Here is a 56,482-nt window from a genome sequence, read left to right on the forward strand (position 1 = left end):
AGAACTGCTCGCAGCGGCGCAACGGCGTCATGGCGTAGTACGGCCGCAGTTCCGTGCGCCGCGGCGTGAACCGGATGCCGTACTCGTGGCGCTGGCCGAGCCGCAGCGGGCTCGGCAGCCGCATGATGAACTGCGCGTGGCTGGCCGACATCTGGCGCGCTTCGACGATTTCGCCGCCGAACAGCGCGTCCGCGGTGATGTCCGGCACCGGGTCGCTGCCCGGCTCGGCCGGCACGCTGAACGGCAGGACCAGCTCGTCGAGCTCGTCGACCTCCGCGACGATCCGGCGTTCCTCCGCCAGTTCCGGCGGGTCGCGGTCGAGCCGGAGCATCGCCTTCATCGACTCGACGTACCAGCCGGCCAGCGGGTGCAGGTCGCTGCGGGGCGCGGGCGCGCCGAGCAGTTCGTCGAGCCTGCGGAACGCCAGGTCGATCCGGCGGCGGGCGGTGCGCGGGTCGCGGTCGAGGACGCTGGCCAGCCACGAGATCCGCCGGTCGAGGAACTCCCCCGCGGCCTCCTCGTGCAGGCCGAGTGCCGCCAGCGCGGCCAGTTTCAGGTCGGCCGGCAGCCGCCCGCACAGCTCGGTCAGCCGCAGCACCAGCTTCTGGCGCGCGGCGGCGGGCTGGTCGGTTTCGGTGATCGCGCACGCCGCCCGCAGGCAGGGGCCGATCCGCTGGTGCAGGTCCGCCGCGTCGAGACCGCGGCCGCGGCGCAGTTCGTTCAGTTCGCGCACGAACGGGGAAGTGTGCTCTTCCGTCGTCCCACCCCCTCGTCCGCCCGCGGAAGATTTGCCCACGTTACCATTCCCGTTCCACGAAAGCAGGACGAATTCCGGACATCGGCATTCCGGGAAAGCCCGGCCGGCCGGCCCCCCACGAGCCGGCCGGCCGGGTGTCACCGCGGGTCAGTTCGCCCCGAAGATCAAGGCCCAGATCGAGTGACTCTCCATCAGACACACCTCCTCATCGCTGTACCCAGGCCGAGGCGGAAAGCGGCGCGGAGCCGTGGAACGTCGGCGCGGCCGGCTCCGTCGCGTTTCCGGCGGCCACCGCGAAACCCGCGACGGCGCCGACCACGAACGCGGCGAAGACCGATTTCACCAGGGTCAAAATCCTGCAGTAGACGTTCACGACACGGGCTCCCCGACCTCGTTCGAAATGGAAATCCGGCCGGTTGGCATCGCATTCTTTCCGGCCGGATTCCAGCATCGCGCGACGGCGGCGTCCCTCAGATGTCCGCTGTCACGGGAGTTGTGTGCCGTTTGGCTCAGAGTGGGCGAAGGCACGCAGGACGCGGAGCTGGCGGATGAGGAACCGGCGACGGCCGGTCTCGACGATCCCGCGCTCCCGCAGCACGCGCAGCGCCCGCGCGACAGTACGCCGGGCCGCGCCGATCTGCGCGGCGATGTCCTCCTGCGACAGCGCGTCGACGACGACGCCTTCCGGCGCGGTCCGGCCGCGCTCCTCGGCCAGCCGGACCAGGACCACCGCCACGCGCCGGCTGACGTCGAAGGCGGCGGCGTCGATCCGCGCGGACTCGGCGTGCCGCAGCCGGGCCGCGACCGTCTTGATCGTCGCGATGGCGATCGCGGGCCGGGCGAGCAGGACGTCGAGGAACTCGGCGCCGGTGAGCTGGAAGACGGTGCAGGGTTCGATCGCACGCACCGACGCCGACCGCGGCCGCCCGGTGACCGCGGCGAGGTCGCCCAGCACCTCGCCGGGGCCGCGCAGCCCGAAGAGCACCTCGCGGCCGTCCTCGACGATCGTGGAGACGCGCACCCAGCCGGAAACCAGCACGTGGACGTGGTCGGACGGGTCGCCCTCCATGAGCACGACGTCGTTCGCGCGGAACCGGCGGCGGGTGCCGCGGGCGAGCAGGTATTCGCGATCGGTGTCGGCGAGGTAGGCCAGGAGTGCCCCGTCCGCCGTGTCGTCTTGCCCGCTCATGGCTCCCCTCCGGCTGCCCACCGTAACCCGGCGTGGCGGCCTTCGGCGACCACCGCGACCGGTAGGGTCGCCGCGTGGACGTGGAGATCTACACCGACGGCGCGTGCAGCGGGAACCCCGGACCGGGCGGCTGGGGCGCGGTGCTGCGCTACGGCAGGCACGAGCGCGAGCTGTACGGCGGCGAAGCCACGCCGACGACGAACAACCGCATGGAGCTGACGGCACCGATCCGGGCGCTGGAGAGCTTGACCCGGCCGTCGCAGGTGCGCGTGTACACGGACAGCACGTACGTGCGCAACGGCATCACGCAGTGGCTCCCCCGCTGGAAGAGCAACGGCTGGCAGACGGCGGCGCGCGCCCCGGTGAAGAACGCGGACCTCTGGCAACGCCTCGACGCGGCGATCGGCGGGCACACGGTCGAGTGGCTGTGGGTCAAGGGCCACGCGGGACACCCGGAGAACGAGCGAGCGGACCGGCTCGCGGTGCGCGGTGTCCAGGAGGCCCGGGAGAGCGGGAAGCCGGTCAACGCGGATTAGTCCGGAGTGGACGGTCGTGGGAGAATTCCCCGGTGCCTCCCGCTCCGTGCCCGTGCGGCCTCGCCGAGTCCTACGCCGACTGCTGCGGCCGCTTCCACGGCGGCGGCCTCACCGCTCCCACCGCCGAACTGCTGATGCGCTCGCGGTTCAGCGCCTTCGCCGTCGGCGACACCGCGTACCTGCTGCGCACCTGGCACCCGGGCACGCGGCCGCGGCAGCTGCGCCTCGACCCCGGCCAGGAGTGGACGCGGCTCGAGATCCTCGGCCGCACCGGCGGGGGCCTGCTACACGCCGAGGGCACCGTCGAGTTCCGGGCGCACTACCGCCACCGAGGCCGGGACGGGTTCCTCGAAGAGAACAGCCGCTTCCGCCGCGAGGACGGCCACTGGGTCTACCTCGACGCGGAAGCGTGAACGCCGTGCGGTGCAGGCCGCCAGCGTGCTGAGCAGGGCAGCGACGGGAAACTGACCCGCCGCGCCGGCCGGGTGTCCCGCTCAGCGAAACACCCCGCACCGGCTTTGAGAGGACGATTCCCGGCCACTCCTGCTGGCCCTGCACCCCGCCACGGCGGGGCAGGCCGCCCGTGTCTGACGAACGGCCTCTGTTCTCGGCGTGACCGGGCCGCTACCATCGTGCCCAATTGTTAGGAAAGTTCCCTAACGATGGTCCGCTGTCCCCCGCCGCCGTGGGTGCCTAGGAGGCGCGCTAGTGAGCTATCGGCAGAGAAGAACCCGGACTCTCCTCGCGGCGGCGGTGCTGGCCGTCGCGGTGACCGGGGCGACCGTCCCGGCCGCGACCGGACAGGAACCGGTGCGAGCGGTGGTCGCGGCCGCGGCCCCGGCGACCGCGGTCCCCGGCTTCCTGATCCAGACGTCCGCGCAGGTCAGCGACGACTCCGCGGTCTCCAAGCCCGGCTACAACACCGCCGGCTGGTACCCGGTCGGCCCGCGTTCGACCGTCTACGCGGGCCTGCTGGCCAACGGCAAGTACGCCGACCCGTTCTACTCGACCAACATGAAGAACGTGCCGACCGCGGACTTCCAGGTCCCGTGGTGGTACCGCACCGACCTGACGGTCGCCGACACCTCCCAGCGCACGTACCTCGACTTCAGCGGCGTCCTGTCGAAGGCCGACGTCTGGGTCAACGGGACGCGTGTCGCCGACAAGACGCAGGTCAACGGCGCCTACACCCGCCACGACCTCGACATCACCGCGCTGGTGAAGGCGGGCACGAACAGCGTCGCGTTCAAGATCTACCCGAACGACCCGAACAAGGACCTCTCGATGGGCTGGATCGACTGGGCGCAGACCCCGCCGGACCAGAACATGGGCATCGTGCGGGACGTCCTCGTCCGGCGCAGCGGTCCGGTGGCGCTGCGCGGCGGCCACGTCGTCACGAAGCTGACCGGGCTGAGCCACGCCGACCTGACCGTGAAGGCCGACGTCCGCAACGACTCGGCCGCCGCGGTCAGCACGACGGTCTCCGGCACGGTCGCCGGGCGCGCGATCAGCCAGACCGTCTCGCTGGCGGCCAAGGAGAAGAAGACCGTGACGTTCCCGGTGGCCGGGATCGACAACCCGCAGGTCTGGTGGCCGGCCGGGATGGGCGGGCAGCCGCTCTACGACCTCGACCTGACCGCGGCCGTCGGCGGGACGGCGTCGGACTCCTCGCACTCGAGCTTCGGCGTCCGCCAGGTGACGGCGAACAAGAACGCCGGCGGCGGCCGGGCGTACACGATCAACGGGCGCCCGCTGCTGATCAAGGGCGGCGGCTACTCGCCGGACCTGTTCCTGCGCTGGAACGAGCAGTACGCGGCGGACAAGCTCGCCTACGTCAAGGACCTCGGGCTCAACACCGTGCGCCTGGAAGGGCACATCGAGCCGGACGAGTTCTTCGACCTCGCCGACCGGATGGGCGTGCTGACGCTGCCCGGCTGGGAGTGCTGCGACAAGTGGGAGGGCCAGGTCAACGGCGACGAGAAGGGTGACCCGTGGACGGCCGCGGACTACCCGGTCGCGAAGGCGTCGATGACCGCGGAGGCCGAGCGGCTGCGCGACCACCCGAGCGTCATCTCGTTCCTGATCGGCAGCGACTTCGCGCCCGACGCGACGATCGAGAAGAACTACCTCGACGCGCTCAGCGCCGCGGACTGGCCCACCCCGGTGGTCCCGGCCGCGTCGGCGAAGTCGTCGCCGCAGCTCGGGTCTTCGGGCATGAAGATGAACGGCCCGTACGACTACGTCCCGCCGAACTACTGGTACGACAAGGCGCACAGCGACCTCGGCGGTGCATGGGGCTTCAACTCCGAGACCAGTGCCGGGCCGGACATCCCGACCATGGACACGCTCAAGCGGATGCTGTCGTCCGGTGAGCTGGACACGCTGTGGAAGAACCCGTCGGCCGCGCAGTACCACCGGTCTTCGTCGTCGACGTTCGCCAACCTCAAGCTGTTCGGCAACGCGCTCACCGGCCGCTACGGCAAGCCGGCGAGCCTCGACGACTTCGTCCGCAAGGCGCAGCTGGCGCAGTACGAGAACGTCCGCGCCGAGTTCGAGTCGCACTCGCGCAACTTCAGCGACAGCTCGAACCCGGCGACCGGGATCATCTACTGGATGCTCAACAGCGGCTGGACGTCGCTGCACTGGCAGCTGTTCGACGCCTACCTCGACCAGAACGGCTCGTACTTCGGGGCCAAGAAGGCGAACGAGCCGCTGCACATCCAGTACTCGTACGACACCAAGTCGGTCGTGGTGGTCAACCACAACCACGACGCGGCGTCGGGCCTCACCGCGTCCGTGAAGCTGTACAACCTCGACGGGACGGAGAAGTTCACCCAGTCCAAGGCGGTTTCCGTGGGCGGTGACGGGGCGAAGACGACCGCGCTGACCATCGGCTCGGTGAGCGGGCTGTCGACGACGTACCTGGCGAAGCTGGTCCTGACCGATTCGGCGGGCAAGGAGGTCAGCCGGAACGTGTACTGGCTGTCCACCAAGGCCGACACCCTCGACTGGGGCAACAGCGACTGGTACTGCACGCCGACGACGTCGTACGCGGACCTTTCGGGGCTGAACTCGCTGGGTTCGGCCACGGTCGACGCGAACGCTTCCTCGACGGCCGGCGCCGACGGCACCACGACGACCAAGGTGACGCTGAAGAACACCACGACCGGCAAGATCCCGGCGTTCTTCGTCGACGCGCACGTGGTCGGCGCGGCGGGCGCACCGGTGCTGCCGGTGCGGTGGACCGACAACCAGGTCAGCCTCTGGCCCGGCGAGTCGACCACGCTGACGGCGACGTACCGGACCGCGGACCTCAAGGGCACCAAGCCGTCCGTGCGGGTCGCGGGCTGGAACACCGGCACGAAGACGATCCCGGCGGACGGCACGGCCGGCCCCGGGCCCGGTGACCCGGTGGACTACCAGGCCGAGGACGCGACGATCACCAGCGGCGTCACGGAGTCCAACCACACGGGCTTCACGGGCACCGGGTTCGTCAACTACGACAACGCGGTCGGCAGCGCGGTGGAGTTCTCCGTGCCGGCGGCCACGGCGGGTGCGGCGAACGTCGTCCTGCGGTTCGCCAACGGCACCACGACGAACCGCCCGATGGACATCACGGTGAACGGCACGAGGGTGGCGTCCGCGGTGGCCTTCGGCGGCACGGGGAACTGGGACGCCTGGCAGACGGTCACGATCCCGGTGACCCTGACCGCCGGGACGAACAAGATCAAGGCGACCGCGACGACCGCCAACGGCGGCCCGAACGTCGACAAGATCACCGTCTAGGTCCGGGAAGGCCTCCTTACCGGCGCTGGTAGCCGGTAAGGAGGCCTTTTTGCTTTTCGAACGCCTGTGGTCAGCCGGCTTCCGGTCGAGGGTCCCGGCTCTTCAGCTTGGCCAGCTGCCCTGCCTCGGGTCCCTCCGGCACGGCGGCCGCATCGCTGAGCGCGCACAAGACCGAACGAGGATTGTCGAGCAGAGACGGGTCGCGATCGAGCATGGCGATCTCCGACTGCGTGAGGTTGCGAACCAGCGGAACACCGTCGATCTTGACGATCAGGACCGACCCGATCTGCACCAAGGCCGTCGGTGAAGCCTCCAGGGCGACGAGCAATTTCGCCACGGCGTCTCCCTGGGCTCGGTCGACCTGCGCTTGGTTCTTGGCGAGGAGCTGGAGCTCGATCCCGCGTTCGATCTTCTCGAACCGCCGACGCATTTCTTCCGAAGAACCGGCCCGGCGCAGCCGGAAGACGAACGAGCGACGCCAGGACCCCTGCTGCGCAGGGTAGGCGCGAACGACCGCGAACCCCTGCGCAGCCAGCAGGCTCTTGACGGCTTCCTGAACATCGGCGCTGCCGGACTCGTCTTCGAGCCAGATCCGGACGGGTATCGGGAGCTGTACCACAGCACCGGTGTGCGAAAGGGCCGCGGCGATGCCTGCGGCTTCCGGATCGCCCTTCAGATGGTCTTGGACCCGTCTCAGCAAGGCCCGTTGGATGTCGATCGGACCACGCCGCCGATCAGCTTTCGGCTGATCCGGTCCGTCGCCTCCGCCGGGCGGAGTGTGCCGTCGCCTGCGACGATGCTCGAGCCGTCGCTCCTCCGTCAGTCGCGACGAGTCGCTCGGTCCTCTGTCTCGCCCTGAGCTCATCCAGCCGCCTCCGGTTCCGTAGGCATCGGTGACGGGGAGTAAGTCGCCGCCAGTCGTCCTTCTGCTACACCCGGAGCGCGCCCGCCCCGGCTCAATTCCAGAGCAGGCGCTGCTCGCGGTCCGGGTCGGACACCGTCGTCGAGACGTCGTCGAAGAGGCGCGTCACCCGGTCCGCCGTCGTGTAGCGCGGCCAGCCCGGGTCGCCGGTGGCCACGAAGCGGACCCAAGCCTCGAACATCTCCGTCGCCACCGCCTGCATCCGCTCCGCCGGGAACGGGCGGCCCGCGAACAGGAAGCGCCAGTTGCGGTTGCGGATGTCGTCGAACATCAGGGGCAGGTCGAGCCCGTGCACCGCGCCCAAGCCGCGGCCGCGCGGGGCGATGCGCCAGTCGAGCCGGTACATCCAGGCGTCCGGCTGCGCTTCGGCGAACCGGATCGCCGGGATCCACCAGTCCCCCGCCGTCAGCACGCGGTTGCGGAGCTGGTCCTCCGGCCCGTCGAATAGGTCGTTATACAGTGCGACGGCCTTCTCGATCGCGGGCGCGTCCAGCATCGTCGAGCCGACGCCCAGCAGCTTCGCGCCCCCGGACTGCAGCCAGCTGAACAGGTCCTCCTCGTCGGCTGTCGTGCCGATCAGCAGCGGGACCTCGCGCACACCTTCGAGCGGTGATTGGGGAAGCAGCTCGTCGCCGACGACCACGCGGTAGGTCACCTTGGTGCCCGACACCGCCGAAACCCGTTGCTGTGCCTCGAGGATCCGCGTCACCGGCAACGTCGACAAGTCGTCCGGCGACGCGTCCAGGTCCGCGAGGACCGCCGAAGCGACCGCCGCGCCTTCGTCCGGTGTGTGCACGACCGAGCCGACGCCGGTGCCGCTCTGCACGATCGCCTGGTGGACCAGGCCGCGGGTGGCGGGCACGGCCAGCAGCGTCCCGACCGTGCGGCCGCCGTTGGACTGCCCGGCCAGCGTCACCCGGCCCGGATCGCCCCCGAACGCGGCGATGTTGTCCCGCACCCATTCGAGCGCGGCGACCTGGTCACGCAGCGAAAGATTCGAGTCGGCGACACCGGGCAGGTGCAGCATCCCGAGCACGCCGAGCCGGTAGGCGACGGTGACGACGACGACACCTCGCCGCGCGTACGCGGAGGCGTCGAACTGGTGCGGCGCGCCCAGCACGCCGCCTCCGCCGTGGATCCACACCAGCACCGGGTACGAGCCGGGCGAGGCGGGCGCGTAGACGTTCAGGTACAGACAGTCCTCGTCACCGGTGAAACCGCGCCCGGTCAGTGCGGGCTGCGGCGCGCGCGGCGCCCACCGGGTGGCGTCCCGGACACCCGGCCACGGCGGCGCCGGGCGCGGCGCGCGGAACCGCAGCTCCCCCACCGGCGGCTCGGCGTAGGGCACCCCGAGGAACGTCCGCACGTCGTCCCGTCCGGACCCGCGCAGGGCGCCGGCCGCGATCTCCACCGTCGTCACGCGTCCAGCCTAGGGACTTGCCCTGGAGGGCGCTCCAGCGTGTTGACTGGGGCGCACACACCGGGAGGGAACCATGAGCGCGGCCGAAAACAAGCAGCTCCTGAAGACGGCGTTCGACGCCTGGGCGACCGGCGACATCCGGCCGCTCATCGCCGCGATGGCCGACGACGTCACCTGGACGGTCAGCGGGCACAACAGCTGGTCCGGCCGCTTCAGCGGCAAGGACTCGGTCCGCCGCGACCTGCTCGGCCCACTGGGCGCGCAGTTCGACGGCACCTACACCAGCACGGCGAGCCGGTTCGTCGCCGAAGACGACGTCGTCGTGGTCGAGACGCAGGGCAGCGTCGCGACCAAGGCCGGCGGGCGCTACGACAACAAGTACTGCTTCGTCTTCCGCGTCGAGGACGGCCGGATCCGCGAGATCACCGAGTACATGGACACCCAGCTCATCGCGGAGGTGCTCGGCGGAGCTGGCCCGGTGACGCCCGCCACGGCGCCGGGGTGATGATTACCCCGTGCACATAGCGGCAGAGATAGTGGCGCTGGTCGTGACCGTCCTCGTCGTCAGCGCGGTGGCGCGGCGGCTGGACTGGTCCGCCCCGCTGTGCCTGATCGTCGTCGGCGTCGCCGGCTCGTACCTCCCCGGCGTGCCCGAGGTCCACCTCGACCCCGAGGTCGTGCTGGTCGGCCTGCTGCCCCCGCTGCTGTACTCGGCGGCCATCCAGACGTCGCTGGTCGACTTCCGGAAGAACCGCGGGGCGATCGGGCTGATGTCGGTCGGGCTCGTCGTGTTCACCGCGCTCGGCGTCGGCCTGGTCGCCTGGGCGGTGATCCCCGGGCTCCCGCTGGCCGGCGGCATCGCGCTCGGCGCGGTCATCGCGCCGCCGGACGCGGTCGCCGCCAGTGTCGTCGCCCGCCGGGTCGGGATGCCCCGCAAGCTGATCCGGCTCCTGGAGGGCGAGAGCCTCTTCAACGACGCCGCCGCGCTGGTCACCCTCCGCACCGCCATCGCCGCGCTGGCCGGCTCGGTCAGTCTCTGGCAGGTCGGCGCGGACTTCTTCCGCGCGGCCATCGGCGGGGCCGTGGTCGGCCTGGTCGTCGGCTTCGTGGCCGCGTTCATCCGCGCCCGGATGGACGAGCCGGTGCTCGACACCGCGCTGTCGTTCGCCGTGCCGTTCATCGCCTACATCCCGGCCGAGGCGATCCACGGCTCCGGCGTGCTCGCGGTGGTGATCGCCGGGCTCATCCTCGGGCACAAGGCGCCGCAGATCCTGTCGGGTTCGACGCGGCTGGCGTCCCGGCTGAACTGGCAGACCATCCAGTTCCTGCTGGAGAACCTGGTCTTCCTGCTGATCGGCCTGCAGCTGCGGCGGATCCTCGCCGAGGTCGGCGACAGCGGGCTGTCGCTGATGACGCTCACCTGGATCTGCGTCGCCGTGCTCGGCGCGACCATCCTCACCCGGGTGCTGTGGATGGCCGGGATCGGCCTGGTGAAGCGCGTCAAACGGCGGCTGCTCCCGAAGAAAGCGCAGCCGAAGATCTGGCCGTGGCGCTACTCCGCCGTCATCGCGTGGGCGGGCATGCGCGGGGTGGTGACGCTCGCGGCGGCGTTCGTGCTGCCCGCGGACACCCCGCAGCGGGCCGTGCTGGTGCTCGCGGCGTTCGTCGTCGTGGCCGGCACCCTGGCCGTGCAGGGCATGACGTTGCCGCCGCTGATCCGGCGGCTGCGGCTGCCGCGGCCGGACCCCGCGGAGGACGCGCTGCAGGAGGCGGCCGTCCTGCACGACATGACCCGGGCCGCGCTGGAGAAGCTGGAGGAGATCCGGCGGCCCGACGACCCGCCGGAGATCATCCAGCGCCTGCGCGACCGCCTGCAGCACCGCGCCGACTCGGCGTGGGAGCAGCTCGGCCGGCAGAGCGCGCTGGCCGAGACCCCGAGCGACGCCTACCGGCGGCTGCGGCTAACGCTGCTGGAGGTGGAGCGCGACCAGTTCCTCAAGGCCCGCGACAGCGGCAGCGCCGACGACGAGGTCCTGCGCCGGGTCCTGGAGCGGCTGGACATCGAGGAGTCCATGCTCGACCGGGACGAGGCCGAGCCCGACATCGAGGGCCGCGAACTGCGCACCCCGGCCGCGACGGCGGGGTCGTGCAAGCACCTGGCCCACGACTGGGCCGACAAGGAGCCCAGCTCGGCCGACAGCTGTGCGGCCTGCCTCGCCGAGGGCACGACGTGGGTGCACCTGCGCATGTGCCTGAAGTGCGGCAACGTCGCTTGCTGCGACTCCTCGCCGCGCCGCCACGCGACCCGGCACTTCCACGAATCCCGCCATCCGGTCATGCGCAGCTTCGAACCGGGCGAGACGTGGCGATGGTGTTTCGTGGACAAGCAACTCGGCTAGCTCCGCCTTCCTCCCCACCGCCGCCGTCAACGGAGGCGCTTCGCGCCGCGGTACCGTCTCCGGCATGAGCACGCCCGAGCAGGAGATCGAGTACCGCCAGCACCGCTTCAGCCCGCCCCCGGGCGCGACGGAGATCTTCCTGGTCCGGCACGGCGAATCGGCCCCCGCCCGCGGCGACGACCCGTTCGAGCTGGTCGACGGCCAAGCCGACCCGGACCTCGCCCCGGAGGGCCGGGACCACGCCCAGCGCGTCGGCGAGCGGCTGGCCGGAGAACGGATCGACGCGATCTACGTGACGACGCTGCGCCGCACGGTGCAGACCGCCGCACCGCTGGCGGAAAAGCTGGGCCTGACCCCGGTCGTCGAGCCGGATCTGCGCGAGATCCACCTGGGCGACTGGGAGAACGGCCTGTTCCGGAAGTACACGGCCGACGGCCACCCGATCGTCGACCGGCTGTGGGCCGAGCAGCGCTGGGACGTGATCCCGGGCGCGGAGTCCGACGAGGCGTTCGGCGCCCGTCTGCGCGGCGCGCTCACCCGCATCGCGGCCGCCCACCCGGACCAGCGCGTCGCGGTGTTCACCCACGGCGGCGTGATCGGCGAGGTGTTCGCCCAGGCCGGCCGCTCGGTCGAGCGGTTCGCGTTCCTCGGTGCCGACAACGGGTCGATTTCGCACCTGGTGCTGCACGGCGACCACTGGATCGTGCGGCGCTTCAACGACACCGCCCACCTGGCTACGCCGCTCGGCTGAGCTTCCCCGCCGCGACGAGCTGGACGGTCACCAGGATCGAGACGGCTTCCGCGGCCAGCAGCCCGATCAGCACGAGCACCTGCGTCAGCCCGGCCTGGATCGGGCCCGCGCCGCCGAGCAGGACGCCGACGTAGGCGCCGGGGAGCGTCACCAGGCCGACCGTGCGGGTCTGGTCGAGCGCCGGGATGAGCGCGTGCCCGGCCGACGGGCGGCAGATCTCCAGCGCGGCCGGGCGCGGCAGGAACCCCAGCGCCAGCGCGGCTTCGTATTCGCCGTGCCGGGCCTTGAGCTCGTCGAGGGCGCGGCGGGCGGCCTGCGACGTCGCGGTCATGGCGCCACCGATCACGATGCCGGCGATCGGCACGACGGCGATCGGCTTCGGCGGGACGACGCCGGCGCCGAGGACCAGCGCGAGCACGGGCACGACGCCGGCGGCGATGGCCAGGGCCGCCCACGGGAGGTTCTTCCAGGTGCCGGCGCGGCGCGCCGACGTCACCGCTGCGATCCCGAACATCAGCAGCACGAAGAGGCCGGTGAGCGGCACCGAGCGCAGGACGGCGGTGATCACGAGCGACACGGCGGCGAGCTGGACGACCGCGCGGGCGGCGGCGATCAGCACCGCGCGCCCGTCGCCGAGGCCGCCGGCCCGGACGACGGCCGCACCGGCGAGGGCGAGCAGGACGAGCACCGCCACCAGGGCGGGGCCGAAGGTGATCGCGGCGTTCACGCCGCCGATCCTGCCGGTCAGACGGCGCAGCTGAAGAGGCGGTCCGGTTCGGTCTCGGTTTTTTCGGCGACGACGACGCCGTCGACGACGATCCGGCACCGCAGCGCGCCGGGCCCGGGATTGCGGGCGGCGAGGCTGTAGAACTCGGTGCGGCCGGCCGGGCCGACCCGGGTGAACCGCGTGGACCACGGCGTCGCGACCTCGGCGTGCTGGGTCAGCACCGACCCCGCGGCGGCGTAGGTGACGTTGCGGGCGCCGTGCGCGCCGAGCAGTTCGTAGACGACGCTGTGGTCGACGGTCCGGACCGCGGCCGGGTCGACGACGGGTGCGCCGGCGGGCTCTTGCTGGCCGGGTCCGCGCGCGGACCGGGGCACGACGTAGGCGGTCACCGCGAAGGCCGCGGCGAGCACCCCCAGGACGACGACGAAGCTGCCGGCCGACCGAGCCCGCCCGGCGCAGTCGCGCCGGGGCCGGGTCGCGGTGGGAACGCCCATGGAGAGGTCTTCTCTCGTCGCGCGCACTTCCGTCGAGTGCGTCGACCTATATCTCGCCGTGACCTGACGGCGTGTTAGCAGCTCTTCGCGGGAAGTTCGATGTTCACCCGGACGGGGGTCTCCCGAGGCGCCGGATTTTGTCGGACCCGAGGGGGATGATCGGGGTGTGTACGAAGAGGCGGCAGCACCGGCGGTGCTGCGTGACGTGGCGAAGTGCGTGTGGCGATCGGCTTCGGAGGGCCCGAAGCGGATCGTCCCGGACGGCTGCGTGGACCTGGTCATCGGCGACGGCGCAGCGTTCGTGGCCGGCCCGGACACGACGGCGTGGTCCTCGGTGACCCGGCCGGACGCGGTGCTGAGCGGAGTCCGCTTCCGCCCGGGCCGCGCGGCCGCGGCCCTGGGCGTGGCGGCGGACGAGCTGGTTGATCGGCGGGTGCCGGTGGGTGAGTTGTGGGGACGGTCGTGGGCGGAGCGGCTGGTGGAGGCGGAGGTGTCGCCGGTCGAGGCGGTGGCCGGCCGGCTCGGGGAGTTGCCGCCGGAGGACTTGGCGGTGGCGGAGCTGATCGCGCGGCTGGAGGCGGGGGTGTCCCGGGTCGGTGAAGCGGCGATGGGGTTGATCGGATCCCGCGAGGCAGCGGCGGCAGGGATGGCCGCACGAGCATCGCCGGAGCACAACTCAAGCCCGCCGGCGAGGACACCCCGCGAGCCGGGGCCGGGGCCGACCACGCCACCCCACTCGCCGTCGCCGGCAGAGAAACGTCACCCACCGTCTTTGCCCCCACGGTCGGCCGGGTCGAGCACCGAAACCGGCCTGAGCCGGGCGGCGGCCGTCGTCGCGTGGGCCGAAGATCCCGTCTTGTCCGCCGCGGTGAGCGAGCGGCGGCTGCGGCGGCGGTTCGTCCAAGCCGTCGGGTACGGGCCGGCCACCTACCTCCGGGTCAGCCGGTTCCAGCGGGCCGTCGCGCTGGCTCCGCACGTCCGGGGACTGGCCGCGCTGGCGGCCGCCGCGGGGTATGCCGATCAAGCGCACCTCAGCCGGGACTGCCGGGCCCTGACCGGGCTCACGCCGCGCCGCTACTTCGGTGGATCCTCCACTGTGGACGTTGCGGTGCGTGATCGACTCCGTTCGGCGTAACTCCCGCGGTCAACCGGAAGTGGCCGTTCACCCAAAAAGGTAAGCGGACGGTAAACGACTACCAAGAGCGCTATCCTCCCCTCGACGAGTGATCAGGGAGGGCGTGTGGCCACCATCAGCGACGTCGCGGCAAGGGCCGGCGTCTCCACGGCGACCGTGTCGCGCGCGCTCAACGGAAAGTCCACTGTGGACCCCACCCTCGCCGCCCGCGTCCAGGAAGCGGCCGCTGAGCTCGGATATCACCCGAACGGGTTGGCCCGGAACCTCCGCCGTCAGGAGACCGCGGTGCTCGCGCTGATCATCTCCGACGTCGAAAACCCGTTCTTCACCGCCATCGCCCGGGGCGTCGAGGACCTCGCGCAGCGGTCCGGGTATTCGGTGGTGCTGTGTAATTCCGATGAAAACGAGGACAAGGAGCGGCGCTACATCGAGGTCGCGCTGCAGGAGCGGGTCGCCGGCGTGGTGCTGTCACCCACCGGCCGGTCGACGAACGTCGAGGGGCTCCGCCGCCAGGGCACGCCGCTGGTGGCGGTGGACCGGCCGTTGCAGGCCGCGGAGGGCGACCAAGTGCTGGTCGACACCCGCCACGCGGCCGCCGAAGCCACCCGGCACCTGCTCGCCGGCGGCTACCGGCGCGTCGGCTGCCTGACCGGCCCGCCGGGGGTCCGCACGGCCGAAGACCGCCTGGCGGGGTACGCCGAGGTCGTGGGCGAAGAGAACGTCCTGTTCCGCCGCGGCGAATACCGCGCGGAGGGCGCCCGGCTGGCGACGCAGGACCTCCTCGACGAGCCATCGCCGCCGGACGCGCTGCTCGTCGCGAACAGCACGATGGCGATCGGCGTGCTGGAGGCCCTCTCGGCTCGCGGCCTGCGCCCGGGCAGCGACGTGGGCATCGTGTCCTTCGACGACGCACCATGGACAACTTTGGTCGACCCACCCCTGACGGTGGTCGCCCAGCCGGCGTACGAAGTCGGCCGCGTGGCGGCACAGCTCCTCCTGGCCCGCATCACGGACAGCAGCCGCGACGCGACGACGACCACCCTCGAAGCCCGGCTGATCGTCCGGAAAAGCTCCCGCCGCTGACGCCGACGGACGCGGCCGCCGCGCCGATTCGCGCGGCCGCCGCGCCGAGTCGCGCACCTGGAGGGTCGGCCCACGTACCGGAAGGGTCGGCTGGCGCACCCGGAAGGTCGGCCGCGCACCCAGGAGGTCGGCTCGCGCACCGGAAGGGTCGGCTGGCGCGCCTGGAGGGTCGGCTCGCGTACCCAGAGGGTCGGGCGGAGCAGCCCCGAAGCTCGGGGGCGAGCGACGTGCCTGGGGGGCCGGCTCGTGCCGGGCCCCCCAGGCACGCCCCACCCCCTGTGTCCCCCATCACCGGCGCCGGAACGCCGGGTCCTGTGAGCACGGAGCGGAAATCGTTTACTCATCCCGGAACGTAGGTCCGCCGGCACCCGGTGTCAAGCCGGGGCGGGGCTGGACAACCGCCGCCGTTCCGGGGAAACTGACCGGAAGTTGCCTACTCAACGTGTTGGACAATGTGCCCTGAGTGTCGATCTCTGGTGAATTCACCCACAGACAGGGCAAGAAACCGCACGAACCCGCACACCCGCGCTGTTTCGGGTTAACCTGAGCCACATGTCTGTAGCGCTGGAGAACATCCTCGCCAAGGCGGGCCTGAAGGTCGACGCGAACGAGTTCCTCACTCTCGTCGAAGACGCGGCGCGCAGACTGTCCCCACCGAATCCGGATCCGTCGCACTACTTCTCGGCCGATCAACGCGCCGCGCTCACCGACGTCGGGCTGGACCTCTCACCGAGGCGGGAGGACGAACCCGACTTCAGGGCGCGCACCGTCGCCGCCCACGCCGTGCTCGCCGAAGGCGCCCTCAGCGTCAACGAGGCGGCCAAGGCCCTCGGTGTCGACGACAGCCGGATCCGGCACCGCCTCAAGGAAGGGCGGCTGACCGGCTGGAAGGACGGCGGGTGGCGGCTCCCCGCGTGGCAGTTCGCCGGCTCGGGCGTGCTGCCCGGCCTCGAAGTCGTCCTCAAAGCCCTGCCCGACGACCAGCCCGCGCTCGTCGTCGCCGCCTTCATGAGCACTCCGCAGGCCGATCTGGTGATCAACGACCAGCCCGCGACCCCGCGCCAATGGCTCCTCTCCGGTGGTGACCCGGACCACGTCGCCCGCCTCATCGCCACGCTCGGCACGCCGCTCTAGGCTGGACCCTCCCGAGCAAGATCACCGACAAGGACGGACCACCCCCGACCCATGGCCCGGCTCCCGCTGCCGCCCGCCCGATCCGTCCTGGTCCGGCAGCTGAACCGCGCCGACGACGTCGTGTCGGTCCAGCCCGCGACCAGGCTCGTACGGATCTTCACCGCGCACGGCAACCACCCCCAGCAGTGGAACTCGTTCCGCTACACCGGCCCGCTCCCGCACGGCCGCTTCGACCAGCAGCCGCCCGGCCGTGGCGGCGCACCGGTCACCGACAACGCCAACGGCGTCCTCTACTTCGGCCTCACCGTGCGCACGTCGGTCGCCGAGGTCTTCCAGACCAGCTCGACGGTCGACCGCCGCACCCGCGGTCCCCGGCTGGTCGTCGTCCGCCCGACACGCACCCTGCGCCTGCTCGACCTCACCGGCCTCTGGCCGACGCGGGTCGGCGCGTCGCAGGAGATTTCCAGCGGGCCGAAGAAGCTGACGCAGGCGTGGGCCCGCGCGATCCGCGGCGCGTTCAGCGATCTCGACGGTCTCTGGTACCGCTCGTCGATGGACTCCGGCGACCCCGCGATCTGCCTGTGGGACCCGCCGGCGGGCGCCGCGCTCCCGATCGCGCCGGACGTGCTGCTGCCGCTGGACCACCCGGGCCTGGACGTCCCGCTGGGCCGGGTCTGCGAAGAGCTGAACTACACGCTGCTCAACTGAGCCCTGCCGATGTTCGCAGGCCCGGGCAGGGGTCACAGGTGCCGCGACCACCACTCGAGGACCGCCTCGAAACGCTGGACACGGTGCCGCGGCCGGCCGGAGCGGCTCAGCTCGTGGCCTTCGCCGGGGAACACCAGCATCTCCGCCGGCGCGCCCGCCCGGCGCAGCGCCACGAACATCCGCTCCGCCTGCTCCAGCGGGCAGCGCCAGTCCTGCTCCGAATGCACCACCGCGAACGGGATTTCGACCTGCGCCGCGTACGAAAGCGGGGACCGGTCACGCTGCACTTCCGGCGAGGAACCGATGTAGGCGTCGACGAACATGTAGCCGATGTCGGAGCTGCCGACCATCGAGTCCCACGCGTTGACCGCGCGCTCGCTCCACGCCGCCTTGAAGCGGTCGCCGTGGTGGGCGGCCAGCCAGCTCGTCATGAACCCGCCGTACGAGCCGCCCATGATGCCGACGCGGGTGGCGTCCAGGTCCGGGCGTTCGAGGGCCTTGTCGAGCAGCGCCAGGACGTCGTCGACGTCGACCGTGCCGAAGCCGTGCGTGATCGCGTGGCCGTGCGCCTGCCCGTAACCCGCCGATCCGCGCGGGTTGCCGACCACGACCGCGTAGCCCGCCGACGCGTACACCTGTGCCTCGTCGAACACCGCCCACTCCTGCTGGGTGAACGGGCCGCCGTGCACCACGCGCAGCACCGGGTGCGGGCCGTCGCCGTCGGGCAGCACCAGCCAGCCGTGCACCGGGTAGCCGTCCGGGGCGGTGGTCTCCAGCTCGATCATCGGCCGGATGCCCTTGTCCCGCAACGGCTTCGAGTAGTCCGTCAGCACCCGTGGGTCGCCGTCGCCGAGCAGGACGACCTCACCGGCGGTCGACGGCGTGGCGATCACCGCCGCCAGCACCGAGCCGTCCAGCGTGAACGACCGGACCGCGGCCTGGTCCGCGTAGACCACCGCGAGGTCGGCCAGCGGGGCCTCGGCCGCGTCGACGCCGACCGCGCGCAGTTCCACCGCGCCGCGGTGACGGACGGCCACCAGCACGTCGTCCCCGCGCGGGACCGGCGGGCCCGCCGTGGTTTCGCAGTCGACCGTCTCGGCGTCGGTGAGCCGCCGGGCCTTCACCGGGCCCGCGCCGAATTCGGGCGTCGCCGCGTAGAGCCCGGTGGGCGCGGCTTCGTGGTGCTCTTCGAACGACTGTCCGAAGTAGAACAACGTGCCGTCGGCGCCGAACGCCGGCCGCTCCGAGTAGCCCGCGCAGCGCACGACGACCTCGGGCTCGCCACCCTCGGCGGAGATCGCGCAGATGTCGCGCGAGTCGCTCTCGGCCGCACCCCAGTCCGGCGGCGCCGTGAAGACGACGCGCGTGCCGTCCGGCGTCCAGACCGGGTGCGCCGCGTCGAACTCGTTGCCGGTCAGCGGCTCGAGATCGCCGGGTTCGCGGTCCGCCACGGCGTCGACGACGAACAGCCGCTGCATGCGGTCGCGCAAGAACCCGACGTCGTCGATCCGGTAGTCCATCCGCGTGATCCGGCGCGGGGCCTCGGCGGCCGGCTCGGGCGTCTCGCCGTCGGCGTCGGGCGTGCCGTAGCGGCCGGCCTCGGGGACGCGGGCGGTGAACGCGATCCGCCGCGAATCCGGCGCCCACACCGGCTCCCCGGCCCCGAGGGGCAGCGACGTCAGCCGGCGGGCTTCCCCGCCGTCCGACGGCATCACGTGCAGCTGCGGAGCGCCGTCGGCACCCTGGCCCTCCCCCGCGCGGAGGAACGCCACCCAGCGCCCGTCCGGGGAGATGGCCGGGGCGGAGTCGCGCGGACCGTGGGTCCACGCGGCCTCGCCGCCGTCGAGCGACACGCGCCGTACCGCACTGTGCGTGGCGTTCGCCTGGAGATCCGGTCTCTTCACCGCCGTGAGCAGCAGGTTTCCGCGCAGGGCGGGACGGCCGGGGACGACGAGGGCTTCGATGTCGGCAGGGCGCACTTCCCGACCGTACCCGAATTCCTTAGCGGTGCGAACGAGTTCCGTCAGTTGTCACGCGGCGACCTGCTTCCGCTCGTCGCGCCGGGCCTTGGCCAGGCTGGCCACCGTGGTCACCGACAGCACGACGATGATCACGCCGAGGGAGACCCAGTTGTTGATGTCCAGCCAGTCCGGGACGACGTGGTATTCGTGCAGCGCGTGCAGGAACAGCTTCGCCCCGATGAAGGCGAGGATGACCGCCAGGCCGTACGTGAGGTACACGAGCTTCGTCACCAGGCCACCGAGCAGGAAGTACAGCTGGCGCAGGCCCATCAGCGCGAACGCGTTGGCCGTGAAGACGAGGAACGCCTCCTGCGTGATGCCGAAGATGGCCGGGATCGAGTCGACCGCGAACAGCAGGTCGGCCGAGCCGATGGCCACGATCACCAGCAGCATCGGGGTGATCATCCGCTTGCCGTCGATCTTCACCGTGTACTTGTGGCCGTGGTAGTCGTCGGTCACCGGGGCGAACCGGCGGACCTGCCGGGTGACGGCGTTCTCGTGGTACTCCTCGTCCTCGCCCTTGCCGCGCAGCATGCTGATCGCCGTCCAGATCAGGATCGCGCCGAAGAGGAAGAACACCCAGACGAACTGGGCGATCAGCGCGGCCCCGATGGCGATGAACACGCTCCGCATGGCGAGCGCGAGCAGGATGCCGACCAGCAGCACGCGGTGCTGGTGGATGGCGGGCACCTTGAACGAGCCCATGATGATCATGAAGATGAACAGGTTGTCGACGCTCAGCGAGTACTCGGTGATGTACCCGGTGAAGAACTCGACGCCCGGGTCGTGCCCGGCGAAGACCCACACGCCGATGCCGAAGACGATCGCGCACGAGACGTAGAAGATGACCCAGCGAGCCGCTTCCCCCGTGGTCACTTCGTGCGGCTTGCGATCGACGATGACCAGGTCCAGCGCGATCAGCGCGAGCAGGCCACCAATCGTGGCGATCCACAGCCACAGGGGGACAGTCATGGAACTCGAACCTCCGGATAGTGCGCATGAGCAGCTAACCGGAGGTCTCTCCCGCCGGTGGAACCACCGGCCGACGGTGCCGGGGGCGCATGGCCACCGTGCTGACGACACCGCCGCGAAGGAATACTCCCCTCACAGCGCGTCCAGTTTGCCGGTCCCCCCCGGTCGAGCGCCAGCCGAGATCGCGCACGTCACCGGGTTGGTCGTGTAATTCCGGTCACTTCGGTCCACCAGGTGGTCCGCGACCGTGTGATCAACGTGAGTCGGTGAGGGCACTCTCAGGAAACTTCACATACGGTCACGTCGTGCCCCGACTCCCGCTCCCGCGCACCCGCCGAGCCCGTCTCACGGCGATCGGCGCCGTCGTGGTGGTGCTCGCCGCCGCGACCGTCCTCTGGGCGACGCGCGACACGGCGCCACCCGCCGTGCCCACCCAGGACGCGCTGCTCGACCTGCCCGCCGCGCCCGGCTCGGCCGAGCAGGTCAAGATCGACACGACCACCTACCTCCCCGCGACCGTGCCCGCCCCGGCGGTGCTGCTCGCGCACGGCTTCGGCGGCGACAAGAACAGCGTCGCCGACGACGCCCGTGAGCTCGCGCGGAAGGGCTTCGTCGTGATGACGTGGTCCGCGCGCGGGTTCGGCAAGAGCACCGGCAAGATCGGGCTCAACGCCCCGGACGGCGAGGTCGCCGACGCGAGCCGCCTGATCGACCGGCTCGTCGCGCAGCACCAGGTGACGCTCGACGCCCAGGGCGACCCGAAGATCGCCGTCACCGGGGCCTCCTACGGCGGCGCGCTGTCGCTGCTGCTGGCCGGCACGGACAAGCGCGTCGACGCGATCGCCCCGGTGATCACCTACAACGACCTCGCCCAGGGCCTGGTCCCGAACGCGGCGACTCCCGCGGCCACGGCCCCGGGCACCCCGTCCGCCGGCGCCTTCGCCACCGACGGCGTCTTCAAGAAGAGCTGGGCCGGCATCTTCTTCTCGGCCGGCTCGGGCGCCGCGGCGAGCGGCTCGCCGTCCGCCGAAGCGCCGGAAGCCGGGCAGGAGACCGACGCCGGGTCGACCGGCGCCGCCGGGACCGCCGCCGCGGGGGCCGCGCTGCCCGCCGGGCCGCCGGGCGCGGGCGGGCCGCGGAGTGCGCCGGCCGACCCGTGTGGCCGGTTCACCGCGGCGGTCTGCCGCGCCTACACCGAACTCGGCACCACCGGGCAGGCGAGCCAGGCGAGCGTGGACCTGCTGCGCCGCGTCTCCCCCGCGTCCGTGACGAGCAAGATCACCGTGCCGACGCTGCTGGTGCAGGGCGAGAGCGACACGCTGTTCGGGCTCGACCAGTCCGACGCGACCGCCCGGCAGATCACCGCGGCGGGCGGCCAGGTCAAGACCATCTGGTACACCGGCGGCCACGACGGCGGCAAGCCCGGCCCGCAGCTGCGCGCCAAGATCGGCGACTTCCTGAAGACGGCGCTGGACGGCGGCGACCCGGGCACCGGGTTCAGCTACGACGTCCAGGGCACGTTGCGCGCCAACGGGACGCCGTCGGTCCGCACGGTCAACGCGGCCGCCTACCCCGGGCTGACCGGACCGGCCACCGAGCGGCGGCTGCTGGCGCTGGCCGGGCCCGCGCAGCCGGTGGTGCGCCCGGCCGGGGCGAACCCGTCGGCGGTCAGCGGGATCCCCGGGCTCAACGGCATCGCGAGCAGCACGTCCCGGCTCGGCGCGCTGTTCAGCAACGACCCGCCCGGCCAGGCGGCGCAGTTCGCCACCGCCGCGTTCGACGGCCAGGTCGTCATCAGCGGGTCGTCCACCGTGCGGCTGCAGGTCGCCGCGGATCCGGCGCACCCGCAGCCGGACGCGGTGCTGTTCGCGAAGCTCTACGACGTCGGACCGGACGGCTCGCGTGTGCTGCCGGCCAACGCGATCGCCCCGTTCCGGGTGAGCGGGCTGCCCGCCGACGGCACCCCGGTCGACGTCACGGTGACGCTGCCCGGCATCGTCCGGCCGATCGAGGGCGGGCACTCGCTGCGGCTGGTCGTCGGCACCACCGACCAGGCGTTCGCCGCGCCGGCCGCGCCTGCCGTGTTCCGTGTCGGGCTCGCCGGCGGTACCGCGCTGGCGGTGCCGATCGTGCCCGGGACGTCGGTCGGCTCACCGGCCCCGGTCGGGCAGCTGGTCGGCATCGGCGTGACGCTGGCGCTCGGCCTCGCCGTGGCGCTCTTCGCGGCCCTGCGCCGCCGCCGGGCGACCGACGCCGACCCCGGGCTGGCCGCCACCCCGCTGGTCATCGAGGGGCTGCGCAAGGAGTACCCGGGCGGGTTCGTCGCCGTGAAGGACCTCTCCTTCCGCGTCGAGCCGGGCCAGGTGCTGGGCCTGCTCGGCCCGAACGGCGCCGGCAAGACGACCACGCTGCGGATGCTGATGGGCCTGATCACGCCGACCGCGGGCAGCATCCGCGTGTTCGGCCACAAGATCACCCCGGGCGCGCCGGTGCTCTCGCGCATCGGCTCGTTCGTCGAAGGGTCCGGCTTCCTGCCGCACCTGTCCGGGCGGGCGAACCTCGAGCTGTACTGGGCTTCGACCGGACGCCCCGCGGAAAAGGCGCACTTCGCGGAAGCGCTGGAGATCGCCGGCCTCGGCTCGGCCGTCGAACGGCGGGTGCGGACCTACAGCCAGGGCATGCGGCAGCGGCTGGCGATCGCGCAGGCGATGCTCGGCCTGCCGGAGCTGATGGTGCTCGACGAGCCGACCAACGGGCTCGACCCGCCCCAGATCCACCAGATGCGCGAGGTGCTGCAGCGGTACGCCGCGACCGGCCGCACCGTGGTGGTGTCCAGCCACCTGCTGGCCGAGGTCGAGCAGACCTGCACGCACGTCGTGGTCATGCACCGCGGCTCGCTCGTCGCTTCGGGCGAGGTCGGCGAGCTGGCCGCGGCCGGCGGCGAGGCGACGTTCCGGGTCGACGACCCGGCCGCGGCCGCGGCGGCGCTCAAGGCGCTCAGCGGGGTCACCGACGTCGACGTCGAGGGCGAGCTCGTGCACGCGAACCTCGGCGAACTGCCGCGGGCCGAAGGCGTGGCCGCGCTGGTGCGCGCTGGCATCGCGGTGGAGCAGGCCGGGCCCCGGCGCCGGCTGGAAGACGCGTTCCTGCAACTGGTCGGAGATGAGTCGTGAGCGAGGGTGTGCACACCGATCCGCACGCGCTGGACGAGCTGAGCGACCTCGCGTCGCAGGAGCACGCGGGCGTCGGGCCGGACGGCGCGGTCGAGGGCTACTCGGCGCGGCGGACGCTGCGGCTCGGCGTCGAGCTGCGGCGCCAGCTCAAGCGGCGGCGCACGCAGTTCCTGCTCGGGTTCGTCGCGCTCCTGCCGTTCATCCTGGTGATCGCGTTCCAGCTCGGGCAGTCGAGCCCGAACCGGCGCAGCGGCGGCTTCGTCGACCTGGCCACGGCGTCCGCGCCGAACTTCGTCGTGCTGGCGCTGTTCGTGTCGGGGACGTTCCTGCTGCCGATGATCGTCGCGCTGTTCTTCGGCGACACCATCGCGAGCGAGGCGTCGTGGTCGAGCCTGAAGTACCTGCTGGCGGTGCCGGTGCCACGGCAGCGGGTGCTGCGGCAGAAGGCGATCGTGTCCGGGCTGCTGTCGGCGTTCGCGCTCGTGCTGCTGCCGTTGGTGTCGCTCGGCGTCGGGGTGCTCTGGTACGGCGCGGGCGACGCGATCAGCCCGACGGGTGACGCGGTGTCCTTCGGCGACAGCCTGCTCGCCATCGGGCTGTCCACTGTGTACATCATCCTGCAGCTGGCCTGGGTGGCCGGGCTCGCGCTGGCGCTGAGCGTGTCGACCGACGCCCCGCTCGGCGCGGTCGGCGGCGCGGTGCTGGTGGCGATCCTGTCGCAGATCCTCGACCAGATCACCGCGCTGGAGGGCCTCCGCAACTACCTGCCGACGCACTACGCGTTCTCCTGGATGGACCTGATCTCGACCGACGTCGACTGGACCAACCTGGCGAGCGGCATGCTGTCGGCGGCGATCTACGGCACGGTGTTCTTCCTGTTCGCCGGGCGGCGGTTCGCTCGAAAAGACATCACCAGCTGACACCCGCGGGCGGCGTACGGCGCGGTGCTGCCCAGCCCGCTCGGCCGCGGCGTCGGCGAGTTCATGCTGCTCGCCTTCGCCGGCCGCCGGACCGGGCGGCACTACCGCGTGCCGGTCACCGCGCACCGCGACGCCGAAGGCCTGTGTGCGCTGACGCCCGCGGGCTGGCGGCTCAACTTCCGCGGCGGCGCGGACGCCGACGTGACGTTCGCCGGCCGGACGACGCCGATGCGCGGCGTGCTCGTCGAGGACGAAGCCGAGGTGGCGCGGACCTACCTGGACCGCATGACCGAGCTGGGCATGCGCCGCGCCGCCCGCATGATCGGGCTGAAGTTCCCCCTCGGCCGGCTGCCGGCCCTCGACGAGGTCGCCGAGCTGGTGCGCCGGGAGCACTTCGGCGTCGTCCGGTTGAGCGTCAGGACCTGACCGGCCCGCCGGGCCGCGGTACGGTCGGGCCGTGCCGATCAGCCTGGACAGCCACCGCGACGTCGCCGTGCTCCGGATCGACCACGGCGGCGGCAACACCCTCGACACGGACTCGTGCCGGGCGCTGGTGCGGCGGCTCGAGGAGGCCGAAGAGGCCCGTGCCGTGGTGCTCACCGGGACCGGCCGCGTCTTCTGCGCGGGCGTCGACCTCAAGCGGCTCGACGAAGGCGGCGCGCCGTACGTGGCGGAGTTCCTGCCGCTGCTGTCCGACGCGCTGCTCGCGGTGTTCGGCAGCCCGCGCCCGGTGGTCGCCGCGCTGAACGGGCACGCCATCGCCGGGGGCGCGGTGCTCGCCGCGGCCTGCGACCACCGGGTGCTGGGCGCCGGCAAGATCGGCGTGACCGAGCTGCTCGTCGGGCTGCCGTTCCCGTTGGCCGCGCTGGAGATCCTGCGCTGCACCTACGGGACCACCCGGCTGCCGGCGCTCACCTACACGGGTGAAACCTGGGACGGCGAGGAGGCCCTGGCCCGCGGGCTGGCCGACGAGCCGGCGCCACCGGACGAGGTGCTCGAGCGGGCGGTCGCCGTCGCGGCCCGGCTCGGCGACCTGCCCGCCGAATCGTTCGCGCACACCAAAGCCCAGATCCGGCAGCCGTTCCACGAGCGGATCGCCGAATACCGCCACTCGGACGACCCGCGGGTGCAGCGGCTGTGGCAGTCCGCCGAGGCGCTCGCCGCCGTCAAGTCCTATGTGGACCGCGTGCTCCGCTAGCCGGCGTGCACACCGGTCTCGGCGAGCGCCTTGATGCCCTCGACGGTCTTCTGCATGTTGTCCCGCAGCTCGCCGAGCCGCATCGCGACGATCTCGTCTTCGTGCTCGGGCATCGAGCCGATGATCCTCGTGAGGTTGGACGGGCCGGGGCCGATCTGCGCCCACTGGCGCAGGACGGTGCCGTCGCCGTCCGGGACGAGCTCGAAGCGCCACGACGCGGCCGGGTTCGTCACGTCCATCACGGCCCACGCGAACAGCCGCGCGGGCTCGTAGCCGGTGACGGTCGAGACGGTCTCCCACTCGCCGGCGACCGGGTGGGAGTTGCGGCCGCGGAACCGCGCGCCGAGGCCGGGCTCGGTGCCCTCGACCCAGCCCCCGCCCTGGAACTCGGTGGAGAACCGGGCCGGCAGGTCGACGTCCAGCAACCAGGACCAGACCTCGGCCGGCGGCGCGGCGACGCGGACCTCGACCTCGGTCGTCGGGCAGTCGGAAACCTTCATGGCGGACCCCTCGCTCGATGACGGTGCCTACGGATCCGGACCGTAACGCGGCCCGGATCGCGCGGACAACTCGCAGGATGCCCACGGCGGCGCACGCCTACGGACGCGGCGCCACCCCTCGAAAGTCGGATCCTGACCGATTATGCGCCCGGACAGCCGATTGCCGACCGGCGCCGGTTCTGTGAGGGTCCCACCGAGGGTTCCGGCCGGGGTTCGGCCGGGGTTCGGTGAGCCGGGAGGGTGCTCGATGCGCAGACTTTTCACCGCGGGTGCGGTTTTGCTCGCGCTGGCCGGCTTGGCGCCGGCGGCCGCGGCGGCGCCCGACATCAAGGCGGAGTTGCAGCGGATCCCGGGGCTGACGATCGTCTCCGAGGACGCGGCGCCGGCCGGGTTCCGGTTCTTCAAGCTGACCTACACCCAGCCCGCCGACCACCGGCACCCCGGCGCGGGCACGTTCGAGCAGCGGTTCACCCTGCTGCACCGCGACTTCGCCGCCCCGACGGTCGCCTTCACGAGCGGCTACAACGTCAGCGGCTCGCCGAACCGCTCGGAACCGACGCAGATCGTCGACGGCAACCAGCTGTCGATGGAGTACCGCTACTTCACGCCGTCGCGGCCGGAGCCGGAGAACTGGGCGAAGCAGCTGACGATCTGGCAGGCGGCGGCGGACGAGCACCGCGCGGTGCAGGCGTTCAAGGCGGTCTACCCGGGCAAGTGGCTGGCCACCGGCGGCAGCAAGGGCGGCATGACCGCGACGTACTTCCGGCGCTTCTTCCCCGACGACGTCGACGCGACGATCCCGTACGTCGCGCCCAACGACGTCATCGACCCGATCGACGTCTACAACCGGTTCCTTTCCCGCGTGGGCGACGATCCGGCGTGCCGTGACGCCCTGAAAGCGATCCAGCGCGACGCGCTGAAGCGGCGTGACGAGCTGGGGGCGATCGCCGCGGCGGACGCGGCGCAGCGCGGGCTGACGTTCTCGATCGTCGGATCGGCCGACAAGTCCCTCGAGATCTCGGTGATCGACTCGTACTTCGCGTTCTGGCAGTACCAGAAGCAGGCGGACTGCGCGACGGTGCCACGGCCGGGCGCGCCCGCGGCGGACGTCTACGCCTGGTACGAGAAGGTGGAGAGCCTCAACACCTACTCCGACCAGGACCTGGCGCCGTACATCCCGTACTACTACCAGGCGGCGGTGCAGCTGGGCTCGCCCGAGGCGTACGACGGCTACCTCCGCGACCTGCTGCGCTACCCCGGCGCCGACCAGCCGAAGACGTTCGTGCCGGCGTCGATCCGCCTGCCGCGCTTCGACTACCTGGCGATGCCCGACATCGACTTCTGGGTGAAGTCCCGCGGCACCCGCCTGCTGTTCGTCTACGGCTCGAACGACCCGTGGGGCGCGGAGCCGTTCGAGCTGGGCTTCGGCAGCCGCGATTCGTACCGGTACTACGTGCAGGGCGGCAACCACGGGTCGAAGATCGCCCAGCTGGCCCCGGCCGACGCGGCGGCAGCCACGGCGACGGTCCGCCGCTGGGCCGGCCTGCCGCCGGTTTCGTCGTTGGCCGCCCGCTCCGCTCCGGCCGGGTTCCCGGACTTCGACGTGGACCTGACGCCGCGGACGCGGCTGTAACTTTCCTCAGGCCGGGCGTACTCTCACCACACCTGACAGCCCGGCCTGAGGAGGCGCGCATGCCTCGTCCCGTCCACTTCGAGATCCACGCGGGCGACCCCGAACGCGCGGTGGCGTTCTACACGGCGGTGTTCGGCTGGAAGTTCGAGCGCTGGGGCGACGTCCCCTATTGGATGATCACGACCGGCGAAGGCAACGGAATCGACGGCGGGCTCCTCCCCCGCCAGGGCCCGGCACCGGAGGCCTCGGCCCCGATCCACGGATTCGTCAACACGATCGACGTGGCGAACCTGGACGAGGCACTGGGCGACGTCAACCGGGCGGGCGGAACGCTGGCCCTGCCCAAGAACCCGGTGCCGGGCGTGGGCTGGCTGGCGTACTGCAAGGACACCGAGGGCAACGTCTTCGGCATGCTCCAAGCGGACGAGAACGCGCCCGCCCCGGAGTGAATCAGGGCCGTTTGGCCTTGGGCAACCGCGCGACGACCCGCTCGTAGGAAGCATCGACGAGTTCCTCGAGCTCGGCGCCGGGCACCCCGGCGCCGAGCTGCACGCGGTTCCAGCCGTAGCGGCCGAGGTAGTCCATGACGCTGACGACCCCGGGATACCGCGCCCGCACCTCGGCGGCCTCATCCCGGGTGGCCCCACACTTGACGGCAACGCTCCCAGGCGGCTCTTGGCCGATGAAGGCGAAGCCCTTGCCGCCTACCTTGGCGACGAGCACGTGATCGCCGAAGGGATAGGTCTCCTCGGCGCCGGGCTTGGCGAGACAGTAGGCGACGACGGCTTCGAGATTCATGGTCCACCCCTGCGAGTTCGAGATCGGTCGGCTCCGGAGAGCTGGGACGGTGGCCGGCGGAGGAAAGCAGCGGAAGGCGGCGGTGGCGGCGGACCGGGCCTGGTCGACGGGGACGCCAGGCCGGGTGGGGCGGGCCCGGGATCAAGGCCAGGGCGGACCGGGATTCCAGGCCAGGCCGGACCGAGCCGGGCCGAGTGGGCCGGGGCCGGGCGGGAGCATCCAATCCGAGCAGGGGCGGGAATCCAGGGCAGGCCGAGCCGGACCGAGCGGGGCGGGGCGAACCGAGCCGAGCGGGCCGGGGCGGGGATCTGGGCCGCGCGCGGGGCGGGGCCGGGCATCCGAGCCGAGCCGGGCCGGGGTCGGGCCGAGCCGGGGTCGGGTCGGGGATCCAATCGGAGTGAGCGGAGCGGGGCCGGATTCACCCGGCCACCTCTCCAGCTCCGGCCTCGGCAAGCCCTCCTGCCCTCGGCTCCTCCTGCCCCGGCCCCCTGGCCACCCGGCTCCTCCTGCCCCCGCGCCCCCTCCTAGCCTCGGCCCCTCCTGCCCCCGGCGGCCCCGCCCGGGCAGCCTCCGCCCGCTACTTGATGCCGGCCGCGTCCATGCCCCTCAGCTCCTTCTTCAAATCCGAGATCTCGTCCCGCAAGCGAGCCGCCAGTTCGAACTGGAGGTCTCGCGCCGCCTGCATCATCTGGTCGGTCATCTGCTGGATCAGGTCCGCCAGCTGGGCGCGCGGCATCGCCGAAACGTTCTTGTCGACCAGCATTCCCGAGCTCCGCACCCGGTCGCCCTGCTCGGGCTTCTTGCCGCGGGAGGAGTTGCGGCCCGAGCCGCCCACCGAGACCTGCTCGGTGTCCTCGGCTTCGCTGTACACCCGGTCGAGGATGTCCGCGATCTTCTTCCGCAGCGGCTGCGGGTCGACGCCGCGCTCCTCGTTGTAGGCGACCTGCTTCTCGCGGCGGCGGTCCGTCTCGTCGATCGCGTGGCGCATCGAGTCGGTGATCTTGTCCGCGTACATGTGGACCTCGCCCGACACGTTGCGCGCCGCGCGGCCGATCGTCTGGATCAGCGAAGTCCCGCTGCGGAGGAAGCCCTCCTTGTCCGCGTCGAGGATCGCCACCAGCGACACCTCCGGCAGGTCGAGACCCTCGCGCAGCAGGTTGATGCCGACCAGCACGTCGAAGTCGCCCGCCCGCAACTGCCGCAGCAGCTCGACGCGGCGCAGCGTGTCGACCTCCGAGTGCAGGTAGCGCACCCGGATGCCCAGCTCCAGCAGGTAGTCGGTGAGGTCCTCGGACATCTTCTTCGTCAGCGTGGTGACCAGGACGCGCTCGTCCTTCTCCGCCCGCTCGCGGATCTCGTGCACCAGGTCGTCGATCTGGCCCTCGGTCGGCTTCACGACGACCTTCGGGTCGACCAGGCCGGTCGGCCGGATCACCTGCTCGACGAACTCGCCGCCCGCCTGGCCCATCTCGTACGGGCCCGGCGTCGCCGACAGGTACACCGTCTGGCCGATCCGGTCGGAGAACTCCTCCCAGGTCAGCGGCCGGTTGTCGACCGCGCTCGGCAGCCGGAAGCCGTACTCGACCAGGTTGCGCTTCCGGGACATGTCGCCTTCGTACATGCCGCCGATCTGCGGGACCGTCTGGTGCGACTCGTCGATCACCAGCAGGAAGTCGTCCGGGAAGTAGTCGATCAGCGTCGCCGGCGCCGTGCCCGCGCCGCGGCCGTCGATGTGCCGCGAGTAGTTCTCGATGCCGGAGCAGAACCCGACCTGGCGCATCATCTCGATGTCGTAGGCCGTGCGCATCCGCAGCCGCTGCGCCTCCAGGAGCTTGCCCTGCCGCTCCAGCTCGGCGAGCCGCTCCTCGAGCTCCTTCTCGATCCCCTGGATCGCCTTTTCCATCCGCTCCGGGCCGGCGACGTAGTGCGTCGCCGGGAAGATCCGGACCTCGTCGACCTCCTTGACGATGTCGCCGGTCAGCGGGTGCAGGTAGTACAGCTTCTCGACCTCGTCGCCGAAGAACTCGACGCGGATCGCGAGCTCCTCGTACGCCGGGATGATCTCGACCGTGTCACCCCGCGCGCGGAACGTGCCGCGCGCGAAGGCGATGTCGTTGCGCGTGTACTGGATGTCGACCAGCGCCCGCAGGAAGACGTCCCGGTCGAGCTGCATGCCGACGGCGAGCTTCGAGGACCGGTCCAGGTACGACTGCGGCGTGCCCAGGCCGTAGATGCAGGACACACTGGCGACCACGATGACGTCCCGCCGCGACAGCAGGTTCATCGTCGCCGAGTGGCGCAGCCGCTCGACGTCGTCGTTGATCGACGAGTCCTTCTCGATGTAGGTGTCCGTCTGCGCGATGTACGCCTCGGGCTGGTAGTAGTCGTAGTAGCTGACGAAGTACTCGACAGCGTTGTTCGGGAACAGCTCACGCAGCTCGTTCGCCAGCTGCGCGGCCAGGGTCTTGTTGGGCGCCATCACCAGCGTCGGCCGCTGGACGCGCTCGATCAGCCACGCCGTCGTCGCCGACTTGCCGGTGCCGGTGGCGCCGAGGAGCACGACGTCCTTCTCGCCCGCCTTGATCCGGCGTTCGAGCTCGTCGATGGCCGCCGGCTGGTCACCGGCGGGCTGGTAGTCACTGACCACCTCGAACCGGCCGCCGGTCCGCGGGATCTCCGAGACGGGCCGGAAGTCGGACTGGGCGAGCACGGGGTGTTCGGTTGCGAAAGCCACGTGGACCAGAGTAGGCCGCCCCACCGACAATTTCCGTCGGGCCTGGTCAGCGGGCCCGGAACACCGTGACCGACGTGACATCGCCGCCGTCGACGGCGCAGTGCAGGACCGCGCCGGGGACCGGGTCGTCGCCGAAGCACGAGACCAGCACCCGATCGGGGCCGGTGGCCTGCACCTCGGTGCGCGGGAACTCCGCCAGCACGCCGGCGACCTCGTCCGCCGGCGCGGCCAGGTGCGCGAGGACGACCTCGCGCGGCGACGGCGGGGGCGGGATCGGCAGGCCGTGCCCTTCGAAGAGGCGGTTCAGCTGGTCGGCGGCGGAAACGGCGCGCGGGAAGCCCGCGAACGCCGCCGTCTGGACGACCACTTCGCAGACCTCGGCCGGCGACAGCCCGGCGGCGAGGCCGGTGCGGAGGTGGACGCTCAGCGGCGGCCCCACCATCCCGGCGGCGACGATCGCGGCGAGCGTGGCGGCTTCGCGCGTGCGGGCGTCGAGGGCCGGGCGTTCGTGCAGGTGGCCGTAGACGGTGCCGACGGCCAGCTCGCCCAGCGCGGGGACGGTCGCGAAGAGCGCGTCGAGGCGGGCCTTCCCGCCCTCGACGAGCCCGGCGAAGTTCTCGCGGCCGCGGTCGTGGAGGTCGGCCATCGGGTCGGTCATGGTTTGTCTCCTCAGCAGCTGCAGTCGCAACAGCTGCAACAATCGCAACAGTCGCAACCGCCGTCACAGCCGCAGTCGCATCCGTCGCACGTGCTCACCGGTTTTCCGCTCCACGGGCCAGGATAGGGATCGCGGCAGCAGAACTGGCAGGTGCAGCACATGTAGGGGGTGAGGGCGCAGCCGACGAAGAAGTTGCGCTTCTGGGGTGGGACGGCGAACTTCGGGTACCAGAGGCCGCCGCCCTTGCCGTCGTACGGGCCGGATTTGCCGGGGCCTTTGGGGTCCTTGGGATCGTCGGGGTCCTTGGGCCCGCCGGGGCCGCCTCCGCCGGGCCCACCCGGACCGCCGGGGCCGTTCGGGCCGCCTGGGCCACGTCCGCCGGGAGCGCTTGGCGGTGGGACCGGCCCTGGCGACGGAAACCCGTGGGGCTGCGAGCCCGAGCCGGGCGGAACCTGATGCGGGTGCTGCTGCGGCGCCGGCCCACGCCCGATCCAGCCCGGCGGCGGCTGCTGCCCGGCCGCGCCGCCCGGCCGGGAGCCGTGGTCGAGCGAGGAGCATTCGCCGGCCGATGAAGGGTGCCCGAAAGGCGAGCCCTCCGCCGGCTCCGAGCCGCGGCTACGGGTCGAGCCGTGGTCGAGCGAGGAGCGGCCACCGGCCGACAAGGAGTGCCCCACGGGCGAGCCGTGGCCGTGCCCGAAAGGGGAGCCCTCCTCCGCGACCAAGCCGTGGCGGTGGCCGTCGTGGCCGTTGGACAAGCCGTGGCCGAAGGCTCGCCGCACCGCTTGGCGGAGCTCGTGCACCAGCAACGCGTGCACCAGCGCCGGCTCGGTGAACTCCGCCTCGCGCAACGCCAGCTCCACCCCCAGTACCGCGTCATCGCACAGCCGCCGGGCCTCCTCCGGCCCCGTTCCCGTGGCCAGCAACGGGTTCCACGCCCCCGCCGCCGCGTCGGCGGCGTAGTCCTCCACCGCGTCCAGCAGGTGCGCCACCCGGCCGAACAGCCGGCCCGCCTCGGCCAGCGCGGCCGCGTTGCCCGGCTTGCCCGCCAGCTCCGCCGTCCGCGCGAACGCCGCCGCCGTTGCCCGCTCGGCCGGTTCCGTGGCCAGCAGCGGCGAGTCGCCCGGCCGGACCGATGACTCCAGCGCGCCCTGGCCCTCGACCGCCTCCGTCAGCACCGTCGTGTCGAACCCCACCTGGCCGCCCGTCCGGCGACCCTGCGCCGTCCAGCGGGCCGCGAGCCGGCGCGCGGCCGCCGCCACCGGGCGCCTGCCGAACGCTCCGTCGCCGTCCTCGATGTGGTCGCCGACCTTGGCCGCCGCCAGGACCAGGGACACCGCCGCCGCGAGCTGGGCGCCCTCGCCGCGGGCCACCGAAGCCGTCCGCATGCCCCGCAGCGGGCACGGGCCCGCTTCGCGCCGGCCGTCCGCGCGGGGTGCCTGCGCCTCGACCAGCACCGAGATGATCAACCCGTCGTAGTTGGTGACCACGCGGGCGAGCTGACCGTGTTCGTCGCGCAGCGTGAGGCACAGACCGCACAGGTGGGCCAGCCAATCCGCGTGCAGGTCGTCGGCCAGCCGGTGCCGGCACGGCCGGATGATCCCGAACATCCCCAGTTCCCCCTCGTTCCCGGAAGCTCGGCGCACCTTAGCCCGAACGCGTGACGCCCGGGGCGGGAGTTCGCGTTTCGTGACCGGCCCGGCAGGATGACCCGCATGGCCGCACTGCACCCCCCGAAGGTCGAGGTCTTCGACCCCGCCGCGCGCGCGAACATCGACCCGAAGGGCATCCGGCGGGAGGTCGAGGAGTTCCGCGAGGAGCCGTTCGGCCTGTACCTCGCCCGGCCGACCCCGGGCCGCGCCCAGTTCCACTACCTCGAGTCGTGGCTGGTGCCCGGGCTCGGCCTCCGCTTCACCGACTTCTGGTTCTCCCCCGGCCACGAACGCGACCAGGACTTCTACCTCGACGTCGTCCGCGTCCACCGGGACGGCCCGCGCTGGGTCGCCACCGACCTGTACGTCGACATCGTGCTCAAGGACAAGCTGTCCCTCCGGGTGATCGACACCGACGAGCTCCTCGAAGCCCTCGAAGCGGGCCTCGTCACCGCCCAAGAAGCGGAGTTCGCGCTGAAGACCACCTACACCGCCGTCGAGGGCCTGGCCGCGCACGGCTACGACCTCACCGCCTGGCTGGCCACCCTCGACATCGCGCTGACCTGGCGGCGCCACCCCTAGCCAAGTCCGGCCGGCCTGGCTTGACGACCTGCGTGCCTAGGGCTTCCAGCCGGTGGCGGCCGCCCACTTCTCCGCGCGGGCGAACACGCCGTTGACCCACTCCTGCTTCTCGTCGGCGTACGCCGCGACCGTGCCGTCGGCCGCGTGCGCCTCGGCCAGCCGCAGCTTCACGTCGCGGTAGTCGTCGCGCTCGGCCGCGTTCGCCCGGAGGAAGTCGCGGAAGAGCAGCGCGAGGCGCCACGCGGGCGTCTCCACCGACCGGACGTGCAGGTTCACCGGGCGCCGCGGGTCGGCGCCGACGTGCAGCCGCTTGGGCCACGTCCCGGTTCCGTCCTGGGCGTCGTCGGCCCAGTCGCCCTCCAGCCGCGGGAACCCGGCGTCGGCCAGCAGCCCGCCCAGCGTGTCCGCGTCGTCCAGAGTGGACACCGTGAGCTGCAGGTCGAGGATGTCCTTGGCGGGCAGCCCGGGCACGGCCGTCGACCCGATGTGGTCGCCGCGGTGGGCCAGCTCCCCCGCCACCGCGCGGACGCGGGCCAGCACCCGCTCGGCCTGGGCCGGCCAGCCGAGGTCGTACTCGGCGATCTTCGGCGACATCGGCGGCCGCGGCCGGCGCAGCCGCACGTTGGCCTCGAACGGCACCAGCCGGTCCGCCCACAGCGCGTCGACCTCGGCGAGCACAGCGTCTTCGGCGCCGCCGTTGTCCAGCCACACGTCCGCGACGGCACGGCGCTGCTCGGTGCTCACCTGCGCCCGGATCCGCGCCCGGGCGTCGTCCTCGGCCATCCCGCGGGCCGACACCAGCCGCCGCACCCGCACCTCGACCGGCGCGTCGACGACCACGACCAGGTGGTACGCCGTCGCGAGGCCGTTCTCGACCAGCAGCGGGATGTCGTGGACGATGATCGCGTCCGGCTTCGCGGCCGCCATCAGCTCCCCGGTGCGGACGCCGACCAGGGGGTGCACGATCGCGTTCAGCCGGTGCCGCGACTCGTCGTCGGCGAACGCCTTCGCGGCGAGCACGGGCCGGTCGAGCGAGCCGTCCGCGGCCAGGATCTCCGGGCCGAACTCCGCGACCAGCCGGGCGAGCCCTTCGGTCCCCGGTTCGACCACCTCCCGGGCGATCCGGTCGGAGTCCACCAGCACCGCGCCGTGTTCGGCGAGCCGGTTCGCCACGGTCGACTTCCCGGCCCCGATCCCACCCGTCAACCCCACACGCAACATGCCGATCACCCTAGTCAAGCGGCGGTCGCCCCTCCCGTGGACACGTCCGGTCAGATCTACGCCATCTGTGTGACAGGTGGGAAAATGTCGTAACACTCAGGTGGTCTGGCCGACTTCACCGGCGAGCGCGCCGCCGGGCGCGCGACCGAGGGAGGGACCATGGAGAAGCTTCGTTTGCGCGACAAGGTCTGGTTCGCCTGACCACTGCCGAGGGGGGCCGGTGAGGACGACGAAGATCAGCAGGGCGGCCACTGTGCTGCTGTGCGCGGGTGGGCTCGCCGTGGCGGTACCGGAAGCCGCGGCGGCCCCGCATGCACCGGTCTCGCGACCGGTGCAGTGCCTGTCGGGGGTCCGCCAGGTGCAGGTCACGTACCGGCACACCCCGATGCGACGGCTGTACGTCGTGCGGAGCGCGTGGATCCCGTTCACCACCTCGGGTGTCGCTCCGTGCCTGAAGACCTGAGGATCCGCAAGTCGATCGTGACGCGTGACTCAACCGATATCCGGACACGCCGTGTTGCTTACCCACCTCGAACCGCGCTGGTGCGTACGGTGCGCGCGACAGCGTCGCCCACGCGGAGGAACGATGGCGGACAGCAAGCACGCCGGGAGGCACCGGCTCGGCACGCCGGGGCTGGTGCACTGCGTGGTCCACCACCCGGTGGCCGAGGCGCTGGCGGACTACCGGCGGACCTGGGTGAGCACGCTGCTGGTCCCGGCCAAGCACAGCTTCGCCGGCCTCCGCCGCAAGGCCCGCGCGGCGGCGCTCGAACGCATCTGGGTGCCGACGGTCAGCCCGGTCAGGCCGGCCGCGGTCACCATGCGCGCCGCCTGAGCTGTGCCACCCGAGGCTTCGCCCGGGACGCTTAAGCGGTAGTCAGCGGCCGGTTTCCCGCGTCTCGATCGCGATCTCCGACGAGAGCGTCCGGTGCACCGGGCACTTGTCGGCGATCAGCATGAGCTTGGCGCGCTGATCGTCGTCGAGGTCGCCTTCTAGCTCGATCTCGCGGGTGATCCGGCTGAGCAGGCCGCGCTCGGTTTCGCACCGCGCGCAGTCTTCGGCGTGGATGCGGTCGTGCCGCAGCCGGACGGTCGCCCGGGTCAGCGGGATGCCCTTGCGGTCGGCGTACATCCGCAGCGTGATCGCCGTGCACGAACCCAGCGACGCGAGCAGCAGCTCGTACGGGTTCGGGCCCGCGTCGGCGCCGCCGACGGCGATCGGTTCGTCGACGAGCAGCGTGTGGGTCGCCGTGACGACTTGCTGCGTGTAGGTGCCGTCACCACTCGCGGTGACGACGACGGTGCCGGGCTCGGGGTGATCCATCCGCCTCAAGTCCTCTCGGGTGGCGCCCACGGGGCGGGACACCGCCGATCCGGACATCCGGCGCATTCCCAAGACGCGGCGGATATCGTATCTTCTGCTGCGAACGGGTCACCCGGACGCCGCCCGCGCCCGGCTGCCGCGAAGGGGGTGCGCCGTGGCCACCAGGCACTTGCCGATGCGTCCGGCCGACCAGGGCGGCCGCGAGCGCTACCTCGATGCGGCGTTGTCGGTGCTCGTGAACCGCGGGGTCCCCGGCCTGACCGTCCGCGGCGTGGCCGAGGCGGCCGGTGCGTCGACGCTCTCGGTCTACGCCCGCTTCGGCGGCCGTGCCGGCCTGCTCGACGCCCTGTACGAGCGCACGTTCGACTCGCTGCGGGAGTTGCTGGAAGGGCTGCCGCCGTCGAGCCACGACGGCGTCGCGGACCTGCTGCACCTGGCGCTGGAGTACCGGAACTTCGCCCGCGAGAGCCCGACCCGCTACGCGCTGATGTTCGAGCGCCCGGTGCCGGGGTTCGACCCGGATCCGGCGCTGCGGTCGGCGGTGCTGCGGACGACGTTCAGCCTGTTCATCGCCCGGGTCCAGCGGGTCTGCCCGCCGGGAGCGGACGCCCGCTCGCTGGCCTACCTGCTGTGGACGGCCATCCACGGCCTGGTCGGCGCGGAACTGCTGATGGCTTCGCGGCGGCCGCTGCCGGACTGGTTCATCCCGCCGACCGAAGAAGCCCACGAACAGATGTACCGCGACGGCGTCACGGCCATGATCGCCGGCCTCGGCCTGCGCAACCGCTGACCCGGAACACGAAGAACCCCCGGTCCGCTGGGGACCGGGGGTTCTCGTTCAGCTCAGCGAGCTAGTGCTCACGCACCGCCGGAAAGCTTCTCGCGGAGCGCCGCGAGCTGCTCGTCGGAGGCGAGGGTGCCGCCGCTGCTCTTCGTGTCGGTCGCGGTCGAGCCCGAGGTGTAGCTTTCCGCGCCACCTTCGATGCCCGTCGCCGCGTCCGCCGCCGCTTCCGCGTCGGCCTCGACGGCCTTCTGGACCTGCTTCATGTGGGCCTCGTAACGAGTGTGCGCCTCGGCGTACTGGCGCTCCCACTCCTCACGCTGCTTGTCGAAGCCTTCCTGCCACTCCTGGGTGTCCGGGTCGAAGCCTTCGGGGTAGATGTAGTTGCCCTCGGCGTCGTACTCGGCGGCCATGCCGTACTGGGTCGGGTCGAACTCGGTGTCCGGCGTGACACCCTCGTTCGCCTGCTTCAGCGACAGCGAGATGCGACGGCGCTCGAGGTCGATGTCGATGACCTTGACCATGACGTCGCCGTTGACCTGGACGACCTGCTCCGGGATCTCGACGTGGCGCTCGGCCAGCTCCGAGATGTGGACCAGGCCCTCGATGCCCTCTTCGACGCGCACGAACGCACCGAACGGAACCAGCTTGGTGACCTTGCCCGGCACGATCTGGCCGATCGCGTGGGTGCGGGCGAACTGGCGCCACGGGTCTTCCTGGGTCGCCTTCAGCGACAGCGAGACGCGCTCGCGGTCCATGTCGACGTCCAGGACCTCGACCGTGACCTCCTGGCCGACCTCGACGACCTCGGACGGGTGGTCGATGTGCTTCCAGGACAGCTCGGAGACGTGCACCAGGCCGTCGACGCCACCCAGGTCCACGAAGGCACCGAAGTTGACGATGGACGACACGACGCCCTTGCGGACCTGGCCCTTGGCGAGCGCGTTGAGGAACTCGCTGCGCACCTCGGACTGGGTCTGCTCGAGGTAGGCGCGGCGGGACAGGACCACGTTGTTGCGGTTCTTGTCCAGCTCGATGATCTTCGCCTCGAGCTCGCGGCCGACGTACGGCTGCAGGTCGCGCACGCGGCGCATCTCGACCAGGGACGCGGGGAGGAAGCCGCGCAGGCCGATGTCCAGGATGAGGCCGCCCTTGACGACCTCGATGACGGTGCCCTTGACGGGCTCGTCCTTCTCCTTGAGCTCCTCGATCGTGCCCCAGGCGCGCTCGTACTGCGCGCGCTTCTTGGACAGGATCAGACGGCCTTCCTTGTCCTCCTTCTGGAGAACCAGGGCTTCGACCTCATCGCCGACGGTGACAACCTCAGCCGGGTCGACATCGTGCTTGATGGAGAGCTCACGCGAGGGGATGACACCCTCGGTCTTGTAGCCGATGTCGAGCAGGACCTCGTCGCGGTCGACCTTGACGATCGTGCCTTCGACGATGTCACCATCGTTGAAGTATTTGATCGTCTTGTCGATAGCCGCGAGGAAGTCTTCCTCCGACCCGATGTCGTTGATGGCGACCTGCGGGGCCCCGGTGGGGGCGGTCGGGGCGGTGGCGGTGTCGGTGGTCATTAGGCGGGTTGCTCCGGTGGATGGAATCGAGGGTTGGCAGTTGTCGGCGCGAATGGGTGCATGCGACGACCCTGCAAGCAAACGTCCACCAGTGAACGACCGCGGCATGACCCGCATACGGTGCGCGACCCGAGTCCCAACCAGAAGCTGAGCGGAAGGCAGCGCGAACCCACTGCGCTAACACTTATCCTACGCGGCAGCCGCTAGGCGGCACAATCAGGGTCCCCCTGGCTCGCTAAGGTCCTCGCGGAAGCAAACCGCACGCACGAGGACGCAGGTGGCGCGAGCAGGCCACCGGGGACCGGAGACACCATCATGCCACCGGAGCAGGCGCCCGCGCCGGGGCGCCACGACGCCGCCGAGCACCGGCTGGGCACCACGGAGGTCGGCTACCGCGAGGTCGGCGGGGCCGAGGCCGCCGCCGCGAACCTCGCCTGGTGGGACGCCGACGCCGACGACTACCAGGCCGAGCACGGCTCGTTCCTCGGCGACGCCGACTTCGTCTGGTGCCCGGAGGGCGTCCGGGAAGCCGAGGCGCGGCTGCTCGGCGACGTCCGGGGCAAGCGCGTGCTGGAAGTCGGCTGCGGGCAGGCCGCCTGCGCGCGCTGGCTGGCCGCGGAGGGCGCGGACGCCGTGGCGACCGACCTGTCGGCCGGCATGCTCCGCCACGCCCGCGACGGCAACGCGCGCACCGGCCTGGCCGTCCCGCTGGTGCAGGCCAACGCCGAGCACCTGCCGCTCGCGTCCGGCAGCTTCGACGCGGCCTGCTCGGCCTTCGGCGCGGTCCCGTTCGTGGCGTCGGTGGACGCGGTCTTCGCCGAGGTGCACCGGGTGCTGCGGCCGGGTGCCCCGTGGGTGTTCTCGGTGACGCACCCGATGCGGTGGATCTTCCCCGACGACCCCGGCCCGCAGGGGCTCACCGTCACCCAGCCGTACTTCGACCGCACGCCCTACGTCGAGGTCGACGACGAGGGCACCGCCACCTACGTCGAGTACCACCGCACCCTCGGCGACTACGTGCGCGCGCTGGCCGGGGCCGGGTTCACCCTCACCGACCTGGTCGAGCCCGAGTGGCCGGCCGGGCACACGCGGGTGTGGGGCCAGTGGAGCCCGCTGCGCGGCAAGCTCTTCCCGGGGACCGCGATCTTCCGCACGCACCGCTCGTGACCACCCTCGAAGCCCAGCAGAACGCGCGGTTCGCCGCGCTCGACCCGCTGCTCCCGCCGATCGCGGCCCCGCCGTCGCCGTCGAGCGAGCCGCTGATGGTGACCGTGGGCGGTCGCAAGGCCGGCGGCCTGCTGACGAACGTCGTGCACGCGCCGGGGTCCTGGCCCGCGCTCTGGGGGCCGTCGGACATCCGGGACCTGACCGCGGTGCCGGGCGACAGCGGCGCCGCGGGCCTCGCCGCGCTGCTCGGCGCGTGGCGCGACCGGCTGCGCGGGACGCCGGCCGGCCCGGACTCGGCCTGCACGCTGACCTGGCCCAGCCGCGACGCCGAGGCGTCCGCGGTGCTCCTGGCGCACGGGTTCGCGCCGATGACGTGCCTGGCCGTGCGGCCCCTGGCCGCGCCCGCCGATCCCGGGACGGCGCCGGTGACCGTCCGCCGGGCCGGCGAGGGCGACCTCGACGCGCTGACCGAGCTGCGGCTGGCCGAGTGGCGCTACACCTCGCTGGTCGGCACCGCGGTGCCGCGGCCGGGCGCACCGGAGCTGCTGCGCGCGGAAGTCGTCCGCGCCCTGCGCTTCAGCGGGCTGGTCTGGCTCGCGGAGGAGGACGGCGGCGTGCCGGCCGGAATGGCCTCCTGCGCGCTGGCCTGGGCCACCCCGGGCAATTCCGTCCACGGCCGGCTGCTCCCGGGCCGCTGGGGGTACGTCGACACGCTGTCGATCGCCCCCGCGGCCCGCGGCGGCGGGGTGGGCCGGGCGCTGATGGCGGTGGCGCACCGGGAACTGCTGACGCACGACGTGCGCGGGACGTTCCTCTTCTACCACCCGCCGAACCCGCTTTCGCCGGTGTTCTGGCACCGGCAGGGCTATCGTCCACTGTGGACCATGTGGCTCCGCCGCCCGGCCTGGTCCTGACCGCACGACCCGAGGGGAACCATGGACATCGCCGAGCCGCTGCTCGCGGCGCACCGGGCGCGCTTCGCCGCCGTCGACGCGCTGCTGCCGCCGGCCGCGCCACCGGCCGGCGGTGAGCGCCTGGACGCGGCGACGGCGGACGGCACGCAGGTCACCGGGGTGCTGCAGCGCCACCGGTTCACCCGCGCCGACGTCCCGATGCTGTGGTCGGCCGCCGACACCTGGCAGCTCTTCCCCTACTTCGGCGACACCGGCACCGAAGGCGCGGACCTCCTGCTGCGCGCGCTGAAGGGCCGGCTCGAGGCGGAAGACACCGGCGGCGACTCGGCGTGCGTGGTCGTCTGGCCCAGCCGGGACGCCGAGGCGATCCGCGCCTTCCTCGACCACGGTCTCGTGCCGCTCTCGGCGGTCGGCGTGCGCACCGCTCCCCCGCCGGCGGCCTCGCCGGGGGTTTCGGTCCGGCGCGCCGGACCCGGCGACTTCGACGCGGCACTCGAGCTGGCGGCGGCGACGTTCGACTACACCGGGCTCGTCGCCGCGCCGCGCCGGGACAACACGGCCGAGCTGCTGGCGCCGTCCTTGCGGGACGCCCTGGCCGCGGACGAGCCGGCCGTCTGGCTGGCCGAGGCGGACGGTTCGGTGTGCGCGTTCGCGCACTGCGCGTGGCTCGACGCGGTCCCGGGCACCGAAGCGGGCGAGCTCCTCCCGCCGGGGCGCTGGGGGTACGTGAACAACGTCGTGACCGCCCCCGGCGAGCGCGGCGGCGGGTTCGGCCGGGCGCTGATGGCCCACGTGCACCGGGAGCTGCACCGCGGTGGCGCGACCCGTACGTACCTGTACTACAACCCGACCAACCCGCTGTCCTCGGTGTTCTGGCACCGGCAGGGCTATCGTCCACTGTGGACGACGTGGGAGGTACGCCCCGCGGCGGCGCTCCGGTGACGCGCGGCCCCGCCAGGTAAGCCACCCACAAGTGTGACGTGCGTCCGGTGATCTTGCCGCCGGCTCCCGCCGGGACTAGTTTTTGAACTGACCGGTCAGTTCAAAAGTTCGCGAAGCGGGAGAAACCGTGCAGGTCCGAGCCGATCGGGTGTCCCTCGAAGGGCACCACGGCACCTTGTTGCCGCCCACCTCCCTGACCTTCGGCGAGGGCGACCTGGCGATCGTGCACGGCGAACCCGGCGTCGGCGTCACGGCGTTCGGCCTCGCGCTGGCCGGCCGGCTCAAGCCGACCACCGGCACGGTGCACGCCGAGGGCGTCGACGCCCCGCTGACCGAGCTCGTCGCCGTCGTCGACGCCCCGGGCGTCAGCGAACCCGACGACGCGCTGCCCCTGCGCGTGGTCGCCGGCGAGGAACTGGCGCTGGCCCACCGCCCGGCGGGCAAGGAGGACGTCGCCCGCTGGCTCGCCGAGCACGACGCCGCGCCGTTCGCCGGCACGCGCTTCGAGAACCTCACCCCGGCGCTGCGCACCCGGCTGCTCACCGAGCTGGCCGCCGAGCGCCAAGGCGTGCGCGTGCTCGTGCTCGACACCCCCGACCGGCACACCAGCGACGTCGGCGGCTGGGCCGGGCTGGCGCGCGAACAGGCCGGACGCGGCCTGGCCGTCGTTGTCCTGACCGCCACCACGCCGCTGTCCGCGCTGCCCTTCACCCCCGCGCTCCTCGGCGCGGCCGAGCAGCCCGCGCCGGAGCACTGTGCTCCTCCCGAGGGTGCTGTCCCCGAGAGTGCTCCCCCCGCCGTCCCCGAACCCACCGAAGAGCTCACCGAGAGCACTGACGGAGTCCCCGAATGAACGCCTTCCGGATCGCGCGCAACGAGCTGCGCCGCCTCTCCACCGGCACCCTGCCGAAGCTCGCGCTGGTCGCGCTGGTGCTGGTGCCGCTGCTCTACGCGTCCTTCTACCTCTACGCGAACTACGACCCGTACGGCCGGCTCGACAAGCTGCCCGCCGCGGTCTTCACCAGCGACACCGGCGCCAAGGACTCCAGCGGGCACGAACGCAACGTGGGCCGCGAAGTGACCGACGAGCTGGTCAAGTCCGGCACGTTCCAGTGGCACGAGGTGTCCGAGCAGGAGGCCCGCGACGGCGTCCGCGACGACAAGTACTCGTTCGCCATCGGCATCCCGAGCGGCTTCTCCGCCGCGCTGCTGTCGGTCGGCAACTTCCAGCCGCAGCAGGCGACGATCACGCTGACCACCAACGACGCCAACAACTACCTGTCCGGCACGATCGCGAAGCAGGTCGCCGAGCAGGTCCGCAAGACGATCGCGGAGAAGGTCGGCAGCGAGGCCGCGGACCGGTTCCTGGTCGGCTTCTCCACGATCTACGCCAAGACCCAGGAGGCCGCCACCGGCGCCGCGCAGCTCGCCGACGGCGCCACGCAGCTCAAGACGGGGCAGCAGAAGCTGGCCGACGGCGCGGCGAAGCTCGCGGACGGCTCGTCGACACTGGCGACCGGCCTGGGCACGCTGAAGAGCGCCACCGCGGACCTGCCGTCCCAGACGCAGAAGCTGGCCAGCGGCGCTTCGCAGGTGGCCACCGGTGACCAGAAGGTCGCCGACGCGGCTTCGATCGCCGCGACGGCGTCGTCGGACATCCAGGGCAAGCTCGACTCCTACCGCACCCAGCTGCAGGCGGACCTGCGCGACGCCGGCGTGCCGGACGCCCAGGTGCAGGCCATCCTGGCCAAGGCCGACCAGCTGCGCTCCCCGGTCGACCAGGCGAACGGCAAGATCCAGCAGGCCAACGGCGACCTCGCGAAGCTGGCCGACGGCGCCCGCCAGGTGTCCGACGGCGCAGCCAAGCTCGCCGCGGCGTCCCCGCAGCTGGCGAGCGGCATCGCCCAGGCGTCCGACGGCGCGAACCAGCTGCGTGACGGGGCGTCCCAGCTCAGCGACGGCGAGAAGACCGCCGTGACCGGCACGAACCAGCTCGCCGACGGCGCGGTGAAGCTGCGTGACGGGCTCGCGGCCGGGCTCCAGCAGATCCCGAACCCGGACGACCCGACCCGCAACGCGACGGCCAACACGATCGCGGACCCGGTGGCGGTCAACGCCAACGGCGAGGCGTCGGCGGGGACCTACGGCGCCGGCCTCGCGCCGTTCTTCATCTCGCTGGCCACCTGGATCGGCGCGTTCGTGCTGTTCCTGATCCTGCGCCCGCTCTCGACGCGCGCGCTGACCGCGGGCGCGGCCCCGTTCCGGGTCGCGGTCGGCGGCTGGCTGTCCTCGGCACTGCTGGGCATCGCGCAGGTGGTCGTCCTGTTCGGCGCGGTGACGTGGCTGGTCGGCATCCACATCGCGCACCCGCTGCCGGCGATCGGGTTCGCCGTGCTGGTGTCGCTGACGTTCACCTCGGTGGTGCACGCGCTCAACGCGTTCTTCGGCGCGGTCGGCAAGTTCCTCGGCCTGGTACTGCTGGTGCTGCAGCTGGTGAGCGCGGGCGGCACGTTCCCGTGGCAGACGATCCCGGACGCGCTGTACCCGCTGCACGTGGTGCTGCCGATGGGGTACGCGATCGACGGCTTCCGCCACCTGTTCTACAGCGGCGCCACGACGACGCAGCTGCTCGGCGACGTCGGCGTGCTGCTGGCCTACCTGGTGGGCGGGATCCTGGTGTCCACTTTGGCGGCCCGCAAGCGTCGCGTTTGGACGGTGTCCGCGCTCAAGCCCGAGCTGAGCCTGTGAGCGGCGCGACGAAGCAGAAGCTCTTCGAGGCGACGCTGGAGCTCTCGAAGAGCCGGGGCCTGGTGGGCCTGACGGTCGACGACATCGCGGCGGCGGCGGGCGTCGCGAAGGGCACGGTGTACTACAACTTCGGGTCGAAGGACGGCCTGGTCGACGCGTTGCTGCGCTACGGCGTGGACATGCTGGCCGGCCGGCTGCGCTCGGCGGTGTCCGACGGGGATCCGCTGGACGTGATCGAGGCGCAGGTCGACACGACGCTGGAGTTCATCGCGCAGTATCCGGGGTTCTCCCAGATCCTGGTGAGCGAGCTGTGGCGGACGCCGGGCCAGTGGCACGGGACGTTGTCGTTGCTGCGCGAGGAAATCATCTCGATCGTGAAGCAGCAGTTGTCGCGGCTGGAGGAGGCGGGCCGGTTGCCGGAGGGCGTCGAGATCCCGACGGCGGCGGCCGGGTTGTTCGGCACGATGCTGGTGGTCGCGCTGGACTGGCAGGTGTTCGGGCCGCAGCGGACCCGGGCCGAGGTGCGCGACGCGGTGATGGTGCTGATCCGCGGCCTGGGCCGCCGCTAGCCGGCGGCGCGCGCCTTCGCGCGGTACCGGCCCGGGGTCTGGCCGACGAGGTCGGTGAAGGCGTCGATGAAACTGGTCGGGTTCGCCCAGCCCAGCCGGATCGCCGTGTCGGTGACCGAGGTGCCTTCGCCGAGTTCGAGCACGGCTCGCTGGATGCGCAGCAGCGTGCGCCACTGGTGGAAGCTCATCGACAGTTCGCTACCGAACAGCCGGCTGAGCGTCCGCTCGCCCGAACCGGTCCGGTGCCCCAGCTCGGCCAGGGTCGCCGGGCTCGCCGGGTCGGCGTGCAGCAGGTCGGTGACGGCCTTGAGGCGGGGGTCGCGCGGCTCCGGGAGGCGCAGGGGCTCCCGCGGGGCGCGGTCGAGCTCGGTGAGGACGACCTCGAGCAGCAGCCGGGCCCGCGGGCTGCCGGCCGGTTCGTGGTCGCCGGTCACCGCCAGGTAGGCCTCGCGCAGCAGCGCGCTGGCCGTGAACACCGAGGGTTGCTCAGGCAGCCGCCGGGCCGGCCCCGCCGGGACCTCGAGCAGCCGGACGACGGTCACGCCGTGCGCGCGGCTGCCGTGCAGGTGGAACGGGGGCACCCAGGTGATGCGGTTCGCCGGCGCCACCCAGGTGCCGGCCCGGGTCGTGGTGACCAGTGCCCCGGAAGCGGCGTACCTGAGCTGCCCGAAGTCGTGGGAGTGCGGGGGAACGTCCTCTCCGTGGGCCAAGGGCGGGCACCCGGCCACCGACTCGATCATGCCCCCACGATACGACGGCGGGTTTCCGGAATTTCCCGGCGGGACACCGGTGGTACGCCTGCGCCGCGGCGATCATCGTCGAGGCATGCGAACGATCACCCAGCACACGTTCGGCGGTCCCGAGGTCCTCACCATCGTGGACGCGCCGGAGCCCCGGCCCCTGCCGACCGAAGTCCTCGTCCGAGTCAAGGCGATCGGGCTGAATCCTCTGGAACCGCGCCTGCGCGCGGGCGAGTTCCCGCTGCTCGGCCCGCCGCCGTTCGTCCTCGGCTGGGACGTCAGCGGCGTGGTCGAGGAGGCGCAGACGTGGCGGTTCCGGCCCGGCGACGAGGTGTTCGGGATGCCGCTGTTCCCGAGGGTGGCCGGCGCGTACGCCGAGTTCGTGGCCGCACCGGCCCTGCACCTGGCCCGCAAACCCGCGTCGCTCTCCCACGTCGAGGCGGCGGCGTTGCCGATCGTCGGCCTGACGGCGTGGCAAGGTCTCGTCGATGTCGGCGGCGTGACCGAGGGCGACCGGGTGCTGATCCACGGCGGTGGCGGCGGCGTCGGCCACGTCGCGATCCAGCTCGCGAAGGCGCGCGGCGCGCACGTGATCACCACCGCCGGCGGGAGCAAACGGGCCTTCGTCGAGGGGCTCGGCGCCGACGAGGTCGTCGACTACGCGGAGGCGGACTTCACAGAGGTGATCGGCGACGTCGACCTGGTGCTCGACACCATCGGCGGCGACACCGCGTTGCGCTCGCTCGACGTGCTCCGCCCGGGAGGTCACCTCGTGACGGCGGTCGCCGAGGAGGACACGGAGCTCATCGCGAAGTTCGAGACGGCCGGCCGGCGCTTCAGCGGCCTGGCGCTCGACCCCGATCCGGTTGCGCTGCAAGGCCTCGTGGACCTGGTCGACGAGGGCAAGCTGCGGGTGCACGTGGCGGAGACGTTCCCGTTCGAGCGCATCGCCGACGCACACCGGCTGATCGAGAGCGGTCACCTTCAGGGCAAGGTGGTCCTGACGGTGTGATCCTTCAGCCGCGGCCCGCGGGGGCGCCCCCCGTTATCCACGCTACCAGCCGACACCGACAATTCCGGGCGCCGGAAAGCGCTCGGCCGCAGGGGCGCCCCCGGTTTCCCCATCACCGCCGGGCACCGGCAATTCCGGCGCAGCGAACCGACCGCCCAGGTACGCCAACCGACCCACCGGATACGCGAACCGACCGCCCAGGTACGCCAACCGACCCGCTGGGTACGCGAACCGGCCATCCGGGCACGCGAGCCCGGGAAAGGCTGGTCAGCCGCGGTCCTCGATGCGGGCCCGGACGGCCGCCGCGTAGGTGTCGACCGCGGTGGCCGCGGCCGTCAGCTCGCAGGGGCCGTCGATCAGGAGCCTCTTCGCCGGGGTGTACGCCTGCTCGATCTCCGGGTCGCCGACCAGCCCGTGCTCGCGGGCCAGCTCGAGGTCACCCGCCAGGCGGGTGCGCAGCTCCTCGCGGCGGGCGACCAGCCCGTCGAGGACCGCGCGCTGGCGGCGGCCGTCCTCCACCGCCGGGGCCACCGCGTGCTCGTGGCTGTCGATGTGGCGCTCGACCCACTCCGCGTCGCCGTCCACCTCGGCCGACCGCAGCTGCTTCAGCGCGCCCTTCAGCCGCTGCGCGCGTGCCGGAAGCATGGCGACGCCCGTGAAGCGGGTCGCCACGCGCAGCTGGTAGGCCTCGATCTCCGCCAGCTCCGCCACCGCCTGGGTGAGCACCTCCAGGCGGCCGGCGAGGTCGTCCGGCGCCGGGCGGGCCTGGCCGGTGCTCGCCCGGACCGCCGCGACCCCGGGCGAGGACTGCTCCCGGAAGCCGAGCAGCAGGCGGAGACCCAGCTCGGCCGCGCGGCCGGCCAGCGGGGCGAGCACCTCGCCGACGAGCCGGTCGGGCTCCGCCGAGTCGTCGATCCCGTCGACGACCAGGGTCCGGCCCGCGACGCCGGTGGTGAGCCGGTCGGCGATGCGGTGGCGGACGGCGTCCGCGGTGCGGCCGGTCGCGTCGACCGCGAGGTCCACGCTGCCGGGCGGCGGCGTCTCGCCGAGCGCCGGCGGCAGGCCGGGCACACCGAGGGAACGTTCCCGGTCGGCGAGCACGATCCCGAACCGCAACGCCGCGGCGACCGGCGAGCCGGCCTCGCCGGTGTCGACGACCCAGACCGTGCCCGGCTCGGCCTTGGCGAACCAGTCGGCGACGCGCTGCACGAAGGAGACGTCGACGGCCTCGCCGACCGGGCGCGAGAAGCTCGCGTCGACGGCCGGGCTGCCGGACGTCCAGATGCTCAGCTGGGGCAGGTGCCCGAGCATGGTCTCGACCGGCACCATCCAGGTGCCCGTGTCCTTGCCGACGACCATGCCGACGACGTGGCCGGTCGCCTCGTCGATCACCGCCGTGCCCCCGAAACCGGGGCCGAGCGGTTCGGCTTCGGCGGTGCGGAAGAGGCGGACCCACTCGCCGCCGGTCTGCTCCGGGCCGCCGAGCCGGGCGAGGGTCCAGCGGCCGACCGAGCCGGGCGGGAACCCGAACGCGCGGACGAGCTGGTGCTCGCCGAGGGGCATGCGGTGCAGCGGGGCGCGGAACACGCGGGATTCGGGGCGTTCCAGGCGCAGCAGGGCGAGATCGCCGTGACCGCCGCCGTCGGAGGGCACCCAGCAGCCTTCGACGACGGTCGCCGTGGCGGGCATGGCCTCGGCCAAGCCGACGAAGTCGACGCTCAACGCCGAGCGCGGGCCGCCGGCGGTCTCGACGACGTGCGCGCTCGTGAGCACGTGGTACTCGTCCAGTACCGTGCCCGCACCACACACCCGGCCGAGTTCGTCGTGCAACCGGACCCGCCAGCGTCGTCGTTCACGCTCGAACCCCATTCGGCGGACCCTACGCCGTGATCGCCACGCGTTGGCGCCGACCTCCCTACCCAGCGGTAATGGCTCACCCGAACGGAGTCCTCCGTTCGGCACAACGCGCGTTCAGAAGCGGCCGAACACCCGGCTGCCGGGCGCGGCCGGGTCGTCGCCGGCCCAGAACTCGAACCAGTGCCCGGTGAACTCCTCGCGGGAGAGGCGGCCGTCGCCGTCGGAGTCGAGGAGGGCGAAGACGTCGTCGGACGGCGTGCCGACGCCGTTCCAGGCCGCGATGAGGCGCTCGTACTCGGCGGCGGAGATGACGCCGTCGCCGTTTTCGTCGACGGCCTCGAACATCGCCTCGGCCGTCCCGGTGACGGCGCCCGGCATGGCCGGGAGTTCGTCGACGACCTGGAGCACCTGGTCGAGGCTGACCCGGCCGCCGCCGCCCGCGGCGTCGTCGAGGGTCGCCCACCAGCCCATCATGACGGCGGCGAGCTTCTGCCCGGCCGGCGTGCTCGCGTCGGTGCCGCGCAGGTCGAGCCACCTCGCGGTGAGCGCCCGGAAGTCGGCTTCGGTCAGGAAGCCGTCGCCGTCGGTGTCCATGGCGCCGAAGACGCCGGAGATCTTGCGCCGCTGGAAGTCACTGGCCATGGCGCCCAGCATCGCCGCGGCGCGGCACGCCCGACGACGGCCGCCCGAGTACTTCGGCGCCACGACCCAGTGATCCGGGCCGTGACACCGCGTAACCGGACTCAGTGCGCGGCTTCGTTCCAGGACCGGCCGTAGCCGACCGAAACCTCGAGCGGCACGGCCAGGGCGTACGCCGAGCCCATGCCCTCTCGCACCAGCTTCTCCAGCTGCTCCTTCTCGCCGTCGGCGACTTCCAGGACCAGTTCGTCGTGGACCTGCAGCAGGATCCGGCTCTTCAGCTTCGCCTCGACCAGCGCGCGGTGGACGTTGAGCATCGCGACCTTGATGATGTCGGCCGCGCTGCCCTGGATCGGGGCGTTCAGCGCCATCCGCTCGGCCATCTCGCGGCGCTGGCGGTTGTCGCTGTTGAGGTCCGGCAGGTAGCGGCGGCGGCCGAAGACCGTCTCGGTGTACCCGTTCTTCGCCGCGACGCCGACGACCGAGTGGAGGTAGTCGCTGATCCCGCCGAAGCGGGTGAAGTACGCCTCCATCTGCTCCTTGGCTTCTTCGGTGGAGATCCGCAGCTGCTGCGAGAGCCCGTACGCGGACAGCCCGTACGCGAGCCCGTACGACATCGCCTTGACGCGGTAGCGCAGCTCCGGCGTGATCTCCTCCGGCGGCATCGAGAACGCCCGCGACGCGACGAACGTGTGCAGGTCCTCGCCGCTGTTGAACGCCTCGATGAGGCCCTCGTCCTGCGACAGGTGCGCCATGATCCGCATCTCGATCTGGCTGTAGTCCGCGGTCATCAGCTCGCTGTAGCCCTCGCCGACGACGAAGGCGTCGCGGATGCGGCGGCCTTCTTCGGTGCGGACCGGGATGTTCTGCAGGTTCGGCTCGGTCGAGGACAGCCGCCCGGTGGCCGCGATCGTCTGCAGCAGCGTGGTGTGGATGCGCCCGTCGTCGGCGACCGACTTGATCAGGCCCTCGACGGTCGTGCGCAGCTTCGTCGCGTCCCGGTGCTCCAGCATGTGCTGCAGGAACGGGTGCTCGGTCTTCTCGAACAGGCCCTGCAGCGCCTCGGCGTCGGTGGTGTAGCCGGTCTTGGTGCGCTTGGTCTTCGGCATGCCGAGCTCGTCGAACAGCACGACCTGCAGCTGCTTCGGCGAGCCGAGGTTGATCTGCTTGCCGATCACCGCGTACGCCTCTTCGGCGGCCTGGGTGACGCGCGAAAGGTAGTGCGCTTCGAGGGTGGTCAGCTGCTCGAGGTCGACGGCGACGCCGGCGATCTCCAGCTCGGTGATCACCTCCAGCAGCGGCAGCTCCAGCTCGGTGAGCAGCTTCGCGCCGCCGATCTGCTCGAGCTCCTTGTCGAGCGCGCCGGCCAGCTCGAAGATCGCGCGGGCCTTGACCAGCTCGTCCTGGATCTCCTTCTGCTCCAGGCCTTCCACGCCGCCGTCGAGCAGCGACAGCTGCCCGTCGCCGCCGTCGGTCTCCGAGCGCAGCTCGCGGTGCAGGTAGCGCAGCGCGAGGTCGTCCAGCTCGAAGGTGCGCTGCCCGGGCCGCACGAGGTAGGCGGCCAGCGCGGTGTCCATGGCGAGCCCGGCGACGGTCCAGCCGCGGACGCGGATCGCGTGCAGCGGAACCTTGAGGTCGTGGCCGATCTTGCGGATGGCCGGGTCGGCCAGCCAGGCGGCGAACGCCGCGTCGTCGGCCTGGTCCATCGCCGTGACGTCGACGTACGCGCCTTCGCCGTCGGCCGTCGCGAAGGCGATCGCACGCAGGTCGGACCGGACCGACGTGCCCACCGCGCGGAAGGACAGGGCCACCGGCTCGCCGGCGCCCGCGTGCGCGGTCAGCCACGCGCCCAGCGCACCGGGCTCGAGCGCGGCACCCGAGACCTCGAAGCCTTCGTCGGCCTCCGGTTCGGCACTTTGCAGCGTCGCGAACAGCCTGTCGCGCAGGACGCGGAACTCCAGCTCGTCGAACAGCGCGTGCACCGCCTCGCGATCCCACGGGCGCAGTTCCAGCCCGGACGGCGCGACCTCCAGCTCGACGTCGCGGATCAGCTCGGTCAGCTGGCGGTTGAGCTGGACCGCGGACAGGTTCGCCCGCAGCGCGTCCCCGACCTTGCCCTTGACCTCGTCGACCCGGTCGATCAGGTCGTCGAGCGAGCCGAACTGCTTGATCCACTTGGCCGCGGTCTTCTCGCCGACGCCCGGGATGCTCGGCAGGTTGTCGGAGGGGTCGCCGCGCAGCGCGGCGAAGTCCGGGTACTGCCGCGGAGTGAGCCCGTACTTCTCCTCGACCGCACCCGGGGTGAACCGGGTCATCTCCGAGACGCCGCGCTTCGGGTACAGCACGGTGACCTGCTCGTTGACCAGCTGCAGCGCGTCGCGGTCGCCGGTACAGATGAGGACGTCGAAGCCGTCGGCCACCGCCTGCGTCGTGAGCGTGGCGATGATGTCGTCGGCTTCGAAGTTCTCCTTCACCAGCGACGGGATGCCGAGCACGTCGAGGACCTCCTTGACCAGGTCCACCTGGCCGCGGAACTCGTCCGGCGTCGCGCTGCGGTTCGCCTTGTAGTCGGCGTAGGTCTCCGAGCGGAACGTCTTGCGCGAGAGGTCGAACGCCACCGCGAGGTGGGTCGGCGCTTCGTCGCGCAGGAGGTTGATGAGCATCGAGGTGAAGCCGAACACCGCGTTCGTGACCTGACCGGTCTTCGTCTTGAAGTTCTCCGCGGGCAGGGCGAAGAACGCGCGGTAGGCCATGGAATGACCGTCGATCAGCAGCAGCTTCGGCCGCTCGGCGGTGGTGGTGGTTCCTGTGGCGTTGGCAACGGTCGTCTTCTCACTCGGGCTCACGCGGCCGAGTCTAGGCTGAGGGTCCGACACTCTTACGTGTCGCATAGGAAGAGGAGCACTGCGTGACCGAACGCGCCGCCGAGTTCACCACTGCCGCGGTCGGAGAGTATGCGGGCATCGATCCGGCCGCCGCGGACCAGCAGCTGAACGACAAGGTCGGCATGAAGCTCCTGGAGGCCACCGCCGAACGCGTGGTCGGCACGATCCCGGTCGAGGGCAACCTCCAGCCGTACGGGCTGCTGCACGGCGGCGCCAACGCCGTGCTCGCCGAGGCGCTGGGTTCGACGGTCGCCGCGCTGAACGCGGGACCGGACCGCGCGGCGATGGGGCTGGAGCTGTCCTGCACGCACCACCGGGCCGTCCGGTCGGGCACCGTCACCGGCGTGGCGACGCCCCTGCACGTCGGCCGCGGCACGATCACCGCGGAGATCGTGCTGACCGACGACGAAGGCCGCCGCACCTGCACCGCGCGGCTCACCTGCGTGGTCCGGGACCGCCCGCCGGGCGCCTGAACCCCGTGGACCTCGACGTCGCCCAGGTCCGGGCGTTCGTGGTGACGGCGGAGCAGCGGCACTTCGGGCGGGCCGCCCAGGCGTTGTTCCTCACCCAGCAGGCGTTGTCGAAGCGGATCCGGAAGCTCGAAGACGCGCTCGGCACGCCGGTGTTCCTGCGCACGCCCCGCTCGGTCGAGCTGACCGCCGACGGCGAACGGTTCCTCCCGCACGCGCGCGAGCTGGTGCGGGTGGCCGACGCCGCCGTGGCCGCGATGGGCGCCGAGGACCGGCCGTTGCGCCTCGACCTCGTCGACCACCGGCTCTCCCCCATGTTCCTGCTCCGCCGGCTGGCCGCGCACGAACCGGGGCTGCGCATCGACCGGGTCGCCGGCCGCGGGTTCGCGAACGCGATCGACCCGCTGCTGTCCGGGGAACTCGACGCCGCCTTCGGCCGCGTGTCCGGCTGCGGGCGGGCGCTGCCGGACGAGCTGGAGCACCGGCCGGTCCGGCTCGAGCCGCTGGTCGGGCTGCTCGCGCCGGAGCACCCGCTGGCCGTGCTGGACGTGCTGCGCCTCGACGAGCTGCGCGCCGACGGGATCTGGCTGCCCGGGCTCGGCGGCCCGGCCGAGTGGCTGTCCTACCTGCGGGAGCTGTGCGACGAGTTCGCCGTGCCGATCGACGACTCCGGCGTCAGCTACGACCTGCGGCACACGCTCGAGCAGACGCGGTACGGCAAGCGGCGCGTCACCCTGGCCGGGGCCGACATGGAACTGGCGCCGGACCTCGATCTCAAGGTGCTGCCGTTCGAGCCGTCCCCGCTGTTCCCGTGGTCGCTGGTCTGGCGGCGCGGCAAGGCGCACCCGGCGCTGCGGCGGCTGCTGGCCGTCGCCGGGCGCACCAGCCGCGAAGAGGACTGGTGCGCCTACGACCCCGGGCACGCCTGGCTGCCCGCCGGCGACGTCAGCCTCGCAGCCGCCGCGCGAACCACTCGCTGAACGCCGCGTCGACGCCGGCCGCGGCCGGCGTCCCCGGCGGGAACTCGTGCGCCATCCCGTCGACCGTCACCAGCTCGGTGCCCAGCTTCGCGTGCAGCGCCGCCGCCGGTTCGCGCACCGCGATGTCGTCGTCCGCGCCGGTGACCAGCAGCAGCGGCGCGGTCAGCTCGGCCGCCCGGTCGACGTAGTCGTAGCGGGCCGTGACCGCACGGGACCGCTCGGTCCACGGGTAGGTCACCCCGAAGCGCCGCTCGTTCGCGGTGATCATCGGGGCGAGCTGGACGACCGGGCTCGCCACCGCCGCGGCGGCGATCCCGACGTCGCCGCGGGCCAGCACCTCCAGCGCCACGATCGCTCCCGCCGAGCCGCCGAACACCCCGAGCGGCCCGGTCGCGCCCGGCAGCCGGTCGCGCAGGTCGGCCAGCGCGGCGGGGAACTCGCCCGCCGCCTGCTCGGTCACCGGCTCGAAGACGTTCAGGACGGCGTCCTCGCTGGCCCGCCGGAAGACCTCCTCGGGGCCGCCCTCGGGCAGCCGTGCCCCGGAGAGCGGGAGGCCGAAGTACACCCGCCACGCCCGGAGGCCCGCCATCGGGACGGCGTCCGCCATCGCCCGTTCACTGGCCGGCACGTCCATCAGGTGCCAGCCCGCCACCAGGGCTACCGGGCCGTCCGGGTCCGCCGGCGGTACCGCCACGAACGGCACCCCCGCGGCCACGCCCTCGACCATCTCGCCCACCTCGACCATCTCGTCTCTCCTTGTCCACGGCCGCTTGTCTTCGGCTGCTTCCAGCGAACCGCCGGGGAGAGGTGCGGGTCCAACAGCCGTTCCGGCGGCCACGACAACCGATGGTTGTGGTGGCCGGGTCAGGCCCGGGTGCCCGTTCGGGCAGACCTGCACGAAGGGGGTGGTCCGTTCGACCCACCGAACCGGACGTAAGGTGCATCCCTACGGCGGTGCCCGGACCCCAGCGACCCCGTCAGGGTGAACAGCGGCCCACCGGGAAACCGGCCACGGTCCGGCCGCCGAAATGGGCGATGACATACCGATGAAACATGGCTGTCACCCATTCGCAGAACGACTGCCGATACTTAGCAGCGCTGCGTGACCAGCAGCGGGCCACGAGGAAACATCGTTCGGCTTTTCGTGCAATTCGTGTCGGTTGCGATCGTCACGATGTGGACACAGAGTAGTGAGGCCGCCTGTGCACAAGACGGGCGAGAGGGATATCTTCCTGCCCTAACCTAGCCCCTGTGTCGGGGGCAACGCCTACCGGCGGCTGGTTGGTCATGGGAGGTAGTCGGTGTCAGGAGTGCGTTTTGGACGGGTTCTCGCCCTCGCAGCGGCGACGTCGCTCGCGCTGGCGGGCTGCGCCGGTGGCGGCTCGTCGAGCAGTGGTGACGGCAGCACGCTGAAGATCGGGTTCATGGGCGACCTGACCGGGGAGAACTCCGGGATCGTGATCCCGCCCCGCAATGGCGCCCAGCTCGCGATCGACGAGTACAACGCCACGAATCCGAAGACCAAGATCGAGCTGAAGCCCTACGACAGCCAGGGCAAGCCCGACCAGGCGACCTCGCTGATCACCACGGCGATCGGCTCGGACAAGATCACCGCGCTGATCGGCCCGGCGTTCTCCGGCGAGTCGAAGGCCATCGGCGGCCAGCTCGAGCAGAACAAGATCCCGAGCGTCTCGCCCTCGGCGACCAACCCGGGCCTGGCGAAGAACAACTGGTCGTACTGGCACCGCGTCGTGGCCAACGACGACGACCAGGGCCCCGCCATCGCGAACTTCCTGATCACGGCGAAGTCGCCGAAGACGGCGTTCGTCATCTCGGACGACCAGGAGTACAGCGTCGGCCTCGCGGACGCGTTCGAGAAGACCTTCAAGGACAAGGGCGTCACGGTTCAGCGCGACAAGTTCCCGAAGGACGCGCCGGACTACTCCTCGACCGTGCAGAAGGTCAAGGCGGCCAACCCGGACATCATCACCTTCGGTGGCTACTACGCGCAGGGCGGCCCGCTGCTCAAGCAGCTGCGTGACGGCGGCGTGAAGGCCATCTTCGCCACCGGTGACGGTTCGCTCGACCCGCAGCTGGTCTCGGGCGCGGGTGCCGCGGCCGCCGAAGGCGCGGTCATCGGCTGCCCGTGCAACATCCCGGATGCGGGTGCCGCGAACGAGTTCGCCACCAAGTACAAGGCGAAGTTCAACGTCGCCCCGGCGATCTACGCGACCGAGGGCTACGACGCCGCGACCGCCCTCATCAACGCGGTCAAGGCGGGCAACACCACCGGCGAGACGATCAACACGTTCCTGAAGACCGTGGACTTCAAGGGCGCCTCGAAGCAGATCAAGTTCAAGGCGAACGGTGAGCCCGAGACCGCCGCGATCAACGTGTACCAGGTCGTCGGCGGCGTCATCAAGAACCTCGGCGCGTCGACCGAAGCCAAGATCACCGGCTGACGAAACAGGAATAGCACTTGACGACGGGAGCGGGGGCGCTGTGGTGACCACAGCACCCCCGCTCCCGGCCCGTATCCCTGTCCTCGCCCTGTCTCGTAAGGCGCTCACGTCATGTTGCAGACACTGCAAGACCAGTTCCTCGGCAGCACCATCGGCGGACTGGTTCTCGGCTCCATCTACGCCCTCGTCGCCCTCGGCTACACAATGGTCTACGGCGTCCTGCGGCTGATCAACTTCGCCCACTCCGAAATCTTCATGATCGGGACGATGACGTCCCTGTTCATCCTGGCCAGCATCGCCACCTCCGGCAACATC

General features: G+C 72.0%; 53 protein-coding genes (2 of these 53 only partly in view). 31 read left to right on the plus strand and 22 right to left on the minus strand.

Translation table 11 applies throughout. The features are described from left to right. The 3 genes from C2L58_RS17730 to C2L58_RS17735 all read right to left on the minus strand — a co-directional run. Positions 1-733, minus strand: partial view of a hypothetical protein gene (locus tag C2L58_RS17730; RefSeq protein ID WP_103338692.1) — the 5' portion only. The gene continues 194 nt to the left of window position 1, outside the view; only the first 733 of its 927 coding nucleotides appear in the window; it begins with the start codon at positions 731-733; its stop codon lies off the left edge, out of view. Positions 734-962: 229 nt separating this feature from the next. After that, a complete protein-coding gene (locus tag C2L58_RS48675) occupies positions 963-1,208 on the minus strand; it encodes a hypothetical protein (protein ID WP_146073618.1) in 246 nt (81 codons plus the stop codon). Between the two features lie 33 nt (positions 1,209-1,241). Next, positions 1,242-1,946 carry a Crp/Fnr family transcriptional regulator gene (locus C2L58_RS17735; RefSeq protein ID WP_103338693.1) on the minus strand — a complete coding sequence of 235 codons (705 nt, stop codon included), beginning with the start codon at positions 1,944-1,946 and terminating at the stop codon, positions 1,242-1,244. Positions 1,947-2,020: 74 nt separating this feature from the next. Here C2L58_RS17735 and rnhA point away from each other — a divergent pair, with 74 nt between their 5' ends. The 3 genes from rnhA to C2L58_RS17750 all read left to right on the plus strand — a co-directional run bounded on the left by rnhA (position 2,021) and on the right by C2L58_RS17750 (position 6,268). Beyond that, a complete protein-coding gene (gene rnhA, locus C2L58_RS17740) occupies positions 2,021-2,482 on the plus strand; it encodes a ribonuclease HI (protein ID WP_103338694.1) in 462 nt (153 codons plus the stop codon). Between the two features lie 32 nt (positions 2,483-2,514). After that, complete coding sequence (locus tag C2L58_RS17745; protein WP_103338695.1) at positions 2,515-2,895, plus strand: YchJ family protein; 381 nt, start codon at positions 2,515-2,517, stop codon at positions 2,893-2,895. A 295-nt stretch (positions 2,896-3,190) separates the two neighbouring features. Then, the gene (locus C2L58_RS17750) at positions 3,191-6,268 is read left to right on the plus strand and encodes a glycosyl hydrolase 2 galactose-binding domain-containing protein (RefSeq protein WP_199191317.1); all 3,078 of its coding nucleotides are present in this window, start codon (positions 3,191-3,193) and stop codon (positions 6,266-6,268) included. Between the two features lie 70 nt (positions 6,269-6,338). Here C2L58_RS17750 and C2L58_RS17755 read toward each other — a convergent pair whose 3' ends face one another. Together C2L58_RS17755 and C2L58_RS17760 are read right to left on the minus strand one after the other, a co-directional pair. Then, positions 6,339-6,968: a hypothetical protein gene (locus tag C2L58_RS17755; protein ID WP_146073619.1), complete on the minus strand. Its 630-nt coding sequence runs from the start codon at positions 6,966-6,968 to the stop codon at positions 6,339-6,341. Positions 6,969-7,224: 256 nt separating this feature from the next. Continuing rightward, positions 7,225-8,610: a carboxylesterase/lipase family protein gene (locus C2L58_RS17760; RefSeq protein ID WP_103338698.1), complete on the minus strand. Its 1,386-nt coding sequence runs from the start codon at positions 8,608-8,610 to the stop codon at positions 7,225-7,227. Positions 8,611-8,683: 73 nt separating this feature from the next. On the opposite strand from C2L58_RS17760, the gene C2L58_RS17765 reads away from it, so the two are divergent. The 3 genes from C2L58_RS17765 to C2L58_RS17775 all read left to right on the plus strand — a co-directional run bounded on the left by C2L58_RS17765 (position 8,684) and on the right by C2L58_RS17775 (position 11,760). Beyond that, on the plus strand, positions 8,684-9,115 hold the full coding sequence (locus C2L58_RS17765) for a nuclear transport factor 2 family protein (RefSeq protein ID WP_103338699.1): 432 nt from the start codon (positions 8,684-8,686) through the stop codon (positions 9,113-9,115). Between the two features lie 10 nt (positions 9,116-9,125). Next, positions 9,126-11,009, plus strand: a complete 1,884-nt coding sequence (locus C2L58_RS17770) for a Na+/H+ antiporter (protein WP_233225778.1) — start codon at positions 9,126-9,128, stop codon at positions 11,007-11,009. 64 nt (positions 11,010-11,073) lie between these two features. Further along, entirely contained in the window at positions 11,074-11,760 is a 687-nt protein-coding gene (locus tag C2L58_RS17775) for a histidine phosphatase family protein (protein ID WP_103338701.1), read from the plus strand. Here the strand turns inward: C2L58_RS17775 and C2L58_RS17780 are convergent. Together C2L58_RS17780 and C2L58_RS17785 are read right to left on the minus strand one after the other, a co-directional pair. Next, complete coding sequence (locus C2L58_RS17780) at positions 11,744-12,487, minus strand: ABC transporter permease (protein WP_103338702.1); 744 nt, start codon at positions 12,485-12,487, stop codon at positions 11,744-11,746. The two genes, C2L58_RS17775 and C2L58_RS17780, sit on opposite strands and share 17 nt — an antisense overlap. A gap of 17 nt (positions 12,488-12,504) precedes the next feature. Beyond that, a complete protein-coding gene (locus C2L58_RS17785) occupies positions 12,505-12,981 on the minus strand; it encodes an MmpS family transport accessory protein (RefSeq protein WP_103338703.1) in 477 nt (158 codons plus the stop codon). Positions 12,982-13,198: 217 nt separating this feature from the next. On the opposite strand from C2L58_RS17785, the gene C2L58_RS17790 reads away from it, so the two are divergent. From C2L58_RS17790 to C2L58_RS17805, 4 genes are all read left to right on the plus strand, one after another. Further along, positions 13,199-14,116: a helix-turn-helix domain-containing protein gene (locus tag C2L58_RS17790; RefSeq protein WP_103338785.1), complete on the plus strand. Its 918-nt coding sequence runs from the start codon at positions 13,199-13,201 to the stop codon at positions 14,114-14,116. A gap of 105 nt (positions 14,117-14,221) precedes the next feature. Then, positions 14,222-15,199 carry a LacI family DNA-binding transcriptional regulator gene (locus C2L58_RS17795; protein ID WP_103338704.1) on the plus strand — a complete coding sequence of 326 codons (978 nt, stop codon included), beginning with the start codon at positions 14,222-14,224 and terminating at the stop codon, positions 15,197-15,199. Positions 15,200-15,751: 552 nt separating this feature from the next. After that, entirely contained in the window at positions 15,752-16,333 is a 582-nt protein-coding gene (locus tag C2L58_RS17800; protein WP_103338705.1) for a DNA-binding protein, read from the plus strand. Positions 16,334-16,384: 51 nt separating this feature from the next. Next, positions 16,385-17,041 carry an RES family NAD+ phosphorylase gene (locus tag C2L58_RS17805; RefSeq protein ID WP_103338706.1) on the plus strand — a complete coding sequence of 219 codons (657 nt, stop codon included), beginning with the start codon at positions 16,385-16,387 and terminating at the stop codon, positions 17,039-17,041. A gap of 32 nt (positions 17,042-17,073) precedes the next feature. Here C2L58_RS17805 and C2L58_RS17810 read toward each other — a convergent pair whose 3' ends face one another. Together C2L58_RS17810 and C2L58_RS17815 are read right to left on the minus strand one after the other, a co-directional pair. Beyond that, on the minus strand, positions 17,074-19,020 hold the full coding sequence (locus C2L58_RS17810) for a S9 family peptidase (RefSeq protein WP_103338707.1): 1,947 nt from the start codon (positions 19,018-19,020) through the stop codon (positions 17,074-17,076). 51 nt (positions 19,021-19,071) lie between these two features. After that, positions 19,072-20,034, minus strand: a complete 963-nt coding sequence (locus tag C2L58_RS17815; protein ID WP_103338708.1) for a TerC family protein — start codon at positions 20,032-20,034, stop codon at positions 19,072-19,074. 305 nt (positions 20,035-20,339) lie between these two features. Here C2L58_RS17815 and C2L58_RS17820 point away from each other — a divergent pair, with 305 nt between their 5' ends. Genes C2L58_RS17820 through C2L58_RS17835 form a run of 4 tightly spaced genes read left to right on the plus strand, consistent with a single transcriptional unit; the run spans position 20,340 to position 25,325 of the window. After that, positions 20,340-23,207 carry an alpha/beta fold hydrolase gene (locus C2L58_RS17820; protein WP_103338709.1) on the plus strand — a complete coding sequence of 956 codons (2,868 nt, stop codon included), beginning with the start codon at positions 20,340-20,342 and terminating at the stop codon, positions 23,205-23,207. Continuing rightward, the gene (locus tag C2L58_RS17825; RefSeq protein WP_103338710.1) at positions 23,204-24,127 is read left to right on the plus strand and encodes an ABC transporter permease; all 924 of its coding nucleotides are present in this window, start codon (positions 23,204-23,206) and stop codon (positions 24,125-24,127) included. Before C2L58_RS17820 ends, C2L58_RS17825 begins: the two co-directional genes overlap by 4 nt. A 24-nt stretch (positions 24,128-24,151) precedes the next feature. Next, the gene (locus tag C2L58_RS17830) at positions 24,152-24,553 is read left to right on the plus strand and encodes a hypothetical protein (RefSeq protein ID WP_103338711.1); all 402 of its coding nucleotides are present in this window, start codon (positions 24,152-24,154) and stop codon (positions 24,551-24,553) included. A 31-nt stretch (positions 24,554-24,584) separates the two neighbouring features. Then, on the plus strand, positions 24,585-25,325 hold the full coding sequence (locus C2L58_RS17835) for an enoyl-CoA hydratase/isomerase family protein (RefSeq protein ID WP_103338712.1): 741 nt from the start codon (positions 24,585-24,587) through the stop codon (positions 25,323-25,325). On the opposite strand, the gene C2L58_RS17840 is transcribed toward C2L58_RS17835, so the two are convergent. Continuing rightward, entirely contained in the window at positions 25,322-25,825 is a 504-nt protein-coding gene (locus C2L58_RS17840) for an SRPBCC family protein (protein ID WP_103338713.1), read from the minus strand. The genes C2L58_RS17835 and C2L58_RS17840 overlap by 4 nt on opposite strands. Positions 25,826-26,072: 247 nt before the next feature. Here C2L58_RS17840 and C2L58_RS17845 point away from each other — a divergent pair, with 247 nt between their 5' ends. Together C2L58_RS17845 and C2L58_RS17850 are read left to right on the plus strand one after the other, a co-directional pair. After that, positions 26,073-27,458 (plus strand): S28 family serine protease, encoded by a 1,386-nt coding sequence (locus C2L58_RS17845; protein ID WP_103338714.1) that lies wholly within the window; start codon positions 26,073-26,075, stop codon positions 27,456-27,458. Positions 27,459-27,517: 59 nt separating this feature from the next. Then, the gene (locus C2L58_RS17850) at positions 27,518-27,907 is read left to right on the plus strand and encodes a VOC family protein (RefSeq protein ID WP_103338715.1); all 390 of its coding nucleotides are present in this window, start codon (positions 27,518-27,520) and stop codon (positions 27,905-27,907) included. Position 27,908: 1 nt separating this feature from the next. Here C2L58_RS17850 and C2L58_RS17855 read toward each other — a convergent pair whose 3' ends face one another. From C2L58_RS17855 to C2L58_RS17870, 4 genes are all read right to left on the minus strand, one after another. Next, entirely contained in the window at positions 27,909-28,256 is a 348-nt protein-coding gene (locus tag C2L58_RS17855) for an MmcQ/YjbR family DNA-binding protein (RefSeq protein WP_103338716.1), read from the minus strand. A 577-nt stretch (positions 28,257-28,833) separates the two neighbouring features. After that, positions 28,834-30,990 carry an excinuclease ABC subunit UvrB gene (gene uvrB / locus C2L58_RS17860; RefSeq protein WP_233225779.1) on the minus strand — a complete coding sequence of 719 codons (2,157 nt, stop codon included), beginning with the start codon at positions 30,988-30,990 and terminating at the stop codon, positions 28,834-28,836. 46 nt (positions 30,991-31,036) lie between these two features. Continuing rightward, the gene (locus C2L58_RS17865) at positions 31,037-31,648 is read right to left on the minus strand and encodes a carboxymuconolactone decarboxylase family protein (protein ID WP_103338718.1); all 612 of its coding nucleotides are present in this window, start codon (positions 31,646-31,648) and stop codon (positions 31,037-31,039) included. A gap of 11 nt (positions 31,649-31,659) precedes the next feature. Next, positions 31,660-33,255: a DUF5685 family protein gene (locus tag C2L58_RS17870; RefSeq protein WP_103338719.1), complete on the minus strand. Its 1,596-nt coding sequence runs from the start codon at positions 33,253-33,255 to the stop codon at positions 31,660-31,662. Between the two features lie 105 nt (positions 33,256-33,360). Here C2L58_RS17870 and C2L58_RS17875 point away from each other — a divergent pair, with 105 nt between their 5' ends. Continuing rightward, a complete protein-coding gene (locus C2L58_RS17875) occupies positions 33,361-33,879 on the plus strand; it encodes a DUF402 domain-containing protein (protein WP_103338720.1) in 519 nt (172 codons plus the stop codon). Positions 33,880-33,915: 36 nt separating this feature from the next. Here C2L58_RS17875 and coaE read toward each other — a convergent pair whose 3' ends face one another. After that, the gene (gene coaE / locus C2L58_RS17880) at positions 33,916-35,100 is read right to left on the minus strand and encodes a dephospho-CoA kinase (RefSeq protein ID WP_103338786.1); all 1,185 of its coding nucleotides are present in this window, start codon (positions 35,098-35,100) and stop codon (positions 33,916-33,918) included. A 220-nt stretch (positions 35,101-35,320) separates the two neighbouring features. Here coaE and C2L58_RS17885 point away from each other — a divergent pair, with 220 nt between their 5' ends. Continuing rightward, positions 35,321-35,563: a hypothetical protein gene (locus tag C2L58_RS17885; RefSeq protein ID WP_103338721.1), complete on the plus strand. Its 243-nt coding sequence runs from the start codon at positions 35,321-35,323 to the stop codon at positions 35,561-35,563. A gap of 123 nt (positions 35,564-35,686) precedes the next feature. Beyond that, positions 35,687-35,935 carry a hypothetical protein gene (locus tag C2L58_RS17890; protein WP_103338722.1) on the plus strand — a complete coding sequence of 83 codons (249 nt, stop codon included), beginning with the start codon at positions 35,687-35,689 and terminating at the stop codon, positions 35,933-35,935. A 42-nt stretch (positions 35,936-35,977) separates the two neighbouring features. On the opposite strand, the gene C2L58_RS17895 is transcribed toward C2L58_RS17890, so the two are convergent. Beyond that, a complete protein-coding gene (locus C2L58_RS17895; RefSeq protein WP_103338723.1) occupies positions 35,978-36,424 on the minus strand; it encodes an OsmC family protein in 447 nt (148 codons plus the stop codon). A gap of 175 nt (positions 36,425-36,599) precedes the next feature. Between C2L58_RS17895 and C2L58_RS17900 the strand changes: the two genes are divergently transcribed. Next, positions 36,600-37,214, plus strand: a complete 615-nt coding sequence (locus tag C2L58_RS17900; RefSeq protein WP_103338724.1) for a TetR/AcrR family transcriptional regulator — start codon at positions 36,600-36,602, stop codon at positions 37,212-37,214. Positions 37,215-37,282: 68 nt separating this feature from the next. On the opposite strand, the gene rpsA is transcribed toward C2L58_RS17900, so the two are convergent. Then, positions 37,283-38,782 carry a 30S ribosomal protein S1 gene (rpsA, locus tag C2L58_RS17905; protein WP_103338725.1) on the minus strand — a complete coding sequence of 500 codons (1,500 nt, stop codon included), beginning with the start codon at positions 38,780-38,782 and terminating at the stop codon, positions 37,283-37,285. 315 nt (positions 38,783-39,097) lie between these two features. Here rpsA and C2L58_RS17910 point away from each other — a divergent pair, with 315 nt between their 5' ends. The 6 genes from C2L58_RS17910 (at position 39,098) to C2L58_RS17935 (ending at position 45,122) form a co-directional block, all read left to right on the plus strand. After that, the gene (locus C2L58_RS17910; RefSeq protein ID WP_103338726.1) at positions 39,098-39,949 is read left to right on the plus strand and encodes a class I SAM-dependent methyltransferase; all 852 of its coding nucleotides are present in this window, start codon (positions 39,098-39,100) and stop codon (positions 39,947-39,949) included. Further along, positions 39,946-40,863, plus strand: coding sequence for a GNAT family N-acetyltransferase (locus C2L58_RS17915; RefSeq protein ID WP_103338727.1), 918 nt, complete (start codon positions 39,946-39,948; stop codon positions 40,861-40,863). Before C2L58_RS17910 ends, C2L58_RS17915 begins: the two co-directional genes overlap by 4 nt. A 21-nt stretch (positions 40,864-40,884) precedes the next feature. Continuing rightward, entirely contained in the window at positions 40,885-41,805 is a 921-nt protein-coding gene (locus tag C2L58_RS17920; RefSeq protein ID WP_103338728.1) for a GNAT family N-acetyltransferase, read from the plus strand. 127 nt (positions 41,806-41,932) lie between these two features. Then, positions 41,933-42,658: an ABC transporter ATP-binding protein gene (locus tag C2L58_RS17925; protein WP_103338729.1), complete on the plus strand. Its 726-nt coding sequence runs from the start codon at positions 41,933-41,935 to the stop codon at positions 42,656-42,658. Continuing rightward, the gene (locus C2L58_RS17930) at positions 42,655-44,553 is read left to right on the plus strand and encodes a YhgE/Pip domain-containing protein (RefSeq protein WP_103338730.1); all 1,899 of its coding nucleotides are present in this window, start codon (positions 42,655-42,657) and stop codon (positions 44,551-44,553) included. Before C2L58_RS17925 ends, C2L58_RS17930 begins: the two co-directional genes overlap by 4 nt. Beyond that, positions 44,550-45,122, plus strand: coding sequence for a TetR/AcrR family transcriptional regulator (locus C2L58_RS17935; RefSeq protein ID WP_103338731.1), 573 nt, complete (start codon positions 44,550-44,552; stop codon positions 45,120-45,122). Before C2L58_RS17930 ends, C2L58_RS17935 begins: the two co-directional genes overlap by 4 nt. Here the strand turns inward: C2L58_RS17935 and C2L58_RS17940 are convergent. Then, entirely contained in the window at positions 45,119-45,862 is a 744-nt protein-coding gene (locus C2L58_RS17940; protein WP_103338732.1) for an AraC family transcriptional regulator, read from the minus strand. The two genes, C2L58_RS17935 and C2L58_RS17940, sit on opposite strands and share 4 nt — an antisense overlap. Before the next feature lie 85 nt (positions 45,863-45,947). Here C2L58_RS17940 and C2L58_RS17945 point away from each other — a divergent pair, with 85 nt between their 5' ends. Continuing rightward, on the plus strand, positions 45,948-46,874 hold the full coding sequence (locus C2L58_RS17945; protein WP_103338733.1) for an NADP-dependent oxidoreductase: 927 nt from the start codon (positions 45,948-45,950) through the stop codon (positions 46,872-46,874). Between the two features lie 267 nt (positions 46,875-47,141). Here C2L58_RS17945 and C2L58_RS17950 read toward each other — a convergent pair whose 3' ends face one another. The 3 genes from C2L58_RS17950 to polA all read right to left on the minus strand — a co-directional run bounded on the left by C2L58_RS17950 (position 47,142) and on the right by polA (position 52,216). Further along, complete coding sequence (locus tag C2L58_RS17950) at positions 47,142-48,743, minus strand: S1 family peptidase (RefSeq protein WP_103338734.1); 1,602 nt, start codon at positions 48,741-48,743, stop codon at positions 47,142-47,144. Positions 48,744-48,845: 102 nt separating this feature from the next. Further along, positions 48,846-49,373, minus strand: coding sequence for an EF-hand domain-containing protein (locus C2L58_RS17955; RefSeq protein WP_369904209.1), 528 nt, complete (start codon positions 49,371-49,373; stop codon positions 48,846-48,848). Between the two features lie 101 nt (positions 49,374-49,474). Beyond that, positions 49,475-52,216 carry a DNA polymerase I gene (gene polA, locus C2L58_RS17960; protein ID WP_103338736.1) on the minus strand — a complete coding sequence of 914 codons (2,742 nt, stop codon included), beginning with the start codon at positions 52,214-52,216 and terminating at the stop codon, positions 49,475-49,477. Between the two features lie 62 nt (positions 52,217-52,278). Here polA and C2L58_RS17965 point away from each other — a divergent pair, with 62 nt between their 5' ends. Together C2L58_RS17965 and C2L58_RS17970 are read left to right on the plus strand one after the other, a co-directional pair. Next, complete coding sequence (locus tag C2L58_RS17965) at positions 52,279-52,728, plus strand: PaaI family thioesterase (protein WP_103338737.1); 450 nt, start codon at positions 52,279-52,281, stop codon at positions 52,726-52,728. A 5-nt stretch (positions 52,729-52,733) separates the two neighbouring features. Next, positions 52,734-53,705 (plus strand): LysR family transcriptional regulator, encoded by a 972-nt coding sequence (locus tag C2L58_RS17970; RefSeq protein ID WP_103338738.1) that lies wholly within the window; start codon positions 52,734-52,736, stop codon positions 53,703-53,705. On the opposite strand, the gene C2L58_RS17975 is transcribed toward C2L58_RS17970, so the two are convergent. Continuing rightward, positions 53,671-54,441, minus strand: coding sequence for an alpha/beta hydrolase family protein (locus tag C2L58_RS17975; protein WP_103338787.1), 771 nt, complete (start codon positions 54,439-54,441; stop codon positions 53,671-53,673). The two genes, C2L58_RS17970 and C2L58_RS17975, sit on opposite strands and share 35 nt — an antisense overlap. Before the next feature lie 574 nt (positions 54,442-55,015). On the opposite strand from C2L58_RS17975, the gene C2L58_RS17980 reads away from it, so the two are divergent. Both C2L58_RS17980 and C2L58_RS17985 read left to right on the plus strand, forming a co-directional pair. Next, on the plus strand, positions 55,016-56,167 hold the full coding sequence (locus tag C2L58_RS17980; protein WP_103338739.1) for a branched-chain amino acid ABC transporter substrate-binding protein: 1,152 nt from the start codon (positions 55,016-55,018) through the stop codon (positions 56,165-56,167). A 111-nt stretch (positions 56,168-56,278) separates the two neighbouring features. Further along, a protein-coding gene (locus C2L58_RS17985) for a branched-chain amino acid ABC transporter permease (protein WP_103338740.1) crosses the window boundary here: on the plus strand, positions 56,279-56,482 show its 5' end (the start). 765 nt of this gene lie beyond the right edge of the window; only the first 204 of its 969 coding nucleotides appear in the window; it begins with the start codon at positions 56,279-56,281; its stop codon lies off the right edge, out of view.

Origin of the sequence: Amycolatopsis sp. CA-126428 (genome assembly GCF_002904335.1) — a bacterium.
GTDB lineage: Bacteria > Actinomycetota > Actinomycetes > Mycobacteriales > Pseudonocardiaceae > Amycolatopsis.

Bases quoted from the DNA above. Each gene is read 5' to 3' on its own strand.
- C2L58_RS17765 (WP_103338699.1), top strand. From the start codon at position 8,684: ATGAGCGCGGCCGAAAACAAGCAGCTCCTGAAGACGGCGTTCGACGCC.
- C2L58_RS17850 (WP_103338715.1), top strand. From the start codon at position 27,518: ATGCCTCGTCCCGTCCACTTCGAGATCCACGCGGGCGACCCCGAACGC.
- C2L58_RS17735 (WP_103338693.1), bottom strand. From the start codon at position 1,946: ATGAGCGGGCAAGACGACACGGCGGACGGGGCACTCCTGGCCTACCTC.
- C2L58_RS17910 (WP_103338726.1), top strand. From the start codon at position 39,098: ATGCCACCGGAGCAGGCGCCCGCGCCGGGGCGCCACGACGCCGCCGAG.
- C2L58_RS17920 (WP_103338728.1), top strand. From the start codon at position 40,885: ATGGACATCGCCGAGCCGCTGCTCGCGGCGCACCGGGCGCGCTTCGCC.
- C2L58_RS17895 (WP_103338723.1), bottom strand. From the start codon at position 36,424: ATGGATCACCCCGAGCCCGGCACCGTCGTCGTCACCGCGAGTGGTGAC.
- C2L58_RS17855 (WP_103338716.1), bottom strand. From the start codon at position 28,256: ATGAATCTCGAAGCCGTCGTCGCCTACTGTCTCGCCAAGCCCGGCGCC.
- C2L58_RS17945 (WP_103338733.1), top strand. From the start codon at position 45,948: ATGCGAACGATCACCCAGCACACGTTCGGCGGTCCCGAGGTCCTCACC.
- C2L58_RS17845 (WP_103338714.1), top strand. From the start codon at position 26,073: ATGCGCAGACTTTTCACCGCGGGTGCGGTTTTGCTCGCGCTGGCCGGC.
- C2L58_RS17815 (WP_103338708.1), bottom strand. From the start codon at position 20,034: ATGACTGTCCCCCTGTGGCTGTGGATCGCCACGATTGGTGGCCTGCTC.
- C2L58_RS17890 (WP_103338722.1), top strand. From the start codon at position 35,687: ATGGCGGACAGCAAGCACGCCGGGAGGCACCGGCTCGGCACGCCGGGG.
- C2L58_RS17785 (WP_103338703.1), bottom strand. From the start codon at position 12,981: ATGGGCGTTCCCACCGCGACCCGGCCCCGGCGCGACTGCGCCGGGCGG.
- rpsA (WP_103338725.1), bottom strand. From the start codon at position 38,782: ATGACCACCGACACCGCCACCGCCCCGACCGCCCCCACCGGGGCCCCG.
- C2L58_RS48675 (WP_146073618.1), bottom strand. From the start codon at position 1,208: ATGCTGGAATCCGGCCGGAAAGAATGCGATGCCAACCGGCCGGATTTC.
- C2L58_RS17950 (WP_103338734.1), bottom strand. From the start codon at position 48,743: ATGGGGTTCGAGCGTGAACGACGACGCTGGCGGGTCCGGTTGCACGAC.
- C2L58_RS17870 (WP_103338719.1), bottom strand. From the start codon at position 33,255: ATGTTCGGGATCATCCGGCCGTGCCGGCACCGGCTGGCCGACGACCTG.
- C2L58_RS17955 (WP_369904209.1), bottom strand. From the start codon at position 49,373: ATGGCCAGTGACTTCCAGCGGCGCAAGATCTCCGGCGTCTTCGGCGCC.
- C2L58_RS17805 (WP_103338706.1), top strand. From the start codon at position 16,385: ATGGCCCGGCTCCCGCTGCCGCCCGCCCGATCCGTCCTGGTCCGGCAG.
- C2L58_RS17940 (WP_103338732.1), bottom strand. From the start codon at position 45,862: ATGATCGAGTCGGTGGCCGGGTGCCCGCCCTTGGCCCACGGAGAGGAC.
- C2L58_RS17865 (WP_103338718.1), bottom strand. From the start codon at position 31,648: ATGACCGACCCGATGGCCGACCTCCACGACCGCGGCCGCGAGAACTTC.
- C2L58_RS17875 (WP_103338720.1), top strand. From the start codon at position 33,361: ATGGCCGCACTGCACCCCCCGAAGGTCGAGGTCTTCGACCCCGCCGCG.
- C2L58_RS17775 (WP_103338701.1), top strand. From the start codon at position 11,074: ATGAGCACGCCCGAGCAGGAGATCGAGTACCGCCAGCACCGCTTCAGC.
- C2L58_RS17800 (WP_103338705.1), top strand. From the start codon at position 15,752: ATGTCTGTAGCGCTGGAGAACATCCTCGCCAAGGCGGGCCTGAAGGTC.
- C2L58_RS17900 (WP_103338724.1), top strand. From the start codon at position 36,600: ATGCGTCCGGCCGACCAGGGCGGCCGCGAGCGCTACCTCGATGCGGCG.
- coaE (WP_103338786.1), bottom strand. From the start codon at position 35,100: ATGTTGCGTGTGGGGTTGACGGGTGGGATCGGGGCCGGGAAGTCGACC.
- C2L58_RS17840 (WP_103338713.1), bottom strand. From the start codon at position 25,825: ATGAAGGTTTCCGACTGCCCGACGACCGAGGTCGAGGTCCGCGTCGCC.
- C2L58_RS17930 (WP_103338730.1), top strand. From the start codon at position 42,655: ATGAACGCCTTCCGGATCGCGCGCAACGAGCTGCGCCGCCTCTCCACC.